This window comes from Corallococcus caeni (assembly GCF_036245865.1).
Classification (GTDB): Bacteria; Myxococcota; Myxococcia; order Myxococcales; family Myxococcaceae; genus Corallococcus; species Corallococcus caeni.
In genome coordinates, this window is the sequence record NZ_BTTW01000012.1 from 1 (window position 1) to 57671 (window position 57671).

Below are 57671 nucleotides of genomic sequence, written 5' to 3' on the forward strand. Positions count from 1 at the left end.
ATGGAGCCGCGACACCCGCGACTGGACACCTGCGGGCCCCGTGCGCCTCAACCCCTCACCGCAAGTGCAGGAGCTGAAGCGCATCGGCTGAACCCTTTCACGCGACAACTACCTTGACGCTCACCGCCACTGCCCGAGGAAATGGAGCCCTGAACGTTTTGTAGGTGCCCAACGCGCACTGCGCACGCAACAGCAGGGGCTGGAATGCGTAGGGCGCTCCATGTCTCGCATCCTCCTAAAGACCCTACACGCTCTTACGCTGCGCCAGCTCCAGCAGTGTCTGCGCGTACTCGGCTGCGGCGCCATATGCCTTGCACCTGCGAAAGTGTGGTTGCAGCTAGGGGCTGTCCCTGATCTTCGGCCCCAAAATAAACTTGGCGGCTCAAACACCCGAACAGGACTCGGCCTCAGCAGGCCCCCGGAGGGCGCCTGCCAGCGTCGGACGTGTTCCATGCTGGCTGTGCGCGGATATGCGCTGACCGATGCCGCGTGGTGACCCAGCCACTCCGCAGCCGCAAAGGCTGCGGAGGTTCTGCCCTGCTCTGAATCCGTTGATCAGTTCACCGAGCTTCTACCGGAAGCAGCCAAAGTGCCCTACGGCAGGCTGCGTCAACGATCCCCCTGAACACCTACCGGTGACGTCCAACGTCCCTTGTCCTGTAGTCAAGCATGCGGGCCCGAACGCACTTGTTCCATTTCCAGGCGTAAAGCCCATGAGAACCATGAACCTTGCCCCGGAGCCCGGGAAGTCTTCTTTACAGCGGCATGGAAGGGTGCCGAGTGTTTGACAGATTCCAACAAAAGCTCCTGCAAAGCTTGAGACCTGTCCCTCTGGACCTGGCGCACCCTGAGGCCCCTGCGCCCCAGTCGCACCTGTGTCGCCCTTGGGCCCCTGCGGCCCCTGAGCACCAGCCACGCCCGTGTCGCCCTTGGGGCCCTGCGGCCCCTGAGCGCCCTGCACACCAGCCACGCCCGTGTCGCCCTTGGGGCCCTGCGGCCCCTGAGCGCCCTGAGCACCAGCCACGCCCGTGTCGCCCTTGGGGCCCTGCGGCCCCTGAGCGCCCTGAGCACCAGCCACGCCCGTGTCGCCCTTGGGGCCCTGCGGCCCCTGAGCGCCTTGCGCACCATCCACGCCCGTGTCGCCCTTGGGGCCCTGCGGCCCCTGAGCACCAGCCACGCCCGTGTCGCCCTTGGGGCCCTGCGGCCCCTGAGCGCCCTGAGCACCAGCCACGCCCGTGTCGCCCTTGGGGCCCTGCGGCCCCTGAGCGCCTTGCGCACCATCCACGCCCGCGTCGCCCTTGGGGCCCTGCGGCCCCTGAGCGCCCTGCGCACCAGCCACGCCCGTGTCGCCCTTGGGCCCCTGCGCACCAGCCACGCCCGTGTCGCCCTTGGGCCCCTGAGCACCAGCCACGCCCGTGTCGCCTTTGGGCCCCTGCGCACCAACTGCACCCGTGTCGCCCTTCGGGCCCTGCGGCCCCTCAGAACCAATCGCCACGTCAAAGGCGTCTTGATCCACTGCATCAGGGCCAAAGGAAACAGTGAGTAGATAGGAACCAGGCGCCTCCAAAAAAGCACGGGGGACTGTTGCGACAATAACCCCCTTGTGAACCCCCTGAACTACGAGGGATATCCCCGCCAGTTCGACGACAGGTATTCCGCGGCCGATGTTCCGCGCGTAAATGAACAACTTGCCTGGACCGTAATCGACCTCCGTATTCGTTACGACAAGCCTGTCCAAGGGGAGCGCAGCGAAACTTGGCGCAGCCGCCAGTGCCACGATCAGAGCCAGTGAAACTGCGAGAGTTCTGTTCCTGCTCACGATTCAACTACCTCTTCTCAGTGACTCCGCCAACGCGTGGGCCTTGAGGAGCCAGCTCTTCAGTGTCCTCTCCTCCAGCGACATCCGCGCCCACGCAGCCAGAAGCGCTACTCACCCAGAGAGAAGGGGGGGGAGACTCTTAGAGCAACTCCCACTGCCGCGCACCTGAGTCGGCGAGATGCCGGAGAAGTCCCGGAGGACTCGCCCTCTCCTCAGCTCGACAAGTCCACGCATGCGGGTTGAGATTTACTCCCCGGCCGTCGAGAAGATGCAATCGTCTGCGGCGCTGTAGCACCCGGTCTCCCAGCGTCCGCAGGCTGAACAGCGTCGTCTGCTGCTTGGGCCGTCCGCGCATCGCTTCCTCCGATGCTCGGAGGACACCTCACCACGGTGCGGGGGGTTGATCCCTCAAAGGGGTTTCCCAACAGCCTGCTAGAAAATGTGAATTAAGCCCGTCATTCATTCTTACCCCAGCCGCAATCAGACGACATCACAAAGTCGCCCTCTTTCAGCTTCGCTGCCGGGCGGATTGCTTCCTCTTTGAACTCAGGCGCTTTCAGTTTGTCATTGATGGTTAAGGCAAGTCGGCGGGAAAATGTCTCTGCTGTTCTGCGTGTCGCATTCGTGCTTTCTTGGCTGCGTGTGCTCGCGTATGTAAAATCACCGCTATTGAGTTTTGCCATACGGAGCGGCTACGCGTTCGTGCAGAAGCGCAAGCTCGACTTCAAGCGGTTCCCTTGGTCGTACTGGGCAGGCGTTAACCAGAGGCCATCAAGAGGCCTCGGATGAGTATGTTGAGAAGGGCGTCGCCAGTACTTCTGTCGTTGATGCTGGGCTTGGGATGTGCACACTCACCAAGCCCGCATTTGCTAGATGACGTGATTGCTGGTGTTTCGAGCTTGGCCCCCGCTCCGTAGGAAAAACCATGGCCACAAGCTCGGACTTCGACGTCGATGCCGTGATGGGCGTCCTTGGGACGATCGGTGAGCGGTTCCAGGATGGAACGCCCGAGGACGAAGCCTTGCGAATCGCCGCAGTGGCGCTGCTCTACGTTCGCGAGAACGGAAAGCTGGAGGATTACCGTGAGTACTTCCGGAGGTTCTTCATCCCTGCCTCGGAGTCCATAGTCGTAGCTCGGTCGTTCTCGACGACAGAGGAGGCTGACGCCTGGCTCGCTCAGGCGCAGGGGCGGGAGGGCGACTTGGTTCGTGTCGCGGGAAAGGGCTTCCGGGTCATCCCTCGCAGAAAGGGCGGAGGGCTGATGTTTCTCCGCACGCCACTGCCCGAGGAAATGGAGCCCTGAGCGGGTTCAGATGTTGATGCGGGAGCTGACCGTGCGCACGTCCAGGCCCAGGGCCGCGAACTCCGCGGCGTGGGCCCGGAGCAGCTCCAGCAGGCGGGGATGCACGTCTTCTTCTTCGTTGGACAGGATGAAGCCGTAGTTCGTCTTGGACAGCATCCAGGAGATCCACAGCATCTCCGTCGCCTCGTCCGGCGCGGGCGCGACGTCCAGGTCCTCCTCCGTGGACAGCGCGCCTCCCTTGCCCCAGCGCAATCCCAGACACGAGTACAGGACCTCGCCCGCGTCCTCCCACTGGAGGTTGTTCGCCCAGGCGTGCCGGAACGTCGCGAAGAAGATGACGTAGCGGCAGAGACTCTTCAGCGCCTCTATCTCGCCGGGCTGCGGCGCATCCGTCCGGGTCACCGCGCTCACGGCCTTGGCTGCCGGCTCCGCGACCTTCGCGCCCAGGTCCATGCGCTCCGAGCGCACGAACCACGGCGCATCCTTCCCCGGCACCCGCGCCCGCAGATAACGACAGACGAACGCTGGCGCTGAGTGCGCCACCAGGTCGTCCGAGAACCGGTGCACCTCCTTCCATTGCGCTTCGATCTCCGCGCCGTGCTCCGCGAAGAACGCGTCGATGTGCTCCCCGAGCAGTTTCCAGAACAGTTGCCCCGCCTGCGCGTAGCGGTGCCCCTCGCAGACCGGCGTCGCGGGCGCGAAGCCCTTCCAGTCGTAGCTGCCCAGCAGGTGCTCCAGCCGCTGGTTGATGCTCCTCTCCGTCAACGCACTGGCCCGCGAGATGTACCCCGTGGGCCCCACCAGGAACCCGTTGGCGGCGTGGTTGATCAACACCACCTCACGCAGGTGCGGCATCAGCAGCCAGCGCAAGGGATTGCGCCGCAGGTTCCGGTGCGCGGCGATGGCGTATTGCTCCACGTTGAAGTGGCACTGCCCCAGGTGGTTGCCCAGCTCCACGTCCAGCGTCGCGCTCACGCGCGCCATCCGCTTCGCTGCCTCCCAATCCGCGCCATCCGCGGGCGTGAACGTCCGGCGCGTCACCGGTGAGCCGGGCGCCGTCGCTCCGGGCTCCCGCATCCCCAGGATGATCCGCTGGGGCATCAGCTTGCCGTCCACCAAGCGCAGCCGGAGGTCCACGTCCGGCAGGCAGTGCACTCCGTCCTGCTCATACGCATTCCACGGCAGGTACAGCCGGAACGCCTGCGGATCCTCCGGGTCCCGGTCCAAGATGCTGGAGAACATCCCGTTGAGCAGCCGCTCCCCGAACCAGGCGTCGCTCCGCGAGGAGCCCGGCGACTCCCGCTCCATCCGGACCGTCGTCGTCTCCGGGTAGTCCGCCTAGATCTGCGCGAGGGTTGGCGCCTGTCCCATGCGGATCCGCAGCTGGTGCTGCCGCTTCACCAGCTCGATGGGCGCGACTGCCTTGAGCATGGCCAGCGCACGTCCCGGCGCGTACGCCGTCGGCGGCGTGCCTTCCTCCACCACGAGCAGCCGGGCCAGCGGCGTCGCCGGGTCGTATTCCCAGTAGGGCAGTCGGAGCGTCCCGAAGTCGTACTCCCGACCGCCGTGGTCGTCCGGTCCCCGCTCCGAGCCGATGCGCTTCCACGTCTCCACCACGCGGCCGTCCTGGCGGAACGTGTGCTGCGGTTCGAAGAAGCGCAGCTCCAGGTCCGGCAGGTCCCCTTCACCCGCGTCCGCCGGGTCGTAGCGGATCTCGAACGCGCCATCCGGGCCCGTGAAGGTCTCGCCCAGGAAGTCGTCCGGCGTGCCCAGGTCCCGGTCCCACAGCTCCACCTTGATGTGGTGCAAGGGGATGGGCCCCTGCGGTCCGTCCTGCTCGAACACGAGTCGGCCCCGGGCCCGCGCGGGCAGGGTGGAGGTGTCCCTCAGCGCTCGCGGCGCCCGCACCTGCTTGACCAGATTGCGGCTCACCGCCAGCCGCTCCTTCAATCCCAGCCCTTCGTACCACCGGGCCAGCTCCTCGGCCTCCAGGAGCGGCGGCTCCCCGGCCCTGGAGGAGAACCCCAGGGTGGTCAGCAGACGGCGCCACGCGGTAGGCATCAGCTCCGCGCCTCAACAGGGGAACGACAGGAAGCGGGCTTCATCGCGCCGGAAGGTAGCATGCCTGCGGTAATCCCATACTCGCGTCCTCACCCCCGAGGGCAGGCGGCTATCGGATCCACGGCAACCCGCTTTCGTCACCTGCTCCGCATGCGCCGTGGCGCCTCCGCACATCGCGCGCCTCGTGCTAGTGGGAGATTCCATGAGTACCGATTACACGCTGACGATTCGCACGAGCTCGAAGCTCGGCGCGGGAACCAACTCGGCCATCTCCGTGGTCCTGGTGGGCACGAAGGGTGAGAGCAAGCCGTACCTGCTGGACAAGCGCTTCCACAACGACTTCGAGGCCGGCGCGGTGGATGCCTACACCGTCAAGGCCGAGGACCTGGGCGACCTGCTCCTGCTCCGGTTCCTCAACGCTGGCGGGGGCGTCGGGGGGGACTGGCTCCTCGACTCGGTGACCGTCACCACGACGGGCAAGCACTGGTTCTTCCCGTACTACCGCTGGGTCCTGGGCAAGTCCTCCGCGGAGGTCCTCGAGGGCACCGCGCGGCTGCCCCAGCAGGTCCGGCACGAGCGGGAGCTGGTGGCCCGGAACGACCTGCTCCTGGCCCGCCAGCGCATGTATCCCTGGCGCCCCGCGGAGGCGACCGCCGGGCTGCCCGGGGCGCTCGACATCTCCGAGGCGCGGCCGCTGCCGAAGGACGAGCTCTACCGGGGGCTCGTGGACGGCAGCTACGAGGTCGTCATCGCGAAGACGCTCGCGGCCATCAAGCTGCACATGCCCGTGCTGAGCAAGGCGTGGAACGGCCTCGTGGACATCTTCGACTTCTTCAAGAGCCTGGAGCTGCCCACGCTCGCGAAGCGCTGGCAGGACGACGCGGAGTTCGCCCGGCAGGCCGTGCAGGGCATCAGCCCCGTCCACATCCAGTCCATCACCGCGCTGCCGGAGGGCATGCCGCTCCAGGACAGCGAGCTGCGCGGGCTGCTGTCTCCGGGCACGACGCTCGAGCAGGCGCTGACCGGCAAGCGCGTCTTCCTGCTCGACTTCGAGATCCTGGGCGACGTGCCCATGTTCAAGAAGACCGACAAGGCGGGCGTCGAGGAGCGCCGGTGGGCGCCCGCGTCCCGCTGCCTGCTGTACCTGGACGACAGCCAGCAGCTGCGGCCCATCGCCATCCAGCTCGGCCGCGACCCGGCGCTGGATCCAGTGTTCACGCCCAATGACAGTCCGCACGACTGGCTGGCCGCGAAGATCTACCTCCGGTGCAGCGAGGGCAACACGCACCAGATGGTGGGCCACGCGCTCAGGACCCACTTCATCGCCGAGCCGTTCGTCATGGCGACGATGCGCAACCTCCCGGACCCGCACCCCGTCTACAAGCTCTTGCGCCGCCACTTCCGCTACACGCTCGCCATCAACGACGGCGCCCGGAAGGGCCTGCTCGCCGAGGGCGGCGTGTTCGACGACCTCATCGCCACCGGCGGCCCCGACCAGGGCCACGTGTTCCTGGGCAGGAAGGGCTACAAGGCCTGGACGCTCGCGGACAACAAGCCGCGCCCGGACATCGAGCGCCGTGGCGTGCTCGACCCGGCGGTGCTCCCGCACTACCCGTACCGCGATGACTCGCTGCTGCTGTGGGACGCCATCGAGGAGTACGTCGGCGGGGTGCTGGGGCACTTCTACACGTCGGACGAGGACCTGGTGCGCGACACCGACATGCAGCGCTGGTGGAAGGACCTCACCGAGCACGGCATGTCCGTGGAGAAGCTGCCCTGCGCGGAGCTGAAGCGCGTCGCCGACCTCACCGACATCCTCACCACCGTGCTCTTCACGGTCAGCGTCCAGCACGCGGCGGTGAACTACCTCCAGTACGAGCACTACGCCTTCGTGCCCAACGCGCCCTTGTGCATGCGTCAGGCGCCGCCGCGCAAGAAGGGCGTCCTGGGGGAGAAGGACATCGACGCGATGATTCCCACCAAGACGCAGATGCTCTGGCAGGTGGCGGTGGGCCGCGCGCTGTCCAGCTTCGGGGACGACGAGGAGTACCTGCTCCACGAAGGCGGCTGGCGCGAGGACTACTTCCAGGAGCCGGAGTTGCTCGCCATCCGCGACCGCTTCTACTCGCGCCTGCGCGCGCAGAGTGAGGCCGTGAAGGCGCGCAACGCGAAGAGCGCGGTGCCCTACACCGTCCTGCAGGCCGACCGCATCCCCTGCGGCATCACCGTCTGACGCCGTCAGGAGACTCCGCCCGTGCCCAACGCTCTTTCTCGCGGCATCTTCAACCTGTTCTTCGGCGCGAAGCGCAAGCCGTTCGCGTCGCTGCCCGGCCCCCAACCGGGGATCCTCGGCACCGCCGGGGACTTCCTGGGGGCGTCTCCCTGGGACGTCTGCGCGCGCTACGGCCGCGAGTACGGCGGCGTCACCCTCATCTGGATGGGGCCCAACCCCGGGCTGGTGCTCAACGACCCGGCGCTCATCGCGGAGGTCTACGAGTCTCCCCGCCGGATGGAGTTCGAGAAGGGGAACATCAGCGAGCAGATCCGCCCCTCCACGACGGACGACACGGCCTTCACGGCGGAGCTGCGCGGAGACTGGGTGCAGAAGCGCGCGTTGGAGCCCAGCGCGCAGGCGTGGGCTCCGGAGGCGCTGGCGGACCTGGTGGGCCCCATGCAGGCAGCCGTCTCCGAGTCCGTGGATGCGCTGCTGAAGCAGGAGCGCATCGACGACCTCGCGTCCGTGCTGCGGCGGCTGACGTTCGACGCGTTCTCGGTGGCGCAGGTGGGGGAGAAGCTGCCGGATCAGGTGTTCGAGGACTTCATGCTGCTGGCGAAGGCGGCGGACGCGCGCATCCAGTCGAAGCTGCCGCTGAAGTTCGTGAAGCCGCCCAAGGACTTCGACGCGACGAAGGCGCGCTTCTACGGGCACTTCGTGGACCGCATCCGCGAGGCTCGCAAGCGGCAGGACCCGCGTGCCGTGGACCTCATGTCGCGCTACGTGCGGGAGACGCCGGGCATTGATGATCAGGTGCTGGCGCACATGCTCGGGGGCACCTACTTCGGCGGGGCGTTCTCCTCCAGCGTGACGCTGGTGGGCGCGTTCCATCAGCTCAACAAGTACCCCCAGGCCGAAGCGCGCCTCGCGGCCGAAGCGGCCTCGCTGGTGGCGGACGGCCCGCTGACCTCCGGGAAGCTGGCGGGCGCGAAGTGGGCGGAGGCGGTGGCCTACGAAGCGCTGCGCATCCTGCCGGCGGTCCGGGTGATGACGCGCACGCCGTCGAAGGACGCGCAGCTGGCCGGCGTCACGTTGCCGGCGGGGTCGATGATCATGATCTCGAACCAGCACCTGCACCGCGACCCGAAGCACTGGGAGGACCCGGACACGTTCAAGCCGGAGCGCTGGCTGGACGGGGGCGCGGCGAGGGATCCGCTGGGGAGCGGCTATTTCTTCCCATTCGGCCGGGGGCCGCGCGCGTGCGTGGGCGCGGACTTCGCGATGGTGTTCCTGAAGACGGCGCTGACGACGATGGCCTCGCGCGAGAAGGTCCAGCTCGATTCGACGGAGCCCTTCGAGGAGGGCTTCTTCTTCGGCGTGGTGCTGCCGAAGGGCGTCACCGGGAAGCTTGTCGCGCGGACAACCCAAGCGTCGCAGGACGTGCAAGCACGCAGCGCCTGAGGCTCCCAGTCATCCATGGTGTACGCGGCCAACCTGTCCGACTGTTGGACAGGTTTCGCGAACACCGGCCACTGGGGCCTCAATGCCTCCGAGTGAGCCCCAAAAGCCATCGATGTAGAATGAAACGATGCGCTACGGATTGCTCATCTTCGCTGCCACCCTGGCCAGTTCTTGTGAGCGACAGAAGACGTCATCCATGAGCACTTCCAAGTCTCCGGGCATCCAGGCCTCGCCGCTTGATTTGGAAAATGGGCCTTTTCAGCCGAGCCACGCTTTCGCTCATGCTGTTCACGAGTCTTTTCACAAGCATCTTCTGGCCATCAAGGCAGGAGAGATCCCGTCCTCCCTTCCGCGAGAAGACATTGAGGCGCTGCCCATTCCAGGTGAGCCTTTTCTGGACGCTACGGGGTACTGGAGGCTTGGGGACTGGCTCATGGAGGGCAGAAGCGGAAACCTGATGCTCACCCATCGCCCTTCGCAAGCCGAACCGCGTATGGAGTACGTCGCTACCCTCAAAGGTGATGTCGAAACATTGATCGTCACCTCGCTGTCAATCATTCGAATCCACCCTCGACGATAGCACTACTCGGTCAGATGAATCGGGCAAGGCAGCTCCGTGTTGATGGAGCATGACGCCCGCGCACCTGCACAAGCTCGACCGAGAGCTCTCCGAGTACCTGGACTCGATGATCGTAGGAATGGGGCGCACGGAGCGGCGTCGAGCCCTGGGCGGCTACGTTACGGGCCTCCTGCTGGACGGAGAGCGCAAGAGCATCGAGCCCATGGCGGCACGACTGGCCGAGGCACCAGACCAGACAGAAGCCCTTCGCAAACGCTTGCAGCAGTGCGTGTCCGGCGCAGCCTGGGATGACGCCCAGATGCGCTGCCGCCTCAGCCAGAAGTTGGAGCGGGAGCTACCGGGCCTGGAAGCCCTCCTCGTCGACGACACGGGCTTTTCCGAAGAAAGGCCTGCATTCGGTGGGTGTCGCACGCCAGTACTCGGGAACCTTGGGCCGTACGGACAACTGCCAGGTGGCGGTGAGTCTGCACGTGGCGGGCGAGAAGGGCAGCGGCTGCATTGGGATGCGCCTGTACCTCCCCGAGGACTGGACGGCGGACAGACGGCGCATGCGGGCAGCAGGCATCCCACGGGAGGTCCGCTTCGAGCGCAAATGGGAGTTGGCACTTGAGCTTCTTGATGAGGCCCGCCGCTGGGGCGTGCATGAAAAGCTCGTCCTGGCCGACTCGGGCTACGGCAGTTGCCGCGACTTCCTTGCCGAATGCCACATCAAATGGGCCGCCCTCGCACGCGTTATGCCGATGAGTCTGGCCACCAGCCTGTCCTCATTGAGCAGTTGGCGCGCCCCCCCCTCGGTCCGCCTTTCACGTCGTTCGTTGGAGACAGGGAAGCCGCGGCGTGCAGTCCTCGCGCTTTGCCGCCATGCGCGTACGCACGGCGGAGCACCACTTCTGGTGCGAGCCGCCAGGTGAAGAGGTGTGGCCGCTGATGGAATGGCCGCGCGGCGAGGCAGCCCCAACGAAGTATCACCTTTCGTCCCTGCCTCCAGACACAACGCTCAAGGAGTTGGTGCGTCTGTCCAAGCTACGCTGGAGAGTGGAGCGCGACTATCAAGAGTTGAAGGGAGAAGTCGGCCTGGACCACTTCGAGGGCCGCAGTTGGCGAGGATTCCACCACCACGCCACGCTCTGCATGGTGGCCCATGGTTTCCTCGCCCTCCACCGGGCGCTTTTCCCCCCGGAGCAGGACGCGCTGGACGCTGCCCCAAGTGCGGCGGCAACTCCAACTCCTGATCCTTTGCCGCATCGGGCACTGCCCCCTGTGCATGCGCCCGGTCAACGCTCGGGCGCCTCCCCTTGGGAGCTCACGCATGTGACCGAGTAGTACTGGTCCGATCCACGTACACACGCCCCAGGACTGGACCGCTGACGACACTGCGCCGAGCACCTGCCAGAGAGAGCGGCGAAGCGTTGCGTGAATCAGTCAGTCACCCACACCGGCATCATGATCGAGCCATGACCGCAATTACAGCGGTAGCCAATCTGGCCGCTGGGCATGACTTTACTCTCAAGAACACAACCACTATCCGTGCACTTCCAGTACTCTGCGGGATTTTTCATAACAACAAAACCTTCCAGCTTGAGATCCACTGGCATCACACAAATTGTCTTGTCGACACTGACGGGCTCAGATGGTGCGGCCGGCTGGGAGGCAAGAGCAGCGCGAACCTCGCCCGTCTCCTGGGCAACTGCAGGCGGACCCACTTCAGCCGTCTCCTCACTCTCGGCTTCACCGCAGCCCAGCAGCAGCTCCGTCAGCAGCACCGCTCCAATGAGTCCTCGCATGCATCCTCCAGGTTGTGAGGGTTGTCGAGAATAGCATGGACTGCGGAAATTCGGCATCAGTCCGCCAAGGTGACGCGACACGGGGGCGGCGGATAGTGCCCGCGAGGCTTGGGGGACTGTCCTTTCACGGGGCGTATTCTGCGGTCCGCAGAGAGACACCAAAGCTCGGTAGACGGCTGGCAGCTGCGGCGTCAATCCTCGGAGCCTCAAGAGCGTCCCTGCTACCAAAGGGGAGCGCCATCGCTTCCTGCGCCGGCAGAACCGCGAAGCGCACCCTCGGGCCACGATGTCCTGCGGAAAGAATCCTTCATCCAGTTGAGATCCATGTGGTGCGCCAGGTTCCGGACGGGCTGTCCAGGTGTCCGCCGCGCCAGTTCTGCTATCCGCTGGAGTTTCATTGAGAGCGTGATGGAGCTCTGTGTCCCCCCGGCATCTTTCCCTCCAGCAGTTCCGTGACCCAGCCTGCGGGCTGCCGCTTTGGCCGGGCAGGGCTTGCACCTGCTGGGCTCCAGCTTCGAGTTTCTCAAGACGACGGCATCTTGTTCCTCCCGAACCAGGCTTTTGCAGCTTCCTGGCGCACAGTTGACCGTTAACCGGCCAATCTACCCGCAGGCGTTTGCGAAGGGGCCCAGGGGGAGGGGCAGGGTGGCCTGGGCCGGCCCTGGGGCACTCACGGTGGGTTAGGGCAGTGCTTCCGGCAGTCGTGGGCCGGGCTCCCGGCCCACGAGGGGCTCATGCGTCCGGCACGTGCTCCCTCCTCTGTGGTTCAAATACGATCCACGCTCCGTTCCTGTGGAGCCTTCCATCAAGTGTATCATTCGGATTGCCACTCCTCGTTTGGCTCAGGCATTCGATTCAACGCGGGAGAACGGATAGGTGTTGGAATGGCGGCTGTATCCGCGCACGTAACCCTGACCGGCTACGAGTCTGATTTGCCGCTCTGATGAATCCGTCGTGGCTCGCGGATTGAATGTGCGTGATTCGGCCGGGACTGACAGCCCCTGACGAAGGTCGGGGTTGGGCTGGCCGTTGGCGAGGGCCGTCCTCCGCTTGAGGGACCTGGTCCGTGAACTCGTCCCCGACGCTTTCTGGGGGCACGTGGCGCCGCTGTAACACCCCGGCCCGTCTGGGCGAGGTGAAGACACCGCCCGCACGGGCCAGGCGTCGCGGGACGTGCGGGCACGGAGCGCCTGAGTTGGGTTCTGTGCGCCAATCGCGGATGGCGCTCAGCACAGCCTTGAGCGGCGCTTCCCGATGCGAGATCATTCCCGCTCTGGGAGGAGCCGCTTGAAGCCACTCCGCACTGCATTCGCCGCGTGTCTCGTCATCACCTGGCTGGGCGCCTGCTCCAGCGAGGACCCATCCACGCCAGACGCAGGGCAGGGTGGTCCCTATGACGGCTGTCGCCAGGAGGGCGAGGAGCTGAACGCCAAGGTGATAGGCGCCACCTGCTGCGAGGGATTGACCCGCATCGAGGACACCCAGTACCGGGATGGCGGCGTCTGCGAGCCGGTCCCTCCGGACCTCAAGGTCTGCACCCGCTGCGGCAATGGCCAGTGCGGACCTGGAGAGTCCCCCTGCAACTGCCCCCAGGACTGTCCCTGAAGCCTCGCCGTCGCGAGCGCCGCCCCCGGGTGGGGACGGCGCTCCAGCGACAGCGCTCCGTCTTGCTTCAGCAGCCCCAGCCGCCCGGGCCGCCGAAGAAGAAGTAGGTGCCCCAGTCCGTGCCCGTCGACGCGGGCGTGTACGTCAGCGAGTAGCACGACGGCGACGGCTGATAGGCGTTCAGGTTGGCCCACTGACCGGCGTTGGCCAGGTCCGTATAGAAGATGGCGCGCTGGTAGGCCGCCTGCGACCACCCCCAGCTGGACCATCCGCCGCTGCCCATGGGCGGAAAGTTGTCGGGGCCCACCGTCTCACCGCCGTAGTCGATGTAGGTCGAGAACTGCGACAGCTGGCCACCGCGGTAGAGCGAGCCGGGGTAGTAGCCCACCGCATCGAAGGTCCCATTGCCCTGGAGGAAGAGCCACCAGTTGCCCCCGGAGAACTTCCACTGCATGTGGAACTCATACTGGGGTCCGCCGAAGGTGCTGTAGACGCTCCAGCCGCCGCCCAGCGGCCAGTTGGAATTGACCTGGACGAAGCCCGGACAGGTCAGGTTGTAGCAACCGGTCGTGTAGTTATCGGGCGTGAAGTAGATGAAGGTGACGGCGTTGGTCGTGCCGTACAGGGCGGGGTACACCTGCCAGCCCCCCTCCACCGTCTGCATCGAGGCGCCGCTCCCACCCAGGTACCAGTGCTGTGACAGCGAGAAGATCTGCCCCGAGCCGGTGTTGATGGCAGGGCTCCAGAGATTCAGCCGCGAGTCGCCACCGTAGTTGTTCGCCCACTGGGAGGCGTGGGCGTACTTGTGGGTGACGGGCGCGAGCGGCGAGGTGCCGGTGAACGGCCGTCCCGCGCCGTTCGGGCCCTTGCTCAGGAAGTCACGCAGCGACTCGAAGCGGGACATCCTGTCGAGCGTGACGCGGTGCATGGGGATGGTGCCGTTCTCACAGCGCAGCTCGTTGCCGAACCGGTCCTGCTGGCCGCGCGCCAGCGGCGAGGGCGCAGCCCTGGGCTGGTCACCGGACTCCTTCACGAGCGGCGTCGACGGCGAGGAGGGCGCGGGGGGCGCCGCCACGCTCTTCAATCCCAGCAGTCGCACCGAGGGCTGCTGCGCGATGGGCACGCAGTCGAAGACCTGCGTGTCGAGCATGAAGCTGTGGTCGACCCGCACGCCCTCGTACAGCGAGAGGACATGCTGACGCATCTCGTTGAACGCGGCCTCGTTCTGGACCCGCGTCTCCGCCAGGCCCTGGAAGGTGCTCAGCCGCGCCGTGGACGTGTCCCGCACGAACTGCTCGAAGGGGACAAGCCTGTCCGTCTGCTCTTCAGCCTGGGCCGTGGACGCGCAAAGCGCGGTCAGCGCGAGCCCCATGGAGAGGGTCTTCATGGTGTCTCCGGGTAGGGGACGGCCAGGGTGGGGTGCAGTCTGAAAGGCCATCCGCCCAGATGCAGGCTATCGCTTTTTAAGCATGAATTACACGCTATGGGATTAATGCGGTTAGAGGGTTGTCCTAGGCAGCGTCGTGGAAAATGACGCCCGCCGTGTACCTTTGCCTGGAGCGCACGCGGCTGACGCCATGACGCAGGTTGACGCGATACGTCCCGCGCGTGACTGCATGCGAGGAAGCTGCTCCATCAGCACGAACTCGCTCGGGGGGACGTGCTGTCGAATGACGCGCAGCTGGCCGCGACGGAGCCCATCAACGCTCGAGCCGCCTGGGCTCGTGACAGGCCCCAGCAACCCTGACTACCGCCATGGCGGTATTGAAGGGCCGAGTCCTTTGTCACATCAGCGCAGCGCGAACCGCTTCCTGTAGGAACCTGGAGACAGTCCGGTGCGAGCCTTGAAGCGGCGGCGGAACGACGTGGTGTCGGCGTAGCCGACGGACTGGGAAATGTCCTCCACGGTTCGAGGCGTGGTCTCCAGGAGTCGCCGGGCGGCCTCGATGCGCAGGCGCTGGACGTAGTCCAGGGGCGTATCGCCAGTGGCCTTTCGGAACCGACGCAGCAGCGTGCGCTCGCCCAGGCTCGCGGCACCGGCCGCTCCCGCCAGGGTCACCGGCTCCGAGAGGTGCGCCTCCAGCCACTCCTGGGCGCGCAGCACGGCGGTGTCGCCGTGGTCGCGAGGCGTGGCGTGCACCCCGTCGGGGGCATGGAACCGACGGCCGGGTTCCACCAGGAGCATCCTGGCGCAAAGCGCGGCCAGCTCCGCGGAGACCTGCTTCGCGACCAGGTGCAGGCAGAGGTCCAGGCAGGCAGTGATGCCGCCCGTGGTGAGCACGTCGCCATGGTCCACCAGGAGCAATTCCGGCTTGAGCGCCACGCGCGGATAGCGGGTCGCGAAGTCTCGGGCCAACCCCCAGTGGGTGGTGGCCTCACGGCCCTCCAGGAGCCCTGCCTCGGCCAGCAGGAAGGCACCCGCGCACACCGCCGCCAGCTTCGCGCCCCGCGTGTGCTGTCCCGCCAGCCAGTCCCGGGTGGAGCGCTCCGCCACGCATTGTTCCAGGTCGCCCACGAGCGCGGGGATGATGACGACGTCGAAGCGTTCCGTCGGGGCCGGCACTCGCGCAGGGCCCAGCATCAGGCCATGGAAGCTGCGCACGGGGCCGGGGAGGGGCGCCACGAGCTCCGTCGTGAAGGGTTCTCCGCCTCCCTGGTCCCTGCTCAGGCGGTTGGCCATGGCGAATACGTCCAGCGGGCCCGCGACGCTGGAGGCCACGCAGCCCTCCAGGGCCAGCACCGCGACACGAATCGACGAGGACCCGGCAGGCATGTGCGTTTGTCGGTTTCCGCCCCGGATTTGTCAATCCGGACACTCCCGTCGGGGCGCGGGCCCGCGTATTCGACGTGGCGAGGCACCAGGACCCGAACCAAGGAGGACGTCCGTGGAGAACACCGCACTGCTGCTCATCGACATCCAGAATGACTATTTCCCCGGGGGGCGGTTCGAACTGGATCGCTCGGATGCCGCGGCCACGAAGGCCCGGGCGGCCCTGGACTTCTTCCGGGAGCGCGGCGCTCCGGTCATCCACATTCGCCACGAATCACCGCAGCCCGGCGCCACCTTCTTCCTGCCAGGGACTCCGGGCGCGGAGCTTCATCCTCGAGTCGCGCCTCGACAGGGTGAAGCGGTGGTGCTCAAGCACTTCCCCAACAGCTTCCGTGAGACGGACCTCCAGGAACGTCTGCGAGCCCTGGAGGTGAAGCACCTGGTGGTCGTTGGGATGATGACCCTCATGTGCGTGGATGCCACGGTGCGGGCGGCCGCGGATCTGGGCTACACGGTCACCGTGCTCGGGGATGCGTGCGCGGCCCGGAGCCTGGAGTTCCAGGGCCAGCACGTGCCCGCGCCCCAGGTCCATGCCGCGTTCCTGGCGGCGTTGGGCATGGGCTACGCCAGGGTCCTGCCGACCGCCGACTTCCTGGCCCAGGCCGGACGCTGACCGGAGGGGTCGAGCAGCGCCGCCTCGACCCCCGCCGGCCGCTGCTACTGGCTCGTGAGCGCGTACGGCCTGAGCGACACCACCGCGTTGCCGCGGGCTCCGGTGTGGTTGGTGTAGGTGAGGTTCTTCTCCAGGGTGTAGAACGAATCGACGTAGTCGTCGTCGTTGGTGAACCATTCACCCGGCATGCGATCCACCAGCCCGCTGCCCAGGGCCACCAGGGCGCCGATCTCCGGCTGGCCGATGGCGGTCAGGATCTGGCTCGCGACATTGAACAGGTAGCTCACCAGCTCCTGGTAGCTGGTGTTGTCGTCGTGCTCCATGAGGATGACGTTCGCCGCGGCCCAGCGGTAACGCTCCCAGAAGATCAGGACCTGGTTCGGGAAGTAGGTCCTGCCGTCCGTGTCCAGATAGGGCATGTCGACGATGTCCAACTGCGGCGCGTCACGGCTGGGGTCGACACCATTGACGATGGCATAGACCTCCGCGTTACCGGAGATCCACGGCTCCTCGTCATTGTTCAGGTAGATGCGGTCGAGGATCGTCACCGGCGTGCTGGGCACCGCGGCCGCCGTGTCCAGGACGGGCAGGGGACGTTGCCCGAGGGTCACGAGCTGCTCGCGCATCAGCTTGATGCCAGCGGCCAGATCCCTGCGCGCGTCGATGTCCACCACCAACACCGGCTGGTCGGGCATGCGGTGCACGTCGAGGCGGTGCACGCGGCCAAGGCCATCGAAGGCCTCGATGAATCGCCACTGGGAGTCATCGCCATCCGGTTCGTACGCGTAGAGGGGGTCCACGCCTTGCTGCAATGCCGTCAGCATGGACGCGCTGGCCAGACGAAGCTGCAGCAGGCTGTCGAGCTCACGATCGAGGCCCTTGAGCCGACGGATGCTCAGGTCCGCTCGCTCCGCCACGCCCGTGACGGAAGCCGGGGCCGGCACGGTGCTCAGCCACTGCTTCAGGTCCACCGCGAGCTGCTCGCCGCTCAAGCGGGAAGCGAGCGCCTTTCGCAGCACCGGATCCTGCTTCGCCAGGGTCAGCGCCACCTCGCGCTTGTCGGCGGCCAGCGACACGCTGATGCGTTCGCGCAGCGCCGCTGGCTTCATGGCGTCGGCTCGAGCTTGGGGGGCTGCGTTCACGCAAACGAACAGCGCGATGACCATCCCTATCTGCTTCATTGGATCCTCCGGTGGGTGAGAGAGGGCGCTGGGCAATGCAACCCAATGCGAAGGCCATCAACAGCAGATGCCTGGGTCTTGCCATTCTCACAGAATGGACAAGCCCAGGTGTTCAAATCAAGAACTCTCTGGATGGGTGGAAATAGCCCCGACAGTTGAAGGTGTGCGCTGTGTCAGGGGCTACGTCGCATCATGGAAAATGATGCCCAGTGTGTGCCTCATTCCTGAGCGCAAGCGACTGACACCATGCCGCAGGTTGACGCGGTAGGTGCCTCGCGTGCCTTGCACGGGGCGGTGGTGCACCGCGAAGACGACCGCGTCTCCCTGCCGCAGGGAGACGACCTCCGCGCGGGATTGCATTCGCGGACGCTGCTCCGTCAGCACGAGCTCTCCGCCTGTGAAGTCACGGCCGGGTTCAGAGAGGAGGATGGCCACCTGGAGTGGGAAGACGTGCTCACCATACAGGTCCTGGTGCAGGCAGTTGTAGTCGTCCACGCCGTAGCGCAGGAGCAGGGGAGTTGGCCGCACCTGTCCCGCTTCATGGCAACGCGCGAGGAAGTCCGCGTGCGCGTCCGGATACCGCACGTCGATGCCCATGGCCGTGTTCCAGCGGTTCGCGATGGGCGCGAGCCACGGATACATCGCCGTGCGCAGCTCCGTCACGACCTCTGGCAGCGGGTGGTCGAAGTATTTGTATTCACCCCGGCCAAATCCATGTCTTGCCATCACCACGCGGCTGCGAAACGCATCCTCCACGTCGTAGAGCAGCGCCAGGGCCTCGCACTCCTCGGGCGTGAGCAGGTGCTCCAGCGCCGCGCACCCACGGGCATCCAGCTCCCGGCCCGTTGCCTCCCAGTCCACCGCGCGCACTCGCGCAGGGACTCCCGCCACGGGACGGACCGCGAGCGCACCTCCGCGTCGTGCACTCATCCCTGGGCCCCTCGCTTGAGCCCATCATGCTTGGAGGACTCCGCCTCTCGCTCCAGCAGCGTGCGCTTGCGCTCCACGCCCCACCGATAGCCAGACAGCGCACCGTCATTGCGCACCACCCGGTGACACGGAATCACCACCGCCAGCGCGTTCGCGCCGCACGCTTGCGCCACGGCTCGCACCGACTTCGGTGCGCCAATCCGCTGCGCGATGTCCGTGTAGCTCGCCGTCTTGCCCGCCGGAATCTCACGCAAGGCCTGCCACACGCGCTGCTGGAACGCCGTGCCCCTCACGTCCAGGGGCAGGTCCAGCCCCACGCCCGGCGCCTCCACGAAGCCCACGACCTTCGCCACCAGCTGCTCGAACGTCGCGTCCCCGCCCACCAGCGTCGCCTGCGGGAAGCGGTCCTGGAGGTCCTTCGCCAGCGCGTCCGGATCATCTCCCATCAGGATGGCGCACACGCCCCGGTTGCTCGTGGCGACGAGGATGGGCCCCAGCGAGCACTCCGCGATGGCGAAGCGGATCTCCGTGTTCGCGCCCCCGGCGCGGAAGTTCGTCGGCGTCATGCCCAGGACCTGGCTGGAGGTTTCGTAGAAGCGGCCGCTGGAGTTGAACCCGGCGTCGTAGATGGCCTCGGTGACAGAGCCGCGCTTCGTCAGGCCCGTGCGGATCCGCTCCGCCCGCTGCGCCGCCGCGTAGCCCTTCGGCGTCAGCCCCGTCACGGCCTTGAACACGCGGTGCAGGTGATAGGGCGACAGCCCCGCGCGCTCCGCCAGTTGCTCCAGGCTCGGCATCTCCTCGGACGCCTGGATGAAGCGGCACAGCTCGGCCACCCGGTCCGCGTGCTTCACGGCGAGCGAGGGCTCCCCTGGCTTGCAGCGCCTGCACGCGCGAAACCCCGCCTGCTCCGCCGCCTCCACCGACGCGTGGAACCCCACGTTCTCCGGCCGGGGCGTCCGAGCGCCACACGACGGACGGCAGAACACGCCCGTCGTCCGCACGGAATAGAAGAAGCGTCCATCCGCCGCCGCATCCCGAGCGACGACCGCTGCCCAGCGCGGGTCGCCCACCGTCGCCGCCGCGAGGACTTCCGTCTTCGTCGCCATGCCCTGCCTCCCTTCGAGCGCGGTCCCCATGACCACGTTGGGAAACCTAACCCCCCGTCTCCAGGCCAGCACTCCGCGCCTTGCGGTCGAATTCGAGCACCGCCCCGCGCCCCGGGAAAGCCACCCCGGAGCGCGGGAGGAACACCGCCGCTACCCGCAGGCGTCCACGAGCCGGCGCTCCGGCCGCCGCTCCCAGCCGCGCCCGTGGAAGGCGGCGCCCACCACCAGCGGCATCGTCACCGTGGCCTCTCCGTACACCATCTGCTCGTGCACGGTGGACACCTTGCCCCAGCTGCTGGCCTCGCGCAGCGTGGAGCCGGACAGCGCGCCGTCACGCTCGTCCGCCACCGTGAGCTGCACCGCGTACTTGTGCATGGCCACCGGCTGCTCCACGAAGTCCGCCGCCACGACGATGTCCTGGGCGAAGTTCTTCGGCACGCCGCCGCCCACCATGAACAGCCCCGAGTCCTCCATCCGCAGCCGGCACTTCGTCAGCTCCAGGAAGTCCCTCGCGCTGTCGATGGACACCTGGGGCTTCCCCGCGCGGTGCCACTGGTGGTGCACCAGCCCGAACCCCGCCGAGCAGTCGCTGAACGCCGGGACGAAGATGGGCACGCCCATTTCATGCGCCGCCAGCACCACGCTGTCGCGCGTCCTGCCGTGCTTCACCAGGTACCGGCCCATCTCCCCGATGAACTCGCGTGACGAGTACGGACGCGGCTCCAGCTCCGCCGCGATGCGCGCGATGGTGGCGTCGCACTCGCGCAGCTCGTCCTCGTCGATGTACGTGTCGTAGATGCGGTCGATGTGCAGCTCGCGCAGCGCGTTGTCGTCCGCGTCCGCGCGGCCCTTGTAGTGGCGGAAGCCCAGCGCCTCGAAGAAGTCCTGGTCCACGATGAGCGCCCCGGTGGAGACGATGGCGTCCACCATCCGGTGACGCACCATGTCCACCACCACCTGCTTCAGGCCGGCGGAGAACAGGCTGCCGGCGAGGCAGAGGATGACGCCGCACCGTTCGTCACGGAGCATGGCGTCATAGAGCCCCGCGGCGCGGCTCAGGTTGCGCGCCTGGAAGGCCATGTGCCCCATGGCCTCCACGAGCGGCCGCACGTCCAGGGCCTTGATGTCGATGTGCTGGATGGGAGCGCGAAGCAGCCCGGTCTTGCTGGGAGTGTCTGTCACGGCGGGTGTACCCCGACGGCCTGTGATGGAGGTCGGGAGGCCCTGGGCCGACAACAAGCGCCACCCGAGACGTCCTACGGTCCGGCCTCGGTAAGAGGGGGGACCGCCATCGGAGACGTCAGGTGGCGTGCGACCCGTGCTCCCTAACACGCCGGCCAGCCGGGTGCGAGCAATGCGTGGCGGCACGCTCGCGTATGACGTGACAGGATGCCGCACCCCAGTTCCTCCTTCCCATGAGCAAGCCATGTCCCACCTGCGTCTGATGTGGAAGCGCTCCCGTCTGTTCTGGCCCACGCTGGCCGCGTGCGCCGCGGTGCCCGCCTGGGCCGCCCCCGCGCCCATCGCCGTCCCCAACGCCGGCTTCGAAACCGCCGCCTCCACCGGCCTGCCCCAGGGCTGGACCGCCACCGGCCAGGGCAAGGTATCCGCCCGCGGCGACGCGAAGGCGGAGGGCAGCCGCAGCCTGGTCATCGAGAGCCCCCAGGGCGGCGCGGAGACCACCGTCACCTCCGAGCCCGTGAAGCTCCAGGTGGGCCGCCTCTACCGGCTCTCCGCCTGGGTCCGCACGAAGGGCGTGCAGGCGGACGCGCAGGCCCGCTACCCCACGGCGCTGGGCGCGTGTCTGTCCATGCAGAGCTTTCCCTTCACCAACTGCTCGCCGCCGCAGGGCGCGGACCAGAGCGGCCGCGTGCAGGTGCTGTTCTTCGCCACCACGTCCAATGACCGCGTGCGCGCGCACCTGGGCCACAACGGCAAGGCCACCGGCACCGCGTGGTTCGACGACGTGAAGCTGGAGGAGGTGGACGACGTCACCGCGTACGTCCCCATGGAGAGCGTGCGCTGGGCCGGCAAGGGCTTCCGCTACGACGACGGCGGCTGGGTGTACGTGCACATCGAGGGCGAGCCCTACGAGCGCGGCCGGCAGTACGGCGAGCTCGTGTCCCAGGAGATCGTCCGCTACATCGAGAAGCTGGGCATCCAGAAGGACAAGGCGGACGCCGCGAAGGGCTGGGCGCAGGTGCGCCTGCTCGCGGACTCGCTGTTCCTGCGCCGCTTCGACCCCGAGTACCTGGAGGAGATGAAGGGCATCGCCGACGGCGCCAACAAGGGCGGCGCGAAGTTCAAGGGCCCGGACGGCAAGGAGCGCGACCTGGACGTGCTGGACGTCGTCGCCATCAACTCCGCCGTGGACCTGGGGCAGCTGGAGGACGCCAACCGCGTCACCGCGTCACCGCTCTCCGGCCGCACCTTCCTCAAGGGCGAGGACGAGAACGGCCGGGCGGGGGAGGGCGACCACTGTTCGTCGTTCGTGGCCACCAAGTCCGCGACGAAGGACGGCCGCGTCGTCATGGGGCAGATCTTCATGTGGAACGGCTACACCGGCGTCCACTGGGACGTGGTGCTGGACGTGCAGCCCACCAAGGGCCACCGCTTCGTGATGCAGACCTTCCCGGGCGGCATCCACAGCGGCTCCGACTGGATGCTCAACGACGCGGGCATCGTCATCGGTGAGACGACGGTGGGCCAGACGCCCTTCAACATCGACGGCACGCCGCAGAGCAACCGCATCCGCAAGGCCGTGCAGTACGCGAACTCCATCGACGACGTGGAGCGCATCCTCAAGGACCGCAACAACGGCCTCTACACCAACGACTGGACGCTGGCGGACACCAAGACGGACGAGGGCGCGTGCCTCCTGCTGGGCACCGCGAAGACGCGCCTGTGGCGCACCGGCAGCAAGGGCAAGGCCTCCGACACGCCCGGAAACCTCAAGGACTTCATCTGGGCCAACAACAACAACCGCGACCCGGAGGTGCGCAAGGAGTCCGTGCCCAACGCGAGCAACGCCCCGGTGGACCTGGCCTTCAACACCTGGAACCGCGACATCGCCTTCCAGGAGTTCTACGCGAAGTACGGCAAGGGCGGCTTCGACGTGGACAGCGCCACGCGGATGATGGCCTCCAGCCCCATCAACCGCCCCCACGCGTGTGACGGGAAGATCACCACGTCGGAGATGACCGAGAAGCTGATGTTCCTCGCGCACTACGGCAAGACGACGCTGCGCGAGAAGATGGTGGGCAGCCGCTGGATTCCAGACCTGCCCGGCGCCACGCCGCACCTGTCCCTGGGCTACACCGCCTTCAGCCCCATCTACGTGGCGGACCAGCTCAAGGCCGCCAAGGCGAAGCAGAAGCCGGAGCCCAAGGCGGACACCCAGCCCAAGCGCGACTTCGCCCGCGTGAAGGACGCGCTCCGCTTCGACGAGAAGAAGCTCTGGTCCAACACGGTGTTCCCCGCGACGGACGCGGACAACTGGTTCGGCAGCGGGTCCGCCGCGTACTGGACCCAGCTCAGGGACCTGCCGGAGGGGGATGACCTCTCCAAGGCCTTCGACACGCAGCGCGACGCGCTGGCGGAGCTCAACGCCCGCTACCTCTACATCACGGCTCGCGAGGGCGACGTGGTGCCCATCGCCGCGCGCACGGACTACGGCCGCTATGGCCAGTACGCGGTGCCGCGCATCAAGGGCACGTACCTGCTGCACCAGCTGCGGCTGACCCTGGGCAACGCGAAGTTCGCCCGTGTGATGGACGCGGTGCACGGCAAGTTCGCCAACAAGAAGCTCACCACGCAGGACTTCATCCGCACCGCGTCCGAGGCCGCGGGACAGGACGTGGGCCCGTGGGTGAAGCAGTGGGTGGAGCGCGGGGGCCTGCCCGCGCCGCGCCTCACAACGCGCGCCCAGAAGGCGAAGGAGGGCTACGAGGTGACGCTGAAGGTGGACCAGTCCGGGACGCCCTGGCGCTTCGCCACGCTGGTGGAGGTGCAGACGGAGAAGGGCAGCGTGCTGGAGCGCGTGGAGGTGAAGGGCGCAAGCGACACCTTCACCGTGAAGGTCGCGGACCGGCCGGTGCGCGTGGTGTTCAACGTGGGCAACGACATCCCCGTGGCCCGCGAGCGCTACCAGACCCTGGCCAACACGCTGGATGACTGGGAGAAGCTCCTCTTCGTCTACGGCTCCGCGCACCAGGTGGAGTCCATGCGCACGCTGGCGACGAACTACCGCGAGCAGCTGGCGGACGCGTCCCCGGAGAGGCTGGCCCCGCTCAAGCCGGACGCGGAGGTGACGGACGCGGAGCTGGCGGACCGCGACCTCGTCGTCTTCGGCGGCCTGGAGGACAACGGGCTGCTGGCGCGGCTGGCGGCGGAGAAGAAGCTGCCGGTGGAGCTGGGCCGGCGCTACTTCCGGTGGCAGGGCAAGACGTACGGCCGCGCGGATGACGGCCTGGCCATGGCGCTGCCCAACCCCTGGAACCCGAAGCGGACGCTCTACCTCTTCGTCGCCAACAGCGGCCTGGAGTTGTGGCACATGACGCGCTCCTTCCAGCGCGGCCTCCAGAGCTGGGCCCTGTTCCGCGCGGGCGAAGTCAGCGGCAAGGGCTTCCACGCCGCCGACGGCCTCACCCAGGAGCTGTCCGTGGACCTGCCCGCCCCCAAGCTGGGCATGCTCACCCCCTGAGCCGCTGAACTGAAGACCGGATGCCCCAAGCAAGGGCCGGCGGTGAGCACTCCCGCCGGCCCTTCTTGCGCCCGCCTGCCAGCCTCCCTCTAAGAACCCCGGTCGATTTGACTCCTGGGCGGAGAGGGTTAAATCTCTCTTCAGGAAATGAATCGAGATTCAAAATCTGAGGCGCCCGTCAAACGGCTGCGCTCGCGCATGAAGGAAGCCACCGCCGACGCCATCCTGTCGGCGGCCGCGGGGGTGTTCGCGCGGGACGGCCTGCACGCGGCGAAGATGGAGTCCATCGCCGAGCTGGCAGGCGTGTCGGTGGGGACGCTCTACAACCACTTCACCGACCGCGCGGCCCTGCTGGACGCGCTGCGCGTGAAGCGGCGGCAGGTGATGCTGGACCGGCTGGACAAGGCCCTGGCGCCCGTGACGGAGCGGCCCGCGCGCGAACAGCTGCGCGCCTTCGTGACGGCGGTGTTCGCCCACGCGGCGGAGCAGGACGCGTTCGTCCGGGTGCTGATGCAGCTGCCGGAGGACCCCGCGCGCAAGAGCCGCATGATGGCGGAGCTCACCCGGCGCCTGACGGTCATCCTCGACCGGGGCATCCAGGCCGGTGACATCCGCGCGGAGGGCCGCGCGTTCTACCCGGCCCTCTTGATGGGAATGGTGCGCGGCGCGCTGGACCGCCTGCGCGAGGCCGACGCCGCGAACCCTCCGGCGGCCGCCTGGGCGGAGGAGATCCTCCGCGTCTTCTTGAAGGGCATCGAGGTCGACTGACATGGCGACAGCCGTCGCGACACCGGAGGTCCTGGCACAAGCCACGCCCAAGGCCCCCGTCAACAAGTGGCTCGTCACGCTGTCGGTGACGTTCGGCACGCTGATGGGCGCCATCGACTCGTCCATCGTGAACGTGGCGCTGCCGCAGATCCGCGGCGCCGTGGGCGCCACGGTGCAGGAGATCACCTGGGCCACCACGGGCTTCGTCATCGCCACGGTGATGGTGATGCCGCTCACGGGCTTCCTGGGCCGCATGTTCGGCCAGAAGCGCGTGTACCTGGCGTGCCTGGTGCTCTTCGTCGCGGGCTCGTTCCTGTGCGGGCTCGCGTGGAACCTGCCCACGCTGGTGCTCTTCCGCTTCCTGCAGGGCCTGGGCGCGGGCGCGCTCCAACCCACCGAGCAGGCCATCCTGAGGCAGACGTTCCCGCCCAAGGAGCAGGGCACGGCGATGGCCATCTTCGGCATGGCCGTGATGGTGGGTCCGGCCATTGGCCCCACGCTGGGCGGCTACATCGTGGACAACTGGCACTGGTCCTGGATCTTCTTCATCAACGTGCCAGTGGGCATCCTGGGCTTCTTCATGGTGGCCCGCTTCGTCCAGGAGGACGACCAGCTGCGCGCCACCGCGCGCCGGGAAGCCGAGCAGCAGCGCAAGCACATGGACTGGGCGGGCATCACGCTGCTCTGCATGGGCCTGGCCACCCTCCAGTACTTCCTGGAGGAGGGGCAGGCGGATGACTGGTTCGAGTCCCCCGTCATCGTCATCTGCGCGCTCCTCTCCGCCACGTGCCTCATCGCCTTCGTCATCCGCGAACTCACGGCGGTGGCGCCCGCGGTGAACCTGCGCCTGTTCAAGGACCCGGTGTTCGCGTCCGGCACGCTGCTGGGCGCGCTGGTGTTCGCGGTGCTCATGGCCAGCATGTTCCTCTTGCCGGTGTTCATGCAGGAGCTGCTGGGCTTCACCGCGACGCAGTCCGGCTTCTCGCTGATGCCGCGCACGCTGGTGATGATGTTGATGATGCCCATCGTCGGGCGGCTGTACGGCAAGGTGCCGGCGCGGGTGCTGGTGGGGATTGGCATCGTGTTCGCGGGCTTCGGCGCCTACGAGATGAGCCACTTCTCGCTCGCCACCGGCTCCCGCAACATCATCGCGGCCATCGCGCTGCAGGGCGTGGGCTTCAGCCTGATGTTCGTGCCGCTCAGCGCCACGGCGCTCGGCAGCATCCCGCGCGAGCGGATGGCGGACGCGACGGGCCTCAACTCGCTCCTGCGCCAGATTGGCGGCTCCGTGGGCCTGGCCATCTTCACCACGCTCCTGTCGCGCTACAGCGTGCTGTCCAAGGCCTCCATCGCGGCGCACCTGTACCCGGAGCGGTGGGAGGTGGCCAGCCGCATGGCCGCCACCCAGAAGGGGCTCATGCAGCACGGCCTGGACGCCGCGAGCGCCAGCATGGCCAGCCTCCAGATGATGGTGGGCAACGTGTCGCGCCAGGCCATGGTGCTCGCGTTCGACAAGCTCTTCGTCCTGGCGGCGCTGATGTTCGTGGTGGTGCTGCCGCTCATCTACTTCCTCAAGGACCCCCCGAGCGTCGGGGGTTCCCACGAGAAACCCCACATCGACGTGGAGATTTAAGACATGGCAACGACAACGACAGCTCCCCAACTCGTCCCCGAAGCGGCGCCCGCGCCCGCCGCCGCGGCACAGGCGAAGCGCGGCAAGCGGGGCTTCCTCATCCTCGGCGTCGTCGTGGCCACCATCCTGCTGGCCATTGGTGGCTTCAAGCTCGTCACCGCCGGGCAGGAGACCACCGACGACGCGCAGGTGGAGGCGGACGTGGTGCCCCTGGCCTCGCGCGTGTCCGGCCCCGTGGTGAAGGTGTCCGTGCTGGACAACGCCACCGTGCACCAGGGGGACGTGCTCCTTCAAATCGATCCGCGTCCGTACGAGGCGCGCGTGAAGCAGGCGGAAGCCGAGCTGGAGTCCGCGCGCGCCCAGGCGGCCGCGGCGGACGCGCAGGCCACGGTGGCGGAGGCCGGCGCGAAGGGCGGCCTGTCCAGCGCGAAGGCGCTCGTGTCCACGAGCACGTCCGCGGTGAGCAGCGCCCAGGCCCAGGTGGCGGCGGCCCGCGCCGCCGTGACGCGCGCGGAGTCCCAGGCCCGCAAGGCCACGCTGGACCTGGAGCGGGCCCAGAGCCTGCGCCAGCAGAACGTGGTGGCGCAGAGCGCGCTGGATGACGCGCGGACGGCCAACGAGACGGCGCAGGCCGCGCTTGAGGGCGCCCGCGCGCAGCTCGCCCTGGCGGAGGAGGGCCGGCGCACCGCGGAGAGCAAGGTCGCGGAGGCGAAGGGCCAGCTCGACGTGAGCGCCCCCATCGACGAGAAGATCGCCGCCGCCCAGGCCAACGCGTCGCTGGCGCACGCCCGGGTGAAGGGCGCGGAGGCCGCGCTGGACCAGGCGAAGCTCCAGCTGGAGGACACGCGCATCGTGGCCCCGGCGGACGGCCAGGTGTCCAAGCTGTCCGTGCACGCGGGCCAGCTGCTCAGCCCCGGCCAGGCCGTGGCGGAGCTGGTGCCGCTCACCACCTACGTGGTGGCCAACTTCAAGGAGACGCAGGTGGGCCACATGCAGCCCGGCCAGCGCGTGGAGGTGGAGTTGGATGCCTTCTCCGGTGAGAAGCTGGAGGGCAAGGTGGAGAGCCTCTCCGGCGGCACCGGCTCCCGCTTCTCCCTGCTGCCGCCCGACAACGCGTCCGGCAACTTCGTGAAGGTCGTGCAGCGCGTGCCCGTGCGCATCACCTGGGTGCACCCGCCCGAAGGCCTGGCCCTGCGCGCCGGCCTCTCCGCCGACGTGACGGTGCACACGAAGTAGGCCCCAGGCCCGAAGCCCCACACCCCAGCGCCGCGCCCCGCACAGGGACGCGGCGCTTCTTCTTGGAACGGGGTTGACGCGTCAGGGGCAATCATTGACGCGTCAGGTGACACGTCTGACATGGCCGGGACGCGGACTCTTTCTGTAAAGGCTCAGGGTCCCTGGAATCCCGGTAATTGCCTCGCCAGGAGTGTGTCTTGCATCCGCTCCTCCTCCACCGCGAGGAGCAAAGGCATGAGCACGACCTACAAGATTCACCCGGCCATCGGCGTGGCCCGCGTCGGAGACAGCGAGGACTACTACCTGGGGCCCGAGGAGGCAGGAGGACTGCCGTTGGAGGTGGGGGGCGGCAGCGTGACCCGGTTTCGCGATGCCGGCATGGCGGTTCGCAGACAGGCCGCGCGCTTTCAAATCCATGCCTACGACTCGCCGGGCTCGAACGGGCGCAGGGTCCAGCCGGGGGAGGGCGGCGTCAAAGACATCCGCTGGACGGTCCACCTGGCCAACAAGAAGTCCGCCTGGTACGAGTTCCGGCAGCAGCAGGGCGCGGACGGCACCTACGCCGCCGACCACCCGCTGCGGAACCCACGCACCCTGGGGGATGACCGCAACGCGCTCATCCTCGATGCGGGGCCGCGCACCGTCGCCTGCCGGGGCAGCGCGGGCTGTCCCACCACCGTGGCGTGTGAACTGCTCCCGGCGTCCGCCCGCCCTTCGCGACTCCTCCCCGAAGGCAGCGACATCACCACCCTGGGAAAGCTGGTCACGGATGCCGGGGGCTACCTCCACGCGGTGGGCGGCCATGGCAGGTCCGGCGTGTCGGTTCGCCATGACATCACGAGCGGTCTGCTGGAGAACTGGGCGCGGTACCACACGCTGGAGCAGGTGAGCGGCCTGAGCGGGAAGGCGCAGGACCTGCTCCTCGCGCTGAAGAGCATCGCGGACATCGGCTACGACACCCAGGAGGCGTTCGACGCCGCCGTCGACTCCGTCCTCACGGGCCCCGGCCTGGGGCTCACGCCCGACCAGGTGACCCAGGCGAGGCAATTCATCGACACGAACGCCTACCCCCAGCCCCGGCTGGACACGTACGCCAACAACACCTTCTGGTGGGATGACATCTCGGACGGACCCGTCACCGCGACGCTGGTCATGGATGACGACTCCGAGCACGAGGTGGAGTTCCCCGCGTGGGTGGTGGTGGGGCCCCCGGGGTACGCACCGCAAATCCTCAACGTCATCACGCTCTACGACACGCTCTACGACACCTTCGTCACCCAGCGGGGGCTCGTCCCCGGGCTCTACCAGGGTGGGCAGTTCCAGCAGGACTACACGCCCAACTTCCAGGCGGAGCTGCTTCCCATCCTCAGCCGCCCGGCCGCCTATCAGTGGGTCGCCGACGTGGGCCCGCAGGGCAATGGCAGACACGACTCCTTCCAGGGCGGCAACCTGGGTCCTCGTTTCCTCCAGAAGATCCGGACCCCCGAGGACGTCAACGCGCCGACGCCGGACCTCATGCCGAAGCTGGCGGGCGACAACCCCATCTCCGAAGTCCTCCCCCGGAAGTTCCTGAGCCTCACGCGGACCCAGTACTTCCTCCTCCAGCAATTCAGCGCGGGCAAGGTCGACCATTCGACTCCCAAAGCCCCCGCGTCGGAGGGCGCGCGGCTGGACCGCGCCGTGCTGGAGAACTGCGTGGGCGGCGCGTTCTGCCCGGGCATCGAGATGACATGGATTGCCCGGGACGCGAACTTCTTCCAGGACGACCCGGCCGCGGGCTTCCGCTTCAAGCACCGCGACAGGTCCAGGGGCCAGGCGCTCCAGTGGAACACCAACCCTCACGACGGGCTGGGCCTGGAGCCGGGGGATGCCAGCAAGTACATGGCGCTGCCATGGCAGGCCGACTTCAACGAGTGCTCCAACCAGGTCGTCCAGGGGACGTCGCTCTGGTGGTGGCCCGCTCAGCGGCCCTACTTCGTGAGCTACCTGGGAGACGACCAGCAATGGCACCAGGACTATTGGACGCGTCCGACGGACATCAACTTCGACAAGGACGAGGACATGGTCTTCCACTGGAAGGAGCTGGGCTTCGTCCTCAAGCGGTCGGATGCCTCCGCCTCCCAGCAGGGCCCTGAGGCCGCGCCAGGTCTGCCGCCCGCGCCCACGTTCATCGAGGTGGAGCGGACGTACGCGCCCGCCACGGGCCAGGAGGAACCGGCCCTCGCCAAGGCGGCGAACTCGTGAGCGAGGACTCCTGCGACGTGGCCGTCATCGGCGGCGGCCCCTCGGGCGCGGCGACGGCCGTGGCCTTGAGGAGGAAGGCGCCGTCCCTCTCCGTCACCCTGGTCGAGCGAACCACCTATGACGCCCCCCGGCTGGGAGAGACCCTGCCACCGGACGTCCGCCTGCCGCTGTCGCGGCTCGGCGTCTGGGAAGGCTTCCTGCGCGACGGACACCTCGCCTCTCGAGGCACGTCGTCCTGCTGGGGCCGGGCGGAGCCGGGCTTCCATGACACGTGGCTGTCCCCCTGGGGCCCCGCGTGGCATCTGGACCGGGCGCGCTTCGACGAACGGCTGAGCACCGAAGCCTTCCAGCAAGGCGCCCGGGTGCTGCGAGCGACGGCCCTGGTGGAGTCGGAGTCACTGGGGCGCGACGGCTACCGGCTCCGCCTCGACCAGGGGGCAGCAGGCCCCAGCACGCTGCGCGCACGCTTCGTCGTGGACGCCACGGGAGGCAAGGCCACCTTCGCCTCGGCTCGAGGCGCGCGGCGGCTCGTGAGCGACCGCTGCTTCGCCGTGTACGGCGCCTTCCAGCTTCCGGGCGACGCGGCCTTCCCCACCCACGCGCTGGTGGAGGCCTGTCCGGAGGGCTGGTGGTACTCGGCGTTGCTGCCGGGGGGGCGCGTCGTCGTCGCGCTCGTTGGCGATGGTGACTCCTTGCGCGGCCTGCGCTGGGCCACGCCCGCGTCGTGGATGCACCTGCTGAAGCAGGCGCCGGCGACCCGGGCGCGGCTGGACGTCTGTGACTTCTCCGGCGAGGCGCTCGTCGCGGCGCCCGTGCTCGTCGGACGGTTGGACCGGCCGTGGGGGGAGCAGTGGCTCGCCGTGGGTGACGCGGCGTGCACCTACGACCCGCTGTCCTCCCAGGGCATCGCCAAGGCGTTGGACTCCGCGCTCCTGGCCGCCGACGCGCTGGAGCGCTGCCTGCGCGGCGACGCGGACGCGCTCCAGGCCTACGAGTCCACGTTGCACTCGCGGTTCCAGGCCCATCAACACACCCGTGGGGACTACTACCGCCAGGAACAGCGGTGGCCCCAGTCCCCCTTCTGGAAGAACCGGTGGGAGGCATTGCCCGCTCCCGCCGCGCCTCCCGCGCAGCTCCGCCGCTCCCATTCCACCGAGGTGAACCCATGAAGACGAGGTATGTGATTGTCACGGCGGGCGCCGTGCTCGCCATCGCGGCCGCGGTGGTCGTGCAGCGCGGGGCGCCCAAGCCCGTGGTCCTGGCCACGAGCGGCAGCGGAGGGGATGGCCTCGTCCCTCCGCCTTATCCCGTGTTCCCGCGAGGCAATGCCCTGCTCACGCCCCTGGCCGAGTCCAGCGACGAGGCCCAGTCCTTCCTGAAGTTCTACTCGACGCAGCTGGGCGTCCAGTTGCCCAGGATCCAGAGCGGCGACCTGGTCAAGCTGCCGCCCCGGAACCTGGACATCGCACACAACGGACTGAACCTCGGCAGCCAGGACTTCAACTCCTCCCTGGTGTGTCAGTCCTGCCATGACTCGGATTGGAAGGCCCAGGGCAGCGACCTGCCGGAGATGGCGTTCTGGCAGCAGCCCACGGTCAACAGCCTCTGGCCGAGCGGTGGCGCGGGCCCCATGAAGCTGTCCGCCAACTGGTCCCCCTTTGGAGACTGGAGCGCCTCCATCAAGGCCCTGGCGGGCCGGGACCCGGTCTTCCTCGCCCAGGTGGAGACGACCCGTTCGCTGTCTCCGCACCAGCCCTATCAGGTGGACCAGCTCTGTCTGAGATGCCATTCGCCCCTGGCGGAGCGCCAGGCCCTGGCCAACAACGCCCCGTTCGACCACTTCACCCTCTACGCGACGCCAGAGGGAGCGCCCTACAAGAACCCGTTCCCATCCAGCCCGTCGGCGGGTTCGCAATACGCGACCTACGGCGCGCTGGCCCGGGACGGCCTCTCCTGCGCCGTCTGCCATTCCATGGCGCCGACGCAGGGCCAGCCCTGGAATGGCACGGACTACAGCCTCTTCTATGGCTCCGACGGAGACCTCTTCGGCGCGGCCGTCTCCGACCGGCTGGTCAGCGCGGAGGACAAGAAGACGCTCACGCCGCCGTCCTTCCCCTTCACCTCGTCCATGAACCTGCACCCCGGCGCCATCCTCGGGCCTGACTTCGGCCTCAACGCGAAGCCCATGGCGGCGGCGGGGGTGAGCCTGGAGACCGCGGCGCACGTGGACGGACACAGCTACCTGCGCGACTCCATGGTGTGCGGCGCCTGCCACGTCGTCATCCTCCCCAAGGTCCCCACCAATTACAGGCCCGGCATGGCCCTCTCCGCGGCGGGCGAAGGCTACGAGCGCCCCGCGAGCTGCGACGCCAGCAAGACGACCTTCAGCGCCGACGGCAACTTCACGAAGGATCCCTGCGTCGCGCTCGCCTATGAGCAGACCACCTACTTCGAGTGGCTCAACAGCGGCTACCCCGACGCCAAGACGTCGTGCCAGGGCTGCCACATGCCGCTCGCCACGCCGGCCTCCCCCCACGACAACCGCGTGTACGTGGCGCAGTACAACGACGACCTGGACCCCTTCTACCAGGGCAGCCCGCCCCCGGTGGCGCGCGAGTACAACCGGCACACGCTGCTGGGCATCAACCTGTTCGTTCACGAGATGTTCCAGCAGTTCCCGGACGTGCTCGGGCTGGACTTCTACCTGTCGCCGGACTCACGCGTCCCGCCCTACCTCCAGTCCCCCGACATCCTGAACCGCACACCCAACCTCGTCCCCAACCCGGGCGCCGAGGATGGCAACACGGTGGGCTGGAGCGAGCACAGCGCCATCGCCGCCGTCCAGAAGCTCGCGGGAGACCAGGGGCGTTCCATCCACCCGAGCCACGGCCGCTACTTCTTCCAGCTCAAGGAGGGCAGCGCGACGCTGAGCATCGACCTCAGCCGCTACCAGGCTGCCCTCCAGAAGGCAGGCGACAAGACGACCCTCCTCTGGGGCGCCACCGCCTGGTGCGACCAGCTCTCCTGCGGAGCGCTCGTCGTGCGCGCCTTCAACGCGCAGGGCGTCGCGGCGTCCACGACCCCTCCGCTCGCGGTCGACCCGGGACAGTCCCGGTGGCAGGCGCGCCAGGCGTCCATGGTCCTGGGCACGGATGTCCGGCGGCTGGAGCTTGGCTTCACCGCGCGGAGTGGCGAAGGGCTCCTGCTGGATGACCTCTTCATCGCCCTGCGCTTCCCGGATGGCACCATCGCGCCGCTGACGGATGCCAGCCGCAACTACGTGGTCGCGCAGAACCTGCTCAACGCCGAGCAGTCCATCCTCGACCTCGCGTACAGCACGGCCCAGGGCTCCTTCAATCCGCGGCTCCCCGCGGTGCAGGTGTCCCTGGGGAACGTGTCCACCGACAACGGCATGTTGAGCGTCCCCGTCACCCTGCTCAACAACGCGGGGCACAAGTTCCCCAGCGGCGCGGGCTTCCGCCGGGCGTTCATCCAGTTCGAGGTCCTGGACGCGTCCGGCAAGGCGCTCTGGGCGTCGGGCCAACCCAACGCGCAAGGCGCCATCTGCAACGGCCCCTGCAATGCCAATGGCGACAACGTCCTCACCAGCGAGTTCTCGTCCGACCCCGGCCAGCTCCAGCCGCACTACCAGACGCTTCAGCGGCAGGACCAGGTTCAAATCTACGAGACCCGCGTCATGGACGACGTGAAGAAGGTCACCAGCCTGGAGCTCCAGCAGTTCAAGGACTTGAAGGACAACCGCATCCTCCCCGCGGGCTGGAAGCCGCCGGCCCTGCGCAAGTCCGGCGAGCTCCAGCTGGGGCTGGACCTCCACCAGCTGGCCCAAATCACCATGCCCCTGAGCGAGGTCCAGGGAACCCAGCCCGGCATTGAAAGTGATCCGGACTACCCCAATGACAGCCATCCCCGGGAGGCCGAGGGCGAAGACACGCTGGTGTACCAGGTCCCCCTCGCGGAGATTCCTTCGTGGGCCTCCATCCGGGTCCGGCTGAACTACCAGAGCATTCCTCCGGGCTACCTGGGCGCGCGGTTCAAGGACGCGCTCCAGGGAAACCAGCAGCCGGGGCCCGCCATGAGCCGGCTCATCTACATGAGCAGCCACCTCAACACGAAGACGCCCATGCAGGGCCAGACCTACGGCGCCTCCCAGCCCACGGACGTCATGAACAACTGGTCCATGGTCCTGGGTGAGGCCCGGGTGACGAAGCGCTGAAGCACCGCGGCACCAACGAAACGGCCACCGGCTCAAGAGAGCCGGTGGCCGCTTTCACTTCTCAATGCCTGCAGCGCCCCTCAGCGGAAGACGGTGGTGTGGGAGCCGAGCACGATGCCGCGCTTGCCCGCCAGCGCCTTGCACCGCTCGGGAGTCATCCCCAGTTGCTCCGGCGTGAAGAGCCGGCCGAAGAGCCGGTGGTCGGAAGAGACGAACGGGAGGACCCGGACCGTGATGGACATCCCCGGAAGCGGGGCATGGCCGTTGGACCAATACGAATAGTCGATGGTCGTCTTGTAGTTGGCCGGCACCAGGCAGTCGATCCCCGTGTGCCAGTTGCGGTTGCCAGCCTGGTCCGGGAGCGTGTCGGGCACCGACGTCTTCCCCAGGCTGATGAGCGGCGAAGGCCCCGGAGTGCCCGCCGAGAAGGCGACGCTCGCCCCCGCGGGGACGTTCACGCACTTGATGTCGAAGGTCACCATCGCGGAGGCGGAGCCCTGATCGAAGTTGATGCCCTTGGTGGTGTAGTCCGGCTTGTTGGCATCCACGATGGTGACGTTGCGCCAGCCGAACCCCGGGTTGTCCAGGATGAACTCCGTCAGCTGATCCATGTTGCCCACGGGCGCGTTGGGAACAGGGTTCGGGTGCGCCGTGGTGGAGACCCGGGAGATGAGGCAGTAGTGGTCCGGGGTGGGGGCCCTCCAGACGAACGGGTTGTCCGTCACGGCGACCTTGCCGCTGTCGGCCTTGATGATGTTCTTGTTCCCGTTGTCGACGTTCTTGTCGCTGGTCTGCAACTCATTGTCCGCCCACAGGTAGGGGTACAAGAGCAGACTCGCCGGAACGGCATACAGCGACACGCTCCCGGACCGGCTTTCACCCGCCAGGTTCTTGGCGCGCAGGTAGATGTAGTTGTCGCCGCTCTCGACCAGGTTCTGCCCCACATCCGAGCTGTAGTTCCCGGCGAAGAAGTCCGCCGGATTGAGCGTGGGGGTGAGGCCCTGGGGGATGATGTCCGGCGATTGATAGGCGATGGTGTTCTGCGACTCGTTCCCGAAGTTGCGGTCACCGGTGTCACCGGTGTTCACACGGAAGAACAAGTCATTGTACTGGGTCATGGGGGTCCACCTGGGTTTGGGTGACGTTCCCCGTGAGGCGTGGCTCGCGGGGCTGCGGCCCCGCAGGTGCACCCTCAGTGCCAAGGAGCTTCGAACCCCAACCGGCTGGAACCCTTCGGGCGGCCCGGCGAAGGGGTGGGCCTCCCCAACGCCCCTGACGTGGCAGGCACGGGGGCTGACGTGTCAACCCGCCTGCCGTCAGAGCGTGACGGCCATCTCCACGTCCGCGCGCGAGTAGCCCGTCTCCCGGGCAATCTCCGGGCCCTCGCGCGTCGTGACGAAGCCGTGCTTGCGGTACAGCCCCAGCGCGGGGCCCAGCGCGCTGTTCGTCACCAGGACCATCCGCTTCGCGCCGCGCTCCCGGGCCGTGGCCAGCGCGGCCCGCATCAGCGCGTCGCCCAGGTCGCGGCCCCGCGCCTCCGGGGCCACCGCCATCTTGCACAGCTCGAACGTCTCCGCGTCCTCTCGCCTCAGCGCGCACGTGCCCAGCACCTGCCCGTCCACGAGCGCGAAGAACACCTCGCCCCCTGGCGCCACGAACACGCCGTGGGGGTCCGCGAACGAGGCCGCGTCCGAGCCCTCGATGCGGAAGTCCTTTTCAATCCACTGCCGGTTGAGCCGCTCGAAGTGCGCGCGCAGCTCCGGCCGGTAGGGGACGACCTCGACGGGGGAGGGGGCCATGGCGCTCACGCGGTGGCGGGGGCCGCGGCGGGCTTCTTGCGCAGGAAGAGCGCGAAGATGAGCGCCACGATGGTGATGCCCACCAGGGTGATGAGGCCGTCCGCCGCGATGGTGGCGCGCGTGCCGATGTTCCGGAATTCCGACGCGTGCCCGTCCAGCGCCGTGGTGTAGCTGATGGCGAAGTTGGAGGCCGCGACGAAGAGCGAGTACTTCGTCGTCACCGCCGCGCCGTCGCTCACCATCTCCAGCACCATGCCGGCGAAGGCCGCGAAGCCCGCGCCGTTGGCCAGGCTGTACGCGAGCGAGCCCCAGATGTACGTGCTCGTCGTCATGGGCCCCGCCGCCATGGCGAAGGCGCACAGCGCCGTGGCGCCGCCCATCAGCGCGTACGCGAGCTTGCGGTTCATCCGGTCCGACAGCCAGCCGCCCACCAGCGAGCCCACCGCGCCGGTGATGCCCATGCCCAGGCCGCTCACCAGCTCCACCGTGTGCTCCGGCACCTGGTACGCGCCCGCCATCGCGCTGAAGAGGTTGGTGAGCGCGCCGCAGCTCACCGGCGCCAGGCAGAGGATCAGCATGATGAGCCCGTCGCGGCTGAACGCCGTCTTCGCCAGGTCCACCACGATGCTCTTCACCCGGTCCACCGCCGCCCGCAGCAGCGGCCCCGTGGGCGCGGTCGCCGGGTCGTGCCGCTCGGTGATCCAGAAGATGCCCGCGCCGCTGGCCAGCACCAGCGTGGAGAGCACGATGCCCGCCACCTGCCGGGAGAACCGGCTGGCGAGGAAGATGGCCAGCGCACCCATGAGCGCGGTGGAGCCCACGTTGCCCGCCATCTGCCAGCCGCCCGTGCGCCCCTTGTCGGACGGCTTGGACGTCGTGGCCATCAGCCCGTTGAGCGCCGCGTGCGCCGTCGTCGCCGCCGCCTGCAGCGCGGTGAGCAGCAGCGTGAAGAGGCCCAGGTGCTGCCCGGGCTCCGGGAACACCGCGCACGCGAGGATCAGCACCGCGGTGAGCAGCGTGCTCACGCCGTACCAGACGCGGCGCCACGGCCCCAGGTCGATGAGCGGCACCCACAAGAGCTTCCACGCGTGCGGCGAGAAGGCCGTGCCCGACAGCACGCCAATCTCCGCCAGCGGCATCCCGTCCTTCGCCAGCCAGTACGGCACCGCCGTCTGCAGGTAGCCCACGGCGGCGCCGAACTGCACCTCCAGGAGGCCGAACAGCGGGGGCCAGGACCAACGCGCTTCCTCGGCGGGCGCCGTGGCGGGGAGGGCGGTCTCTTGTTCAATCAAGGGCGACACCTACAGGGGAGGACAGGGGAGGGTGGGATTCTAGACAGCTCCCGCGTCCTGCACAGGGCAACGCACTGCGCCGTCCCCTCGGAAGCACGGGGTGGGAGAGTCCCCTTCAACGGGGAGTCCTGGTTCATGGGGAAAGGCGGGACTAGCTTGCCTGCGCTTCCTCCCCAACCCCGAGGTCCCCCGATGACGTTGAAGACCCGACTGCTGGTCGTCTCCACGGCCGGCCTGTTCGCCGCCGCGCCCGCCGTGGCCAAGCCGCTGGATGGCGCCAGCACCGACGTGATGATCCAGGGCTTCCACTGGAACTCCGCCAGCGCGGGCGGCTGGTGGAACACGGTGAAGAACAACGCGGCCACGCTGAAGGCCGCGGGCTTCACGATGATCTGGCTGCCGCCGCCCTCCGACGCGGCGTCCACGCAGGGCTACCTGCCCCGGCAGCTCAACGTGCTCAACTCCAGCTACGGCACGGAGGCGGAGCTCACCGCCGCGCTGTCCGCGCTCAACGCGCAGGGCGTGAAGCCCATCGCGGACATCGTGGTGAACCACCGCGTGGGCACCACGAACTGGGCGGACTTCACCAACCCCACCTGGAGCGGCTGCAGCGCGGTGGCCAAGGGCGACGAGTGGGCGAGCGCCTGCGGCAACCCCGACAGCGGCGAGGGCTACGCCGCGGCGCGCGACCTGGACCACTCGCAGGCGAACGTGCGCGCGGACCTGAAGACGTGGATGAACACCCGCCTGAAGGGCGTGGGGTTCCAGGGCTGGCGGTTCGACTTCGTGAAGGGCTTCGCGGGCAGCTACGTGAAGGAGTACGTGACGGACACCGCGCCGTGGTTCTGCGTCGGTGAGTTCTGGCCCACCAACTACTTCGACGCGAACAACCCCAACGACTGGAAGCAGCAGATCACCAACTGGGTGGACGCGACCACGGGCAGCTGCGCCGCGTTCGACTTCGCCACCAAGGGCCTGCTTAACGACGTGCTCACCAACAACAACTACGCGCGCCTGAAGGCGGCGGACGGCAAGCCCGCGGGCGGCATCGGCTGGTGGCCCAGCCGCCACGTCACCTTCGTGGACAACCACGACACCGGCCCCAGCGAGACGTGCGGCAACGGGCAGAACCACTGGCCGGTGCCGTGCGCCAAGGTGATGCAGGGCTACGCCTACGTGCTGACCCACCCGGGCATCCCCACCGTCTACTGGGCGCACTACTTCAACTGGGGCCTGGGCAGCTCCATCAAGACGCTGATGGACATCCGCAAGAGCGCGGGCCTCACCTCCGATTCCACCGTCAGCATCCAGCGCGCGGAGAGCGGCCTGTACGCGGCCATCATCGGCGGCAAGGTGGCCATGAAGATTGGCAGCGGCGCCTGGAGCCCCGGCACCGGCTGGACGCAGGCCGCCTCCGGCACCGACTACACCGTGTGGACCTCCAGCGGCACCACGACGCCCACCACCGCCAACGTGGAGTTCGTGTGCAACAACGGCACGACCGTGATGGGCCAGAACGTCTACGTGGCCGGCAGCGTCGCGGCGCTCGACAACTGGAGCCCCACCACCACGAAGATTCTCAGCCCCACCGCGTACCCCACCTGGCGCGGCACCTTCGCGCTGCCCGCGAACACCACCGTGCAGTGGAAGTGCCTCAAGCGCGACGGCAGCGGCAACGTCGTCTGGCAGGGCGGTAGCAACAACACCGTCACCACCCCGGCCGCCGGCGGCAGCATCACCACCACCGCCAGCTTCTAAGACGCCGAGACAGGCGCCCCGGTTGCATGTCTCGCCGGGGGCGCCTGTGTTTCATCTGTTGCTTGAGTTCCCGTCTTCAAGCTGTCACAGGGGCCGCCTCACTCCCCTGGGCGGACGTCCCGCCCTCCCTGGATGAAGGCGGAAGCGATGAAGCGTGGAACGGCAGTGCGAAGCGCGGTGCTGTGGATGTCCGCGGTGGGCCTGTTGGGCGCCTGTGGTGGGCCGCCGGAGCAGGCCCCGGCGGGCGGCGAGACGGTGACGACGGCGACGCAGTCCCTGGTGTCGCCGCCGCCCACGCCGTTTGGCGGCTTCATCAACTCCCTGCGCCCCCTCGCCGTGGGCGGCGCCGTGGCGTCGAACACGGGCACGACGGCGGCCTACGAGGGCTTCACGCTCACCGTCGCGGCGCACACCCAGGTGGCGCTGGAGGTGACGCACCTGGGCACCGGCGTGGGCGTGGACACCGGCCTGTTCGTGTACGGCCCCAAGGACGCGAACGGCAGCTACGGCACGCGCATCCTCTTCCAGGACGACGACTCCGGCTACGGCGAGCTGAGCAAGATTGCCCTCGCGACGTTGGACGACGCGGGCGAGTACCTGGTGGTGGTGGGCTGGAGCAACGGCCTGGGCAAGCAGTACCGCCTCCAGGCCTCCTGCGTGGGCGGCGCGTGCGTGTCCAACCCCGCGTCCGCGCCGGCCAACGCGCCGGTGACGCTGGCGCGGTTCGCCATCGAGCCGGACCTCCAGGCGCTGCTGGACACGGGCAACGCGTACCGCGAGGACATGTTCTCGTTCCTGAGCCGGTATGACTTCGCGTGGTCGTACTCGACGCCCGCGTCGCTGGACGCGGCGGCGGCGGCGGTGCTGGCCCGGAGCGAGTACAGCGGCTACCGCAACGACCCGGCCCCGGGCACGTACACCTACGCGACGTTCCAGTCGCGGATGTACCTGCAATACCAGTCGCTGCACCCGGCCATCCTCGCGGCCTACGGCGACACGGGTGAGAACGTGCAGGTGAAGAGCTACTTCCGCGAGTTCAGCACCGGCCCCAACGGCGACAACTGGCGCACGCTCAACATCATCCTGTTCCCCGTCTCCCGCCACGTCATCGTGTACGAGCAGACCGCCCACGAAATCTGACGCGCACGGCAGGCCCCACGAAACACCACCGCCCTCCTCTTCGCGTACCGGAAGGGGAGGGCGGTCTGTTCTTCAGCGCTGAAGGTCAGCTCACGGCGAGTGGGCCGGAGCGGGCTCGTGCGGCGTGGGCGTCTCCTCCTCACCGCTGGACCGCGTCGCGTTCCCACGCACCTTCTGCATGAGGACGTAGAGGCCCGGGATGAAGATGAGGTTGACGATGGTGGACACCAGCATGCCGCCGAACACCGCGGTGCCCAGCGAGTTGCGCGCCGCCGCGCCCGCGCCGGACGCCGTCATCAGCGGCACGACGCCCAGGAGGAACGCGATGGACGTCATGAGGATGGGGCGCAGACGCACTTCCGCCGCCGTCACCACCGCCTCCAGCGCGCTCTTGCCCTGCTCACGCAGCTGCTCCGCGAACTCCACGATGAGGATGGCGTTCTTGGAGGACAGGCCCACCAGCATCACCAGGCCCACCTGGCAGAACACGTCGTTGGCGAAGCCGCGCGCCACCTGCAACCCCAGGGCGCCCATGATGGCCAGCGGCACGGACAGGATGATGACGAACGGGAGGCTGAAGCTCTCGTACTGCGCCGCCAGCACCAGGAACACGAAGAGGATGCCCAGCGCGAAGATGATCATCGTCTGCCCGCCGGACTCCTTCTGCTCCAGGCTGATGCCCGTCCACTCGGCGGCCATGCCCTGGGGCATCGCCTGGCTGGCCACGGCCTCCATCGCCTCCAGCGCCTGGCCGGACGACACGCCGGGGGCGCCCTGGCCGTTGATCTCCACGGAGCGGAACAGGTTGTAGTGCTTGATGACCTGCGCGGAGACGATGGGCGTCACCTTCACCAGCGACTCCAGCGGGATCATGTCCCCGGCGTCCGTGCGCGCGTAGAAGGAGCCGATGTCCTGGGGGCTGTCGCGGAACTGCTGCTCGGCCTGGACGTACACGCGGTAGGTGCGGCTGGCGTAGTTGAAGTCGTTGACGTACTGGCTGCCCATGTAGAGCTGCATCACGCCGAAGATCTGTTCAATCGGCACGCCCAGCGCCTTGGCCTTCTGGCGGTCCACCTCCACGTCCAGGATGGGCGTGTTGGCGTTGAAGGGGGTGAAGACGCCGCGCAGGCGGCCCTCCTCGTTGCCCTTCTGCACCATCTCCTGCGTCGCGTTGGCCAGGTCCTCCAGCGAGTGGCCGCCGGCGACGTCCTCCACGATGAACTGGAAGCCGCCCACGCTGCCCACGCCGCGGATGGCCGGGGGCTGGAAGGGCAGGACGCGCGCGCTGCCAATCTTGCCCAGCGGCCCGCGCAGCCGCTCCACCAGCGCGGCCACGGACTGGTCCTTGCCCAGGCGCTCTTCCCACGGCTTGAGGGCCGTGAAGACGGTGGCGTAGTTGGACCCGTTGCCGCTGGGGGAGAAGCCGCCGATGGCGAACATCACCGCCACCTCCGGCTGGGCCTTGAGCACCGCCTCCACCTCCTGGAGCACCTTCTCCGTCTGGGTGAGGGACATGCCCTCCGGCCCCTGCACGGAGATGATGACGTAGCCCTGGTCCTCGTCCGGGATGAAGCCCGTGGGCGCGGAGCGGAACAGCATCACCGTGGCGCCGATGCAGGCGAGGAACGCCACCAGCACGATGAAGGGGTGCGCCAGCAGCTTGCGCAGGCCCCTGCCGTACGTGTCGCGCGTCCAGTCCAGCACCTGGTCCACCTTGCGGAAGAACACCCACTTGGGGCCGTGGTGGTGCTTGAGCAGCCGCGCGGACAGGGCGGGCGTGAGCGTCAGCGCGCAGAAGGTGGACAGCGCCACCGACGCGGCGATGGTGAGCGCGAACTGCCGGTAGATGGAGCCCGTGGTGCCCGGGAAGAGGGCCACCGGGATGAACACCGCCACCAGCACCACGGAGATGGCCACCACCGCGCCGGCCACCTCCTTCATGCCTTCACGCGCCGCCTGGAACGGGGTGAGCCCGCGCTCCGCCATCAGGCGCTCGATGTTCTCGATGACCACGATGGCGTCGTCCACGACGAGGCCCGTGGCCAGGGTGAGGCCGAAGAGGGTGAGGGTGTTGATGGAGAAGCCCATCAGGTAGACGAACGCGAACGTGCCGACCAGCGACACCGGCAGGGTGAGCGCGGTGATGAGCACGCTGCGCCACCCGTGCAGGAACAGGAAGATGACCAGGATGACGAGCGCGATGGCTTCAATCAGCGTGTGGACCACCTCGTTGACGGAGGCGCGCACCGCGAGCGTGGTGTCCGTGCCCACGCGGTACTCCAGGCCCGGCGGGAAGGCCTGTGCCAGGCGGTCCAGCTCCTTGACGACGCCGTCGCGCACGTCCAGCGCGTTGGCGGTGGGCAGCTGGAAGATGGCCAGACCCACGCCCGTGCGGCCGTTGAAGCGCAAGAGGGTGCCGTAGTTCTCCGCGCCCAGCTCCACGCGGCCCACGTCCTTCACCGTGACGGCTTTGCCGTCGTTGTTGCGCAGGAGCACGATGTCGCCGAACTCCTCCGGCTCCACCAGGCGGCCCCGGGCGCGCACGGCGATCTGGTACGGCTGCTCGTCGCTGGACGGCGGCTGGCCCACCTGGCCCGCGGCCACCTGGAGGTTCTGCTCCTGGAGGGCGCGCACCACGTCCTGCGGCGTCATGTGGCGCCGGGCCAGCTCCGAGGGGTCCAGCCACAGGCGCATGGAGAACTTGCGCTCACCGAAGATGCGCACCTCGCCCACGCCGCGGACGCGCTTGATGGCGTCCTTGAGGTTCACGTCCGCGTAGTTGGAGAGGAACTTCGCGTCGTAGCGGTTGTCCGGGGAGGACAGGCCCACCGTCAGCAGCATCTGGCTGGAGGCCTTGTTCACCACGATGCCCGTCTGGTTCACCTGCGCGGGCAGGCGGGCCGCGGCGCGGCTCACGCGGTTCTGCACGTCCACCGCCGCCACCTCGATGTTGCGCGTGGGGGCGAAGGTGACGGTGATGGTGCTGGTGCCGTCGTTGCTGCTGGTGGAGGTGATGTAGCGCATGTCCTCCACGCCGTTGAGCTCCTGCTCCAACGGGATGGTGACGGCGGACTCCACCACCTCGGCGCTCGCGCCGACGTAGGTGCTGGTGACGGTGACTTGCGGCGGCGCCAGGTCCGGGTACTGCGCGATGGGCAGCGTCGGGATGGCGATGACGCCCACCAGCGTCAGGATGATGGAGCAGACGATGGCGAAGACAGGCCTGCGGATGAAGAAGTCGACGAACACGGTGTGGCGCCTCTCTTGAATTCGCCTGCTAGCGGCTGCCGCCGGTGGCGCCGCCACCCCCGGATGCCGTGCGGGGGCGCTGGGCGTTCGTGGGGACCTCGTCGGCCCGCACGTTGCCCCGCGGCTGGGGGGATTCGTCGGTGTTCAGGGTGACCTGCTTGGGGATGACGGGCATGCCGTCGCGGAGCATGTGCAGCGACGACACCGCGACGAGGTCGCCCTGCTTCAGGCCACCCTCGACGACGTAGGACATGTCGCCCAGCTGTCCCAGGGCCACCGGGCGGCGCTCCACCAGCGTCTTGCCGTCCTTCTTCTCCACCACCATGGCGAAGGGCTGGCCGCTCTGGCGCACCACCGCGAGCGCCGGAATCTGGAGCGCGTCCCGCGTGGAGTACACCAGCCGCGCCCGCAGAAGCTCACTGGGGCGCAGCCCCACGGTGTTGCGGAAGGCGGCCTTCACCTCCACCAGCTGCGTGCGAGGGTCCGTCTGCGGCGCCACGTAGAAGACGGTGCTGGTGAGGATGACCTTGCCCTGCTGATCCAACAGCTCCAGCTGGGTGTCCGGCTTGAGCGTCCGCGCGCGGAACGACGGCACCGACACGCTGACCTCCAGCGCGTCCGCCTGGGCCACCGTCGTGAGCGTCGTGGTGGCGCTGACGAAGTCACCCACGCGCACCAGCACGTCGCCCATGGTGCCCGCGAACGGCGCGCGCACCACGTGGAACTGCAGCTGCACCTGGCGCTGCGCCACCGTCGCGCCCGCCGCGCGCGACGCGGCCTCCGCCGCCTTCACCGCCGCCTGGGCGCGCTCCAGCTCCTGCACGCTCGCGAGGCCCTCGCGGTTGAGGGACTCGGTGCGCGACAGGGTGCGCCGCGCCAGCTCCAGCTCCACCGTGGAGGAGCTCTGCTGGGCCTGCGCGCTGTCCAGCGCCGCGGTCTCCTCGCGCGCGTCCACTTCAATCAGCGGCGTGCCGGCCTCCACCTTCTGGCCGGGCTTCACCAAAATCTTGCGCACGTAGCCGTTCACCTGCGGCAGCACCGTCACGCTCTGCCGCGACAAGAGCGAGCCCAGGTACTCCCCGGTGTCGCGCACCTCGTGCGGCGCCAGCGCCACCACCTGCACCTCGCGCGGAGGAGGAGGCGCCTTCGCCTCCGGCTTGCCCGAGCACCCGGCCACGCCCGCCACCAGCGCCGCGCCCAACACCGTCTTCGTCAAAAGCGCCTTCAGGGGGCGTACCCTCGTCACCAGTCGCACCGGGCCTCCGTCAGGAACGCGGCCAGGCGGGCCTGGACGAGTTCGAATTCCCTCAAAACCAACGCGAGCTGGGCCTGGCGGAGGGCGGCTCCGCTCTGCACCAGCTCCAAGCTGCTACCTCGTCCCACCTCGAAGGCCCGGCGCGTGAGCCGGTCCGTCCGGTCCGCCAGCTCCAGGGACTCGGACGCGGTCTTCAACAGCGCCTCCGCGACTTCCACTCCACGCCGCGCGCGGGAAACCTCCACGCTCACGTTGCGGCGGGTGGCCTCCAGATTCTGGGCCGCCTGTTGTTCAATGCCCTCGCGCTCGCGCACCAGGCCCCCGCGCTGTCCGCCCTCCCACAGCGGGACGGAGAGCACCGCGGACACGTTCCAGGTGGCGAAGCGGCCAAAGCCGGGGTCGGTGGTGAAGCCCAGGACGGTGCTGCTCAGCCCCAGGGTGGGCAGGTAGCCGGCGGAAGCCTGGCGGCGGCTCTCGCGGGCCGCGTCCACGTTGGCCCGCTGGGCGACCAGGTCCGGCCGCGCGCCCAGGTCCTGCAAGGGGGTGCAGTCCCGGCGCGTCTGGTCCACCAGCCCGCCCAGGTTGAAGGCCGGGTTGACGCCCACGCCGTGGTCCTCGCCCAGGGACAGGCCCAGGGACTCGCGCGTGCGCCGCAGCTGTTCGTCCCCGGCCACCAGCGTCTGCCGGGCCACCGCGACGTCCTGGCTCACCCGCACCACGTCCAGCTGCGTGCCGGCGCCCAGTTCGAAGGAGCGCTGGGTGAGGGCCTGACGCTCCAGCGCCTGACGCAGGCCCACGCGGTTGATCTCCGCGGCGCGCTCGGCGGCCACCGTGGCCACCAGCACCTGCGCCAGCCCCTGGGTGAGGCGGCGCTGCACGTCCTGGAGGTTGGCCACGGACGCGGCCTCCGACGCCTTCGCGGACGACAGGCCCCGCCACGCGCTGACGTCGATGAGGGTCTGGGTGACGGACGCGGACAGCGTGCCCAGGGGCGCGCTGGGGACGCTGACCCCAGGGGCGCTGGTGCCGCCGCCCACCACGCCGCCGCCCGGGGCGGAGGGCACGTCCGGGTGGAGCACGTCCACGCCCGCGCCCGCGGTGGCGCGAGCGTTGGGCAGCAGCAGCCCCAGCGACTGGCGCCACCGGCCCTCCGCCCGCGTCACGCCGGCCTCCGCGCCGCGCAGGTCCGTGGACCGCTGGCGCACCCGGGTGAGGGCCTCGTCCCACGTCGTCACCTGCTCCGGCGCGGGCGGGACGGGCGCGAGCATCGGGTCGTCCACCTTCGGCTGGAAGGGGACGGGGGCCTGGGGGGAGGCGCCGGCCTCCGGGGTGGGGGACTGCTGCTGAGCGGGGGCCGCCGGAGACGCGGACGGTGTGGCCTGCGGCGCTGCGGCGAGGAGGAGGACGAGGAGAGCGCTGGGGGTGGCCATACTCTGGAGCGGCAGGTCTTTCCGGCAGGAGCGGGGGGGCTACCCACCCCGGGATCCCTGCCCGCGGTCAAGATGTAATTGACAACCGTTGTTGAATGCAATCATCTCTTACGCCCATGACCCTCGCCGAGCAAGTGGCATCGACGCGACGCGCAGTGGTCCGGCTGCTCACCCAGAAAGTGGCTGAGCAGACGGATCGGCCGCTGATGCAACTGCTGGTGCTGAAGAACATCGGCATCCACGGCATCCACAGTCAGGCCGTCATCGCGGAGCGGTTGCTCATCGACGCGCCCGCCGTGAGCCGGCTGGTGGACCGCCTGGAAGAGGACGGGCTGGTGGAGCGCCGCGCGGGGGAGAACCGCCGCTGCGTGCGCCTGGAGATCACCGACGCGGGGCGCCAGGAGATCCGGGCGCTGGAGCGCGCCGCGGAGTGGGTGGATGTCCAGGCGCGCGCGTTCCTGTCGCCGCCGGAGGTCGTGGAGCTGTCGCGCCTGCTGGAGAAGCTCCAGACGGGGCTGTGCCAGCTGCTGGGCACCGAAGCCGCCGCGCCGCGCAAGGACGACCCGGCCTTCGCGCCGGCCACCCGCAACGAAGACGGGTGACGACGGGAGGAGGAAGGACGGGTCCCTGACCCACCCTTCCACCGCCCCGCCGCCACCCGTGTGCCACGTCCGGGGGGGATGGAGTGGGGAGCCTGACTACCGGTGACGCGGGATGTTGCGGGCCACGTGCAGGGCCCACGCCTCCGCGGAGTCCAGCTCCGCGCGGGCCTCCGCGTAGCGGTCCTTCGCCTCCTCACTGGCGTCGTTGGCGAAGATGGCGTCGTGCAGTTCCTTCTGCGCCCGGGTCAGCCGCAGGCTGGTCTGCAACCACAGCCGGGCCGCCATGCGCGGCGTGATGACCACCTGGGTGGGATCCCACACCTCCAGGGCGGCGTAGTCAGCGGAAGACAGCTCTTCGTAGTGGGGGGCCTGCTCGGTTCGTGCGTTCATGCCCGGATGTTCGCCACGGATTCCGGGCAGGGCATCCGGGCCGACCGGGCAGGAAGACGGCCACTGGTGAGCAGTCGAGGACAGTTCCTTCATCCCCTGGGGTACTCGCCTTCCTTGATTTGCGGGAAAACTCAATACAGTGAGGTTGGGGAAATGCCTTCCACACTGCAACCATGGAGGGATTGGGTGGCCTTCTTCTAGAATCCTCCGCTCCATGCGTGACGCGAGAGGGATTCCCTGGACCTGAACACCTTGAACAAGCTGCTCACCGTCGGCGTCCAGAACGGGGCTTCGGACATCCACTTCCGCCCTGGCGACCCGCCCATCTACCGGGTGAACGGGGTGCTGCGGCCGCTGAAGATGGAAAAGCTCCAGGCGGATCACACGAAGCAGGTGGCGCTGCACGTGATGAATGATCCGCTGATGAAGGCGCAGGTGGACAGCGTGCAGGAGTGCGACTCGTCCTACAGCCTTCCGGGCGTGGCGCGCTTCCGGGTGAACATCTACCGGCAGCGCGGCTCGCTGGCGTGCATCCTGCGCATCATCCCGGATGAGATTCCCAGCATCGACGGGCTGGGCCTGCCGCAGGTGCTGAAGACGATCGCGGGCAACGAGCGCGGGCTGGTGCTGGTGACGGGGGCGACGGGGTCCGGCAAGAGCTCCACGCTGGCGTCGATGATCAACCACATCAACCACACGGAGAGCCTGCACATCCTCACCATCGAGGACCCCATCGAGTTCATCTACAAGAACGTGAAGTCCTCCATCTCCCAGCGCGAGATTGGCCCGGACACGGCGAACTTCGCCATCGCGCTGAGGGCCGCGCTGCGCCAGGACCCGGACGTCATCCTGGTGGGCGAGATGCGCGACACGGAGACCATCGACATCGCGTTGAAGGCGTCGGAGACGGGCCACCTGGTGCTGTCCACGGTGCACACCACGGACGCGTCGCGCACCATCAACCGCCTGGTGTCGGTGTTCCCGGCGGAGGAGCAGACCATGGTGCGCATGCGCCTGGCGGACTCGCTCAAGGCGACCGTCTCCCAGCGCCTGCTGCCGCGCGCCACCGGCAAGGGCCGCACGGTGGCGCTGGAGATCATGGTGCAGACGAAGACGGTGGAGCAGTACATCCGGGACGACCGCGCCGCGGAGCTGAAGGACGTCATCGAGAAGGGCCGCGACATGTTCGGCATGCAGTCCTTCGATCAGCACCTGACGCAGCTGTACCGCGCCGGGGACATCACGCTGGAGACGGCGCAGAGCGCGGCCTCCAACCCGGCGGACTTCCAGCGCGCGCTCGAGTTCGACTGACGGCAGCGCGCCGGAAGCAGGACTCAAGGCCTACTTCTTCGCGGACGGCTTGTTGATGTTCGCGAAGAAGTCGTTGCCCTTGTCGTCCACGACGATGAAGGCCGGGAAGTCGACTACGTCGATCTTCCACACGGCCTCCATGCCCAGCTCGGCGTACTCCAGCACCTCCACCTTCTTGATGCAGTCCTGCGCCAGGCGCGCCGCGGGGCCGCCGATGGAGCCCAGGTAGAAGCCGCCGTGCTTCTTGCACGCCTCCGTGACGGCGGGGGAGCGGTTGCCCTTGGCCAGCATCACGAAGCTGCCCCCTTGCGCCTGGAACTGATCCACGTACGCGTCCATGCGGCCCGCGGTGGTGGGGCCGAAGGAGCCGGACGCGTAGCCCTCCGGCGTCTTCGCCGGGCCCGCGTAGTAGACCATGTGGTCCTTGAGGTACTGGGGCATGCCCTCGCCCCGGTCCAGGCGCTCCTTGATCTTCGCGTGCGCGATGTCGCGCGCCACCACCAGCGAGCCGGACAGCGACAGGCGCGTCTTGATGGGGTAGCGCGACAGCTCCGCGCGCAGGTCGCTCATGGGGCGGTTCAAGTCCAGCTTCACCACGTCCCCGGACAGGTCCGTCTCCGCCGTCTCCGGCAGGTACTTCGCGGGGTCCGTCTCCAGCGCCTCCAGGAAGACGCCGTCGCGGGTGATCTTGCCCAGCGCCTGCCGGTCCGCGGAGCAGGACACGGCGATGGCCACCGGGCAGGACGCGCCGTGGCGGGGCAGGCGGATGACGCGCACGTCGTGGCAGAAGTACTTGCCGCCGAACTGCGCGCCAATGCCGGTGCGCTGCGTGAGCTTGAGCACCTCCTGCTCCAGCTCCACGTCGCGGAAGCCCCGGCCCAGCGCGTTGCCGCTGGTGGGCAGGGTGTCCAGGTAGCGCGCGGAGGCGTACTTCGCCGTCTTCAGCGCGAACTCCGCGGACGTGCCGCCCACCACGATGGCCAGGTGGTACGGCGGGCACGCGGCGGTGCCCAGCGAGCGGATCTTCTGCTCCAGGAACGCGAGCAGGCTCTGCGGGTTGAGGACGGCCTTCGTCTCCTGGAAGAGGTAGCTCTTGTTCGCGGAGCCGCCGCCCTTGGCCATGAAGAGGAACTTGTAGGCGTCGCCGTCGGTCGCGTAGAGCTCGATCTGCGCGGGCAGGTTGTTGCCCGTGTTGACCTCCTTGTACATGTCCAGGGGCGCCATCTGCGAGTAGCGCAGGTTGGACGTGAGGTACGTGTCGAACACGCCCTTGGAGATGGCCGCCTCGTCGCCGCCTCGGGTGAGGACGTACTGGCCCTTCTTGCCCATCACGATGGCGGTGCCGGTGTCCTGGCAGGAGGGCAGCACGCCGCCCGCGGCGATGTTCGCGTTCTTGAGCAGCTCCACCGCCACGAACTTGTCGTTGGACGACGCCTCCGGGTCCTGGAGGATGTTCGCCAGCTGCTGGAGGTGCCCGGGCCGCAGCAGGTGGGAGATGTCCCGCATGGCCTCGCGGGTGAGCAGCGTGAGCGCCTCCGGCTCCACCTGGAGGAAGCTGCGTCCGCCGGCCTCGAACGTGGAGACGCCCTCCTTCGTGAGCAGGCGGTAGGGCGTCTCGTCCTTGCCAAGCGGCAGCATGTCCTGGAACTGGAAGTCACTCATCGCGGGCGGGTCTCTAAAGAGAAGGGGTGGACGGACGGGGACTCTACTCACCGGGCGGCGCGCGGGGCGGCACTTCGTAGAGGTACACGGGGGTGCGGTACAGGTCCTGGAGCCGCACGAAGCGCACCGGATTCCACCCCCGGAGTCCGAAGGTGTGACTGAGGATGCGTGCGCCTTCGGGGAGCTCGGCGGCGAAGCGGGGCGCCAGGCGCGTCATGATGCCCGGGGACAGGTAGCAGAGGACGCAGGTTGCGTCCTGGAAGGACGCGGCGAAGAAGTCTCCGCGGACCAGCGTGAGGTTCGGGCGCGGGAAGAGGCGCTGGCGCAGGCGGCTGAAGCACCAGGGCAGCCAGGACAGCTCGTACGCGACGATGCGCGCCTGGGGGCAGTGGTCCGCCAGGGCGAAGGCCACGTCCCCCCACCCCGAGCCCAGGTCCAGCACGGTGCCCCGGGTGTCCCCCGGCAACATGGCGAGCAGCGCCCGCCGCACCCGGGGCGAGCTGGGCATGGGCGGCGCGCCCGTGCGCAGGGTGGACACGACGATGGACAGCACCCCCACGAGGAGCACCGCCCAGAGCAGCAGCAGGAGGAGGAAGGAGCCGGTCGCGCCCACGGGAAGGCGCGCATCATCGCGCGGGGGCGCCCTCGCGTGGGGCCCTACTTGCGCGGGTGGCAGGTGTCGGCCCGGACGACGCGGGCCGGGCTGGAGTCCGCCTGGGCGGTGGTGCGGGCCGGAGCGGGCGCCGGCTCAACCTCTTCGAAGAGGGCCCGGCCCAACACGAAGCAGAACGCGGTCCCTACGCAGAGTGCCACCACGTTGAAGTAGTACGCCATGGGACGTACGTCCAAGCACGGACCATACCAGCGGCGGCGCTCCTCGGGAGGCCGCGGGCGGCGGGCCCCGGTTGTGTCCCTTCCGGCTACAAGGCCCGTCCCCGGGTGGCCCCCCAGGCAACAGGCCCCTCACCCGGAGTTCAACCCTTCGGACGCGATGGTTTTCACCCTGCGCCCGTGGGGGCTCAGACGGAGGGCGCGGACTCGGTGGCGTCCTGTTCGGGGAGGGGCGGGCGGTGCTCGGCGGACTCCAGCCGGTCCACGTTGCGCAGCTCCGGGAAGAGCCAGGCCCAGAGGCCCACGACGACCAGCGTGCCCACGGCGCCAATCACCACCGCGTGCACGGCGCCCAGGGCCTCCGCGAGCGAGCCCGCGCGGAACTCGCCCAGCTCGTTGGAGGCGCCGATGCACATCAGGTTCACCGCGCTCACGCGGCCGCGCATGTCGTCCGGCGTGGAGACCAGCTCCAGCGTGTGGCGCACCACCACGCTCACCATGTCCGCCGCCCCGCCAATGGCGAGCGCCGCGAGCGACAGGGGCAGGGACGTGCTCAGGCCGAACACCAGCGTGGCCGCGCCGAACACCGCCACCGCGATGAACATCTTCCACCCGGCGTGGCCGCCCAGCGGACGGAACGCGAGCAGCACCGCCACCAGCGCGGCGCCCGCGGCCGGAGCGCTGCGCAAGAGGCCCAGGCCCCACGGGCCGGTGTGCAGCACGTCGCGCGCGTAGATGGGCAGGAGCGCCACCGCGCCGCCCAGCAGCACCGCGAAGAGGTCCAGGGTGAGGCTGCCCAGCAGCATCCGCTTCTGGCGCACGAAGCGCAGGCCCGCGACGAGCGTCTTCAGGGAGACGGGCTCGCGCGACGCGCTGCCGGTGCGCACCTTGAGCGAGAGGATCCAGATGATGGTGAGCGCGCACAGCGACGCGGACGTGATGTAGACGCCCTTGCCGCCCAGCCAGCCGTAGAGCAGGCCGCCCAGGGCGGGGCCGGTGATGGTGGCCACCTGCCACGTGATGGAGTTCACCGCCACGGCGCGCGTCAGCTCCTCCTTCGGCACCAGGTAGGGCGTGAGCGCGGAGCCCGCGGGCGCGTAGAAGGCCCTCGCGGTGCCGAACAGCACCAGCACGCCGTAGACGAACCGCACGTCCTGGAAGTGGCCCAGGGTGAAGGACAGCAGCAGCAGGCTGCACACCATCATCACGCCCTGGCACAGCGCCAGGATGCGGCGGCGGTCGTAGCGGTCCGCCAGCTGCCCACCCAGCAGGCTGAAGGCGAGGAAGGGGACGAACTGGGCCAGGCCCGTGTAGCCCAGCGCGAGCGCGCTCCCGGTGAGCTCGTACACCTGCCAGCCGATGGCCACCGACTCGATCTGCGCCGCGAGCACCGCGCACAGACGGGCGATTTGATAGAGCCGGAAGTCGCGGTGACGGAAGATGGATGGAGCGGGGGCGGAGGGGCTGTCCATGGAGGTGGCTGCGCTGTAACGCAGCCCGTCCCCCGCCGCCAGCCACATGGGGCGCACGGCCCCGCGCGCGGCTTATGAGGTCGCGCGCATCCGGTTGAGCCGGTCGTAGTGGCGGTAGCCCAGCTTGTCGAGCGCGGCGGGCGGCGCCAGGCCGATGTCCACCAGCGTCTTGATGTCGTACGTGCCCGCGAGCACCGGTGGCGCGTAGTTGGCCACCGCCTCCGGCGTGCGGAAGCCCGGCAGCGGGAAGAGCACCTGGCTGGTGTGCACGTGCATGAAGTGCGCGGCGGATTGGCGCTGCCACCCGGGCACGCCCGGCGCGGTGATGACGTGCGGCGTGGCGAGGAACGTGCCGCCCGTGAGGATCTCCAGCTGCTGGCCCACCTGCGCCACGATGCAGCCCGCGGGCGCGGTGCCGCGCACCATCTCGCCGTTGGGCGCGTCCGGCGTCGCGCGCGTGCGCAGGTACAGGCCGCTCTGGTCGTCCGGCTTCGGCGCGGGGCGCCCTTCGGGGTTGAGGAACCGGCCCCCGGGCAGGAGCGTCAGCAGGTTGAAGTCGGTGTGCTCCTCGCCCCAGAGGATGCCGGTGTTCACCTGGGTGGGGCCCAGCGGCAGGTACTGGAGCGCGCGCGTGACGTGGGGCGCCTTCTCGCACGCGGCGGTGAAGGTGTCCTGCGGCAGGCTCAGCGCCAGGGCGGCGCCGCGCAAGAGCTTGAGGCCGGCCTCGTGCAGCGCGCGGCCCATGGTGAGCAGGCCCTCCTGGAAGAAGGGCGGCGCGTCGTCCGGCCAGATGTTCTCCGGGTACAGCTCCGGGAACTCCATGGCGGACTGGGGGTCCGTGGGCGTGGGCGCCGCGAAGTAGCACTCCTTGAAGTCCGGCTGCCCGTTGCTGGCGACGGCGACCTCCGTGTTGGGAGGCGTCCAGCCGCGCTGGTACCAGAAGTCCGCGCGGCCCAGGGGGCGCTTCTGCGCGTCCGGGCGGGCCACGAAGGCGGAGAACGCGTCGTAGAAGCGCTCCAGCGCCGGCGCGTCCACGCCGTGGTTCTTCACGAACACGAGGCCGAAGACGCCAAAGGCCTCGCGCAGGGCCGCCGCGGCGCGCTCGAGGCGCGCCGGTTCACCGGACGCGAGGTCCAGCAGGTCGACCGTCGGAATGTTCATCGAGGAGGTGTCCGCCATGGTGGGCCCAGGTGTATCGCGCCCGGGCCCGGCTGAGGAGGGGGAGCGTGCCTGCTCGCCCCCTGGCGTTCCGGGGAAATCCAGAAGGCTCCCCTTCCTCCGTGCGCGCTTCTCAGCGCGCGGCGACGGTGACGTCCACCGGGGCGCACGTCACCGGGGTGGACTTGTAGTCGCCGCCCGCCCGGGGGACGTCCTCCTTGCGCGTGGCCACGTCCATCAGCGCGTCGCGGAAGGTGATGCGGTAGGTGCCCGGCTTCTTGAAGTCATAGGCCTGCGTCACCTCCACGGTGTTCTCCACCGTCGCGCCCGGGGCGATGGCCATGTAGCTGTCCGCGGACGGGGCGGCGCGCTTCACCATGGGGCCCTGGTACGGCACCTCCTCGCCGTCGCGGGTGACCTGGAACACGGTGCCCAGGATGCCCTCCAGCGGCGTCTGCCACTTGAGCACCCAGACGGGCGTGTCCCCGCGGTTGGTGAGCTTGAAGAGGACCTCCACGGGCTCGCCCGCCTTGGCCTTCGGGGGGACGCTCAGGGCGCATTCCAGCTTGGGGGTCGTCACGGCGGCGGGCTCCGGGGTGGGCTCGGCGGGGGGCGTGGCGGCGGGGGGCGGCGTCGCGGCGACGGGGGCCTGCTGTTGCGCGGGCGGCTCCGCGGGCTTTGGCGTGCAGGCGGTGATACCGGCGGCGGACAGCACCGCGACCCATGCGAGGTTCCTTCGTCCCAGCCTCATCACGTGGCGCTCCTTGTGTTCGTGCGGCGAAAAGAAAAGGGGCGCGAGCCCGTGCGGCCCGCGCCCCTTCAGGTCAACGGCCCACCGTCACCTTACGGCAGCGAGGGGTTGTTCTCCGCGAAGTATTCGTGGCTGTCCGCGTTGTCACGCGCGTTGGTGGGGTTGGACTTGGCCAGGTTCTTGGCGGCCGTCTGGCCGTAGGCCCAGTCGTCCGTGCCGGCCACGACGGTGAAGTGGCTCATCTCGTGGACCAGCGTGCCCGCGCGCGAGTCCGTGCCCGTGTTGGGGGCGCTCCAGAAGGCGCCGCACACGTAGATCTTGTACGGCGAGCCCGGGTACACGTACGCGTAGGTGCCGCTGTCGTTGCAGCTGCAGTCCACGACGACCGCCGCGGTCGAGAACGCGTTGGCGATCTTGCTGAAGTGGGTCTTGATGGTGCTCCAGTTGGTGCTGGAGTACGTGCCGAACCAGGTGGTGTAGCGGCTGGTCGCGGACGGCGTGCCGCTCAGGTAGCTGTACGCGTTGTTGGAGTACGTCTTCGCGCTGTTGTAGGCGTTGGTGATGCTGGTCTGCTCGGAGCTGGTGCAGGCGCCGGAGTAGGACAGGCCCTGCGCCGTCACCTGGCGCATCGCCTCGGCCTCGTCGCGGGTGTTGCGGCGGCCCTCGATGAAGAGGCTGACCGAGTTGGACGACAGCGCCGTCACGCCCTCGCGCGCCTCCAGCTCGTAGCGGATGGTGTAGGTGCCGGAGACGGACAGGTCATACGCGTCCGACACGACGACCGGGCCGGAGATGCTCTGGCCGGGGGCGATGGTGATGAGGTCCTCGGAGCGGCCCAGCACGCGCTTGAAGTGCGCGCCGGTGTACTCCACGGCCTGGCCGTCGCGCGACACCGACAGGCGGCCCTCGTTGAGGCCCTCGCCCGGCGCGTCCCACTTGTAGATGCTCACCGGCGCGGAGGAGGTGTTGGTCAGCGTCACCTCCACCGTCACGCGCTCGCTGGCGGCCATGGAGGCCTTGCCCGCGGACACCTGCGCCGTCAGGGCGCCCTGGGCCTGCTCCGTGGCCTCGGCCGGGGTGGACTCACCCTCCGCCGGAGGAGCGCCGCAACCACTCAGCAGGGAAACGCCGACCACCGTGCCCATCAGCCACTTGAAACCGCGAAGGCTCTTGCTCACGAGGAACTTCCTTTCGGAAAACGACGCGACGGAAAACACCCAAGGGGGAATGCCCGGGTCCGCATGCTTATAGGAGAAACCGGGCCCGCTGATGATGGCACGAAATGCTGTGAAATAAATGCCTGCCGACTATCCGGGTTCACGCCGCGTCGCGGCCAACCGTGGCCGGCAGCGTTAGTCTCCGCGCGGCACGTGGCACCAACGAAGGCCCAGGGAAGGGGTGGCGGACGATGCGCGCGGTGGTGTTCGAGCACGAGGAGCACGAGGGACCGGGCCTGCTGGGGCCGGCGCTGGAGGCGGCGGGCTTCACGCTGGTGCGGCGCTTCCGCACGGTGAAGCGCGAGGACGTGGACGCGCCGCTGGTGGTGGTGATGGGTGGGCCCATGGGCGTGTACGAGGCGGACGCCCACCCGTTCCTCAACGAGGAGCTGGCGTTGCTGGGGGAGCGGCTGGCCAATGACCGCGCGTGCGTGGGCGTGTGCCTGGGGGCGCAGCTGCTGGCGGCGGCGGCGGGGGCGACGGTGTCGCCGGGCAAGAACGGCTTCGAGGTGGGCGTGGGGCCGGTGCGCTGGACGCAGGACGCGCTGAAGGACCCGGTGGTGGCGGGCGTGAAGCCGCGCACGGCGGTGGCGCACTGGCACGGGGACACGTACACGCCGGTGCCCGGCGCGACGCTGCTCGCGTCCACGGACCGGTACACGCAGCAGGCGTTCCGGCTGGGGAGGTCCTACGGCTTCCAGTTCCACCTGGAGCTGACGGCGCGGGAGCTGGGGCGCTGGCTGGAGCTGGGGGAAGAGGACCTCGTCACGCGGGGCAAGGACGTGGAGGCGCTGAAGGCGCAGCTGCCCAAGCTGAAGGCAGCGGAGGCGGAGAACACGGAGCTCCTGCACCGGCTCGCGCATCAGCTGGCCAAGGGCCTACGCTGACGGCGGTCCCCGGGGAGGGCCGGACGCCATGAAGCTGACCCGCCTGCATGTGCACCACTACCGGGGGCTCGCGCCGGACACGGTGCTGACGTTCGGCCCCACGCTCAACCTGGTGGTGGGCGCGACGGGCAGCGGCCGCACGACGCTGCTGGAGCTGGTGTCCGCGGTGCTGTGCTCGGACTTCTCCGGGCTGCTGCGGGAGCCGTTCGCGCTGGACTACGCGCTGCGCTTCGACGCGCTGACGGTGGACGTGGCCGTGCGCAACGAGCCGCCCGCGGCGCTGCCCGCCACGGCGGGGGAGGGCGGCCCCACGGGCCCGGGGGCCGCGCTGGCGCTGCCGCCCGGGGCGCTGGCGCACGGGCTGATGCCCTCCATCGTGGCGACGGTGCGGTGGGACGCGGCGGAGGACGCGCGGCTCGTCATGCGCGCGAGCGCCACGGGCTTCGCGTGCGAGGTGGCGGGCGCGGCCGGCTTCTCCAAGCGCATGCACTGGTCGGTGCTGGACCGCTCCGTGTGGACGCTGCTCTTCATGGCCGCGCAGTACCTGGAGCGCGGCGTGAAGGACCGGCTGAAGGACCTGCTGCGGGAGACGTTCCTGCTGGCGCCGCCGCGCTTCGACGAGTCCCTGGGCATGTTCGAGCGCATCGGCGCCATCCGCTACGCGATGGAGCAGCGCGGAGAGGAGCTGTTCCCGCTGGGTCTCATGGCGCTGCCCACGTGGATGCCCGGCTGGCTGCGCGAGCAGGTGGAGCACGAGCCCGTGCCCCCGGCGCTGCTCCTGCGCCACGACGCCGTGCCCCGGAGCTTCCTCGCGCGCTTCGTGACGCTGGCGGGCTTCGCGTCCGGCACGCTGTCCGTGGACGTGACGGAGACGACGCCGCTGTCCCAGGGCGGACGGCTGGGCTTCAGCGGCTTCCGCTTCGCTTTCGCGCGCGCGGACGGCACGCCGGTGACACAGGAGCAGCTGGGCCATGGCCAGAAGCGGCTCCTGTCCTTCCTCTACTACCTGGACGTGCACGAGGCCTTCGTCATCGCGGACGAGCTGGCGGACGGCCTGCATCCGGACCTGGTGCGCGAGTGCATGCACGACCTGGGCGAACGGCAGGCCTTCGTCACCAGCCAGAGCCCGCTCGTGTTCGAACACCTGACGTTCGCGCACGCG

The 57671-nt window shown here is 68.8% G+C and carries 43 protein-coding genes and 2 pseudogenes (1 of these 45 running past the window's edge); 20 read left to right on the top strand and 25 right to left on the bottom strand.

The annotated features are described in order from the left end of the window. Positions 1–2274: 2274 nt before the first annotated feature. Entirely contained in the window at positions 2275–2502 is a 228-nt protein-coding gene (locus AABA78_RS35355) for a hypothetical protein (RefSeq protein ID WP_338269875.1), read from the bottom strand. A 242-nt stretch (positions 2503–2744) separates the two neighbouring features. On the opposite strand from AABA78_RS35355, the gene AABA78_RS35360 reads away from it, so the two are divergent. After that, entirely contained in the window at positions 2745–3122 is a 378-nt protein-coding gene (locus AABA78_RS35360; protein ID WP_338269876.1) for a hypothetical protein, read from the top strand. A 6-nt stretch (positions 3123–3128) separates the two neighbouring features. Here the strand turns inward: AABA78_RS35360 and AABA78_RS35365 are convergent, their stop codons facing one another. After that, positions 3129–4430, bottom strand: coding sequence for a lipoxygenase family protein (locus tag AABA78_RS35365; protein ID WP_338269877.1), 1302 nt, complete (start codon positions 4428–4430; stop codon positions 3129–3131). Positions 4431–4460: 30 nt separating this feature from the next. After that, a complete protein-coding gene (locus tag AABA78_RS35370) occupies positions 4461–5183 on the bottom strand; it encodes a transthyretin-like family protein (RefSeq protein WP_338269878.1) in 723 nt (240 codons plus the stop codon). A 202-nt stretch (positions 5184–5385) separates the two neighbouring features. On the opposite strand from AABA78_RS35370, the gene AABA78_RS35375 reads away from it, so the two are divergent. The 4 genes and pseudogenes from AABA78_RS35375 to AABA78_RS39285 all read left to right on the top strand — a co-directional run bounded on the left by AABA78_RS35375 (position 5386) and on the right by AABA78_RS39285 (position 10762). Beyond that, the gene (locus AABA78_RS35375) at positions 5386–7416 is read left to right on the top strand and encodes a lipoxygenase family protein (RefSeq protein ID WP_338269879.1); all 2031 of its coding nucleotides are present in this window, start codon (positions 5386–5388) and stop codon (positions 7414–7416) included. Positions 7417–7437: 21 nt separating this feature from the next. Further along, positions 7438–8859, top strand: coding sequence for a cytochrome P450 (locus AABA78_RS35380; protein ID WP_338269880.1), 1422 nt, complete (start codon positions 7438–7440; stop codon positions 8857–8859). Between the two features lie 196 nt (positions 8860–9055). After that, on the top strand, positions 9056–9439 hold the full coding sequence (locus AABA78_RS35385) for a hypothetical protein (RefSeq protein WP_338269881.1): 384 nt from the start codon (positions 9056–9058) through the stop codon (positions 9437–9439). Positions 9440–9488: 49 nt separating this feature from the next. Continuing rightward, a pseudogene (locus AABA78_RS39285) lies at positions 9489–10762 on the top strand (IS701 family transposase). Between the two features lie 95 nt (positions 10763–10857). Here AABA78_RS39285 and AABA78_RS35405 read toward each other — a convergent pair. Then, positions 10858–11223, bottom strand: coding sequence for a hypothetical protein (locus tag AABA78_RS35405; protein WP_338269884.1), 366 nt, complete (start codon positions 11221–11223; stop codon positions 10858–10860). A 1287-nt stretch (positions 11224–12510) separates the two neighbouring features. On the opposite strand from AABA78_RS35405, the gene AABA78_RS35410 reads away from it, so the two are divergent. Next, entirely contained in the window at positions 12511–12828 is a 318-nt protein-coding gene (locus tag AABA78_RS35410; protein WP_338269885.1) for a hypothetical protein, read from the top strand. Between the two features lie 67 nt (positions 12829–12895). Here AABA78_RS35410 and AABA78_RS35415 read toward each other — a convergent pair whose 3' ends face one another. The 3 genes and pseudogenes from AABA78_RS35415 to AABA78_RS35425 all read right to left on the bottom strand — a co-directional run bounded on the left by AABA78_RS35415 (position 12896) and on the right by AABA78_RS35425 (position 15601). Then, complete coding sequence (locus AABA78_RS35415) at positions 12896–14215, bottom strand: neprosin family prolyl endopeptidase (protein WP_338269886.1); 1320 nt, start codon at positions 14213–14215, stop codon at positions 12896–12898. 124 nt (positions 14216–14339) lie between these two features. Further along, positions 14340–14429: pseudogene (locus AABA78_RS35420) on the bottom strand (2OG-Fe(II) oxygenase); the annotation flags it as partial. Between the two features lie 188 nt (positions 14430–14617). Further along, complete coding sequence (locus AABA78_RS35425) at positions 14618–15601, bottom strand: GlxA family transcriptional regulator (RefSeq protein ID WP_338269887.1); 984 nt, start codon at positions 15599–15601, stop codon at positions 14618–14620. 112 nt (positions 15602–15713) lie between these two features. Here AABA78_RS35425 and AABA78_RS35430 point away from each other — a divergent pair, with 112 nt between their 5' ends. After that, complete coding sequence (locus AABA78_RS35430; RefSeq protein WP_338269888.1) at positions 15714–16271, top strand: cysteine hydrolase family protein; 558 nt, start codon at positions 15714–15716, stop codon at positions 16269–16271. Between the two features lie 44 nt (positions 16272–16315). Here the strand turns inward: AABA78_RS35430 and AABA78_RS35435 are convergent, their stop codons facing one another. The 4 genes from AABA78_RS35435 to AABA78_RS35450 all read right to left on the bottom strand — a co-directional run bounded on the left by AABA78_RS35435 (position 16316) and on the right by AABA78_RS35450 (position 20670). Further along, positions 16316–17380 carry a DUF3103 domain-containing protein gene (locus tag AABA78_RS35435; RefSeq protein WP_338269889.1) on the bottom strand — a complete coding sequence of 355 codons (1065 nt, stop codon included), beginning with the start codon at positions 17378–17380 and terminating at the stop codon, positions 16316–16318. 252 nt (positions 17381–17632) lie between these two features. Beyond that, positions 17633–18382, bottom strand: a complete 750-nt coding sequence (locus AABA78_RS35440; RefSeq protein ID WP_338269890.1) for a 2OG-Fe(II) oxygenase — start codon at positions 18380–18382, stop codon at positions 17633–17635. Continuing rightward, positions 18379–19488 (bottom strand): bifunctional DNA-binding transcriptional regulator/O6-methylguanine-DNA methyltransferase Ada, encoded by a 1110-nt coding sequence (ada, locus tag AABA78_RS35445; RefSeq protein ID WP_338269891.1) that lies wholly within the window; start codon positions 19486–19488, stop codon positions 18379–18381. The genes AABA78_RS35440 and ada overlap by 4 nt, the downstream gene beginning before the upstream one ends. Before the next feature lie 150 nt (positions 19489–19638). Next, positions 19639–20670, bottom strand: coding sequence for a 1,9-bis(guanidino)-5-aza-nonane synthase (locus tag AABA78_RS35450; protein ID WP_338269892.1), 1032 nt, complete (start codon positions 20668–20670; stop codon positions 19639–19641). A 244-nt stretch (positions 20671–20914) separates the two neighbouring features. Between AABA78_RS35450 and AABA78_RS35455 the strand changes: the two genes are divergently transcribed. The 7 genes from AABA78_RS35455 to AABA78_RS35485 all read left to right on the top strand — a co-directional run bounded on the left by AABA78_RS35455 (position 20915) and on the right by AABA78_RS35485 (position 34305). Beyond that, positions 20915–24190 carry a C45 family autoproteolytic acyltransferase/hydrolase gene (locus AABA78_RS35455; RefSeq protein WP_338269893.1) on the top strand — a complete coding sequence of 1092 codons (3276 nt, stop codon included), beginning with the start codon at positions 20915–20917 and terminating at the stop codon, positions 24188–24190. 198 nt (positions 24191–24388) lie between these two features. Further along, a complete protein-coding gene (locus AABA78_RS35460; protein WP_338269894.1) occupies positions 24389–24958 on the top strand; it encodes a TetR/AcrR family transcriptional regulator in 570 nt (189 codons plus the stop codon). Between the two features lies 1 nt (position 24959). After that, positions 24960–26591, top strand: a complete 1632-nt coding sequence (locus AABA78_RS35465) for a DHA2 family efflux MFS transporter permease subunit (RefSeq protein ID WP_338269895.1) — start codon at positions 24960–24962, stop codon at positions 26589–26591. Positions 26592–26594: 3 nt separating this feature from the next. Beyond that, positions 26595–27827, top strand: a complete 1233-nt coding sequence (locus AABA78_RS35470) for an HlyD family secretion protein (RefSeq protein ID WP_338269896.1) — start codon at positions 26595–26597, stop codon at positions 27825–27827. A 234-nt stretch (positions 27828–28061) separates the two neighbouring features. After that, positions 28062–30071, top strand: coding sequence for a LodA/GoxA family CTQ-dependent oxidase (locus AABA78_RS35475; protein ID WP_338269897.1), 2010 nt, complete (start codon positions 28062–28064; stop codon positions 30069–30071). After that, positions 30068–31240 carry a tryptophan 7-halogenase gene (locus AABA78_RS35480; RefSeq protein ID WP_338269898.1) on the top strand — a complete coding sequence of 391 codons (1173 nt, stop codon included), beginning with the start codon at positions 30068–30070 and terminating at the stop codon, positions 31238–31240. Before AABA78_RS35475 ends, AABA78_RS35480 begins: the two co-directional genes overlap by 4 nt. Continuing rightward, complete coding sequence (locus tag AABA78_RS35485; protein ID WP_338269899.1) at positions 31237–34305, top strand: hypothetical protein; 3069 nt, start codon at positions 31237–31239, stop codon at positions 34303–34305. Before AABA78_RS35480 ends, AABA78_RS35485 begins: the two co-directional genes overlap by 4 nt. Before the next feature lie 80 nt (positions 34306–34385). Here AABA78_RS35485 and AABA78_RS35490 read toward each other — a convergent pair whose 3' ends face one another. The 3 genes from AABA78_RS35490 to AABA78_RS35500 form a co-directional block, all read right to left on the bottom strand. After that, a complete protein-coding gene (locus tag AABA78_RS35490) occupies positions 34386–35423 on the bottom strand; it encodes a hypothetical protein (protein ID WP_338269900.1) in 1038 nt (345 codons plus the stop codon). 198 nt (positions 35424–35621) lie between these two features. After that, positions 35622–36104, bottom strand: coding sequence for a GNAT family N-acetyltransferase (locus tag AABA78_RS35495; protein ID WP_338269901.1), 483 nt, complete (start codon positions 36102–36104; stop codon positions 35622–35624). Between the two features lie 5 nt (positions 36105–36109). Then, on the bottom strand, positions 36110–37396 hold the full coding sequence (locus AABA78_RS35500; RefSeq protein WP_338269902.1) for an MFS transporter: 1287 nt from the start codon (positions 37394–37396) through the stop codon (positions 36110–36112). A 192-nt stretch (positions 37397–37588) separates the two neighbouring features. On the opposite strand from AABA78_RS35500, the gene AABA78_RS35505 reads away from it, so the two are divergent. Together AABA78_RS35505 and AABA78_RS35510 are read left to right on the top strand one after the other, a co-directional pair. Then, entirely contained in the window at positions 37589–39154 is a 1566-nt protein-coding gene (locus AABA78_RS35505) for a glucan 1,4-alpha-maltotetraohydrolase domain-containing protein (RefSeq protein ID WP_338269903.1), read from the top strand. A 147-nt stretch (positions 39155–39301) separates the two neighbouring features. Beyond that, entirely contained in the window at positions 39302–40294 is a 993-nt protein-coding gene (locus AABA78_RS35510) for a hypothetical protein (protein WP_338269904.1), read from the top strand. 90 nt (positions 40295–40384) lie between these two features. Here AABA78_RS35510 and AABA78_RS35515 read toward each other — a convergent pair whose 3' ends face one another. Genes AABA78_RS35515 through AABA78_RS35525 form a run of 3 tightly spaced genes read right to left on the bottom strand, consistent with a single transcriptional unit; the run spans position 40385 to position 46228 of the window. After that, positions 40385–43543, bottom strand: coding sequence for an efflux RND transporter permease subunit (locus tag AABA78_RS35515; protein ID WP_338269905.1), 3159 nt, complete (start codon positions 43541–43543; stop codon positions 40385–40387). 28 nt (positions 43544–43571) lie between these two features. Beyond that, a complete protein-coding gene (locus tag AABA78_RS35520; protein WP_370469503.1) occupies positions 43572–44789 on the bottom strand; it encodes an efflux RND transporter periplasmic adaptor subunit in 1218 nt (405 codons plus the stop codon). Then, complete coding sequence (locus AABA78_RS35525) at positions 44786–46228, bottom strand: TolC family protein (RefSeq protein ID WP_338269907.1); 1443 nt, start codon at positions 46226–46228, stop codon at positions 44786–44788. Before AABA78_RS35525 ends, AABA78_RS35520 begins: the two co-directional genes overlap by 4 nt. Before the next feature lie 206 nt (positions 46229–46434). Here AABA78_RS35525 and AABA78_RS35530 point away from each other — a divergent pair, with 206 nt between their 5' ends. Further along, positions 46435–46830, top strand: coding sequence for a MarR family winged helix-turn-helix transcriptional regulator (locus AABA78_RS35530; protein ID WP_338269908.1), 396 nt, complete (start codon positions 46435–46437; stop codon positions 46828–46830). A 96-nt stretch (positions 46831–46926) separates the two neighbouring features. On the opposite strand, the gene AABA78_RS35535 is transcribed toward AABA78_RS35530, so the two are convergent. Further along, positions 46927–47220: a FruA-associating protein, FapA gene (locus AABA78_RS35535; RefSeq protein WP_338269909.1), complete on the bottom strand. Its 294-nt coding sequence runs from the start codon at positions 47218–47220 to the stop codon at positions 46927–46929. A 252-nt stretch (positions 47221–47472) separates the two neighbouring features. On the opposite strand from AABA78_RS35535, the gene AABA78_RS35540 reads away from it, so the two are divergent. Beyond that, entirely contained in the window at positions 47473–48531 is a 1059-nt protein-coding gene (locus AABA78_RS35540) for a type IV pilus twitching motility protein PilT (RefSeq protein WP_253895908.1), read from the top strand. A gap of 30 nt (positions 48532–48561) precedes the next feature. On the opposite strand, the gene AABA78_RS35545 is transcribed toward AABA78_RS35540, so the two are convergent. The 7 genes from AABA78_RS35545 to AABA78_RS35575 form a co-directional block, all read right to left on the bottom strand. Further along, positions 48562–50193 carry a fumarate hydratase gene (locus tag AABA78_RS35545; RefSeq protein WP_338269910.1) on the bottom strand — a complete coding sequence of 544 codons (1632 nt, stop codon included), beginning with the start codon at positions 50191–50193 and terminating at the stop codon, positions 48562–48564. 43 nt (positions 50194–50236) lie between these two features. Beyond that, positions 50237–50806: a class I SAM-dependent methyltransferase gene (locus AABA78_RS35550; RefSeq protein ID WP_338269911.1), complete on the bottom strand. Its 570-nt coding sequence runs from the start codon at positions 50804–50806 to the stop codon at positions 50237–50239. Between the two features lie 44 nt (positions 50807–50850). After that, the gene (locus AABA78_RS35555; protein ID WP_338269912.1) at positions 50851–51027 is read right to left on the bottom strand and encodes a hypothetical protein; all 177 of its coding nucleotides are present in this window, start codon (positions 51025–51027) and stop codon (positions 50851–50853) included. 185 nt (positions 51028–51212) lie between these two features. Next, on the bottom strand, positions 51213–52496 hold the full coding sequence (locus tag AABA78_RS35560; protein WP_338269913.1) for an MFS transporter: 1284 nt from the start codon (positions 52494–52496) through the stop codon (positions 51213–51215). Between the two features lie 72 nt (positions 52497–52568). After that, positions 52569–53675 (bottom strand): isopenicillin N synthase family dioxygenase, encoded by a 1107-nt coding sequence (locus AABA78_RS35565; RefSeq protein ID WP_370469504.1) that lies wholly within the window; start codon positions 53673–53675, stop codon positions 52569–52571. Positions 53676–53787: 112 nt separating this feature from the next. Then, the gene (locus tag AABA78_RS35570) at positions 53788–54405 is read right to left on the bottom strand and encodes a protease (protein ID WP_338269915.1); all 618 of its coding nucleotides are present in this window, start codon (positions 54403–54405) and stop codon (positions 53788–53790) included. A gap of 92 nt (positions 54406–54497) precedes the next feature. Continuing rightward, the gene (locus tag AABA78_RS35575) at positions 54498–55583 is read right to left on the bottom strand and encodes a M35 family metalloendopeptidase (protein ID WP_338269916.1); all 1086 of its coding nucleotides are present in this window, start codon (positions 55581–55583) and stop codon (positions 54498–54500) included. A 230-nt stretch (positions 55584–55813) separates the two neighbouring features. Here AABA78_RS35575 and AABA78_RS35580 point away from each other — a divergent pair, with 230 nt between their 5' ends. Further along, positions 55814–56509, top strand: coding sequence for a glutamine amidotransferase-related protein (locus AABA78_RS35580; RefSeq protein WP_338269917.1), 696 nt, complete (start codon positions 55814–55816; stop codon positions 56507–56509). Between the two features lie 28 nt (positions 56510–56537). Continuing rightward, positions 56538–57671: the 5' portion of an AAA family ATPase gene (locus tag AABA78_RS35585; RefSeq protein ID WP_338269918.1), read on the top strand. It continues 162 nt past the right edge of the window; the window shows 1134 of its 1296 coding nt (coding positions 1–1134); it begins with the start codon at positions 56538–56540; the stop codon falls past the right edge of the window.

What these genes read in the sequence shown, in the direction of transcription:
- AABA78_RS35355 (WP_338269875.1), bottom strand. Translation starts at nt 2,502, where the DNA reads ATGGCAAAACTCAATAGCGGTGATTTTACATACGCGAGCACACGCAGC.
- AABA78_RS35360 (WP_338269876.1), top strand. Translation starts at nt 2,745, where the DNA reads ATGGCCACAAGCTCGGACTTCGACGTCGATGCCGTGATGGGCGTCCTT.
- AABA78_RS35365 (WP_338269877.1), bottom strand. Translation starts at nt 4,430, where the DNA reads ATGGAGCGGGAGTCGCCGGGCTCCTCGCGGAGCGACGCCTGGTTCGGG.
- AABA78_RS35370 (WP_338269878.1), bottom strand. Translation starts at nt 5,183, where the DNA reads ATGCCTACCGCGTGGCGCCGTCTGCTGACCACCCTGGGGTTCTCCTCC.
- AABA78_RS35375 (WP_338269879.1), top strand. Translation starts at nt 5,386, where the DNA reads ATGAGTACCGATTACACGCTGACGATTCGCACGAGCTCGAAGCTCGGC.
- AABA78_RS35385 (WP_338269881.1), top strand. Translation starts at nt 9,056, where the DNA reads ATGAGCACTTCCAAGTCTCCGGGCATCCAGGCCTCGCCGCTTGATTTG.
- AABA78_RS35405 (WP_338269884.1), bottom strand. Translation starts at nt 11,223, where the DNA reads ATGCGAGGACTCATTGGAGCGGTGCTGCTGACGGAGCTGCTGCTGGGC.
- AABA78_RS35415 (WP_338269886.1), bottom strand. Translation starts at nt 14,215, where the DNA reads ATGAAGACCCTCTCCATGGGGCTCGCGCTGACCGCGCTTTGCGCGTCC.
- AABA78_RS35425 (WP_338269887.1), bottom strand. Translation starts at nt 15,601, where the DNA reads ATGCCTGCCGGGTCCTCGTCGATTCGTGTCGCGGTGCTGGCCCTGGAG.
- AABA78_RS35435 (WP_338269889.1), bottom strand. Translation starts at nt 17,380, where the DNA reads ATGAAGCCAGCGGCGCTGCGCGAACGCATCAGCGTGTCGCTGGCCGCC.
- AABA78_RS35440 (WP_338269890.1), bottom strand. Translation starts at nt 18,382, where the DNA reads ATGAGTGCACGACGCGGAGGTGCGCTCGCGGTCCGTCCCGTGGCGGGA.
- ada (WP_338269891.1), bottom strand. Translation starts at nt 19,488, where the DNA reads ATGGCGACGAAGACGGAAGTCCTCGCGGCGGCGACGGTGGGCGACCCG.
- AABA78_RS35455 (WP_338269893.1), top strand. Translation starts at nt 20,915, where the DNA reads ATGTCCCACCTGCGTCTGATGTGGAAGCGCTCCCGTCTGTTCTGGCCC.
- AABA78_RS35460 (WP_338269894.1), top strand. Translation starts at nt 24,389, where the DNA reads ATGAAGGAAGCCACCGCCGACGCCATCCTGTCGGCGGCCGCGGGGGTG.
- AABA78_RS35465 (WP_338269895.1), top strand. Translation starts at nt 24,960, where the DNA reads ATGGCGACAGCCGTCGCGACACCGGAGGTCCTGGCACAAGCCACGCCC.
- AABA78_RS35470 (WP_338269896.1), top strand. Translation starts at nt 26,595, where the DNA reads ATGGCAACGACAACGACAGCTCCCCAACTCGTCCCCGAAGCGGCGCCC.
- AABA78_RS35475 (WP_338269897.1), top strand. Translation starts at nt 28,062, where the DNA reads ATGAGCACGACCTACAAGATTCACCCGGCCATCGGCGTGGCCCGCGTC.
- AABA78_RS35485 (WP_338269899.1), top strand. Translation starts at nt 31,237, where the DNA reads ATGAAGACGAGGTATGTGATTGTCACGGCGGGCGCCGTGCTCGCCATC.
- AABA78_RS35490 (WP_338269900.1), bottom strand. Translation starts at nt 35,423, where the DNA reads ATGACCCAGTACAATGACTTGTTCTTCCGTGTGAACACCGGTGACACC.
- AABA78_RS35495 (WP_338269901.1), bottom strand. Translation starts at nt 36,104, where the DNA reads ATGGCCCCCTCCCCCGTCGAGGTCGTCCCCTACCGGCCGGAGCTGCGC.
- AABA78_RS35505 (WP_338269903.1), top strand. Translation starts at nt 37,589, where the DNA reads ATGACGTTGAAGACCCGACTGCTGGTCGTCTCCACGGCCGGCCTGTTC.
- AABA78_RS35510 (WP_338269904.1), top strand. Translation starts at nt 39,302, where the DNA reads ATGAAGCGTGGAACGGCAGTGCGAAGCGCGGTGCTGTGGATGTCCGCG.
- AABA78_RS35525 (WP_338269907.1), bottom strand. Translation starts at nt 46,228, where the DNA reads ATGGCCACCCCCAGCGCTCTCCTCGTCCTCCTCCTCGCCGCAGCGCCG.
- AABA78_RS35530 (WP_338269908.1), top strand. Translation starts at nt 46,435, where the DNA reads ATGCAACTGCTGGTGCTGAAGAACATCGGCATCCACGGCATCCACAGT.
- AABA78_RS35535 (WP_338269909.1), bottom strand. Translation starts at nt 47,220, where the DNA reads ATGAACGCACGAACCGAGCAGGCCCCCCACTACGAAGAGCTGTCTTCC.
- AABA78_RS35545 (WP_338269910.1), bottom strand. Translation starts at nt 50,193, where the DNA reads ATGAGTGACTTCCAGTTCCAGGACATGCTGCCGCTTGGCAAGGACGAG.
- AABA78_RS35555 (WP_338269912.1), bottom strand. Translation starts at nt 51,027, where the DNA reads ATGGCGTACTACTTCAACGTGGTGGCACTCTGCGTAGGGACCGCGTTC.
- AABA78_RS35560 (WP_338269913.1), bottom strand. Translation starts at nt 52,496, where the DNA reads ATGGACAGCCCCTCCGCCCCCGCTCCATCCATCTTCCGTCACCGCGAC.
- AABA78_RS35565 (WP_370469504.1), bottom strand. Translation starts at nt 53,675, where the DNA reads ATGGCGGACACCTCCTCGATGAACATTCCGACGGTCGACCTGCTGGAC.
- AABA78_RS35570 (WP_338269915.1), bottom strand. Translation starts at nt 54,405, where the DNA reads ATGAGGCTGGGACGAAGGAACCTCGCATGGGTCGCGGTGCTGTCCGCC.
- AABA78_RS35580 (WP_338269917.1), top strand. Translation starts at nt 55,814, where the DNA reads ATGCGCGCGGTGGTGTTCGAGCACGAGGAGCACGAGGGACCGGGCCTG.